The 44,172-nt window shown below is 61.1% G+C and carries 40 protein-coding genes (1 of these 40 cut by a window edge); 11 read left to right on the top strand and 29 right to left on the bottom strand.

From position 1 onward, the window contains the following. Positions 1-426 precede the first annotated feature (426 nt). The 4 genes from pflB to G5182_RS10225 form a co-directional block, all read right to left on the bottom strand. On the bottom strand, positions 427-2,709 hold the full coding sequence (gene pflB / locus G5182_RS10240) for a formate C-acetyltransferase (protein ID WP_005352571.1): 2,283 nt from the start codon (positions 2,707-2,709) through the stop codon (positions 427-429). 46 nt (positions 2,710-2,755) lie between these two features. Further along, positions 2,756-3,604 (bottom strand): formate transporter FocA, encoded by an 849-nt coding sequence (gene focA, locus G5182_RS10235; protein WP_005333620.1) that lies wholly within the window; start codon positions 3,602-3,604, stop codon positions 2,756-2,758. A 381-nt stretch (positions 3,605-3,985) separates the two neighbouring features. Continuing rightward, positions 3,986-5,746: a 30S ribosomal protein S12 methylthiotransferase accessory factor YcaO gene (gene ycaO, locus G5182_RS10230; protein ID WP_227342686.1), complete on the bottom strand. Its 1,761-nt coding sequence runs from the start codon at positions 5,744-5,746 to the stop codon at positions 3,986-3,988. A gap of 193 nt (positions 5,747-5,939) precedes the next feature. Continuing rightward, entirely contained in the window at positions 5,940-7,373 is a 1,434-nt protein-coding gene (locus G5182_RS10225; protein WP_159158768.1) for a glycoside hydrolase family 1 protein, read from the bottom strand. 166 nt (positions 7,374-7,539) lie between these two features. Between G5182_RS10225 and G5182_RS10220 the strand changes: the two genes are divergently transcribed. Next, positions 7,540-8,403 carry a LysR family transcriptional regulator gene (locus tag G5182_RS10220; RefSeq protein WP_216978919.1) on the top strand — a complete coding sequence of 288 codons (864 nt, stop codon included), beginning with the start codon at positions 7,540-7,542 and terminating at the stop codon, positions 8,401-8,403. A 36-nt stretch (positions 8,404-8,439) separates the two neighbouring features. Here the strand turns inward: G5182_RS10220 and G5182_RS10215 are convergent, their stop codons facing one another. Beyond that, positions 8,440-9,189, bottom strand: coding sequence for a substrate-binding periplasmic protein (locus G5182_RS10215; protein WP_120414108.1), 750 nt, complete (start codon positions 9,187-9,189; stop codon positions 8,440-8,442). Between the two features lie 175 nt (positions 9,190-9,364). After that, positions 9,365-11,629 (bottom strand): 5-methyltetrahydropteroyltriglutamate--homocysteine S-methyltransferase, encoded by a 2,265-nt coding sequence (gene metE / locus G5182_RS10210; protein ID WP_421254351.1) that lies wholly within the window; start codon positions 11,627-11,629, stop codon positions 9,365-9,367. A 276-nt stretch (positions 11,630-11,905) separates the two neighbouring features. Here metE and G5182_RS10205 point away from each other — a divergent pair, with 276 nt between their 5' ends. Next, positions 11,906-12,814 carry a LysR substrate-binding domain-containing protein gene (locus tag G5182_RS10205; protein WP_227342682.1) on the top strand — a complete coding sequence of 303 codons (909 nt, stop codon included), beginning with the start codon at positions 11,906-11,908 and terminating at the stop codon, positions 12,812-12,814. Between the two features lie 6 nt (positions 12,815-12,820). On the opposite strand, the gene G5182_RS10200 is transcribed toward G5182_RS10205, so the two are convergent. Further along, the gene (locus tag G5182_RS10200) at positions 12,821-13,756 is read right to left on the bottom strand and encodes a LysR substrate-binding domain-containing protein (RefSeq protein ID WP_227342681.1); all 936 of its coding nucleotides are present in this window, start codon (positions 13,754-13,756) and stop codon (positions 12,821-12,823) included. A gap of 192 nt (positions 13,757-13,948) precedes the next feature. On the opposite strand from G5182_RS10200, the gene G5182_RS10195 reads away from it, so the two are divergent. The 3 genes from G5182_RS10195 to G5182_RS10185 are packed head-to-tail and all read left to right on the top strand — an operon-like array spanning position 13,949 to position 16,868. After that, positions 13,949-14,686, top strand: coding sequence for an isochorismatase family protein (locus G5182_RS10195; protein WP_227342679.1), 738 nt, complete (start codon positions 13,949-13,951; stop codon positions 14,684-14,686). A 59-nt stretch (positions 14,687-14,745) separates the two neighbouring features. After that, positions 14,746-15,645 (top strand): pirin family protein, encoded by a 900-nt coding sequence (locus G5182_RS10190; protein WP_227342677.1) that lies wholly within the window; start codon positions 14,746-14,748, stop codon positions 15,643-15,645. Then, positions 15,642-16,868, top strand: coding sequence for a CynX/NimT family MFS transporter (locus G5182_RS10185; protein ID WP_227342675.1), 1,227 nt, complete (start codon positions 15,642-15,644; stop codon positions 16,866-16,868). Before G5182_RS10190 ends, G5182_RS10185 begins: the two co-directional genes overlap by 4 nt. A 28-nt stretch (positions 16,869-16,896) precedes the next feature. Here the strand turns inward: G5182_RS10185 and G5182_RS10180 are convergent, their stop codons facing one another. Next, positions 16,897-17,781, bottom strand: a complete 885-nt coding sequence (locus G5182_RS10180) for a LysR family transcriptional regulator (protein ID WP_227342674.1) — start codon at positions 17,779-17,781, stop codon at positions 16,897-16,899. Positions 17,782-17,882: 101 nt separating this feature from the next. Between G5182_RS10180 and G5182_RS10175 the strand changes: the two genes are divergently transcribed. The 3 genes from G5182_RS10175 to G5182_RS10165 all read left to right on the top strand — a co-directional run bounded on the left by G5182_RS10175 (position 17,883) and on the right by G5182_RS10165 (position 21,270). Then, positions 17,883-18,521: an NAD(P)-dependent oxidoreductase gene (locus G5182_RS10175; RefSeq protein WP_227342672.1), complete on the top strand. Its 639-nt coding sequence runs from the start codon at positions 17,883-17,885 to the stop codon at positions 18,519-18,521. A gap of 408 nt (positions 18,522-18,929) precedes the next feature. Beyond that, positions 18,930-19,973 carry an isopenicillin N synthase family dioxygenase gene (locus G5182_RS10170; protein ID WP_227342671.1) on the top strand — a complete coding sequence of 348 codons (1,044 nt, stop codon included), beginning with the start codon at positions 18,930-18,932 and terminating at the stop codon, positions 19,971-19,973. 133 nt (positions 19,974-20,106) lie between these two features. Further along, on the top strand, positions 20,107-21,270 hold the full coding sequence (locus G5182_RS10165) for a trans-sulfuration enzyme family protein (protein WP_227273826.1): 1,164 nt from the start codon (positions 20,107-20,109) through the stop codon (positions 21,268-21,270). Between the two features lie 112 nt (positions 21,271-21,382). Here G5182_RS10165 and G5182_RS10160 read toward each other — a convergent pair whose 3' ends face one another. The 3 genes from G5182_RS10160 to G5182_RS10150 all read right to left on the bottom strand — a co-directional run bounded on the left by G5182_RS10160 (position 21,383) and on the right by G5182_RS10150 (position 24,639). Beyond that, positions 21,383-23,047, bottom strand: coding sequence for an AMP-binding protein (locus tag G5182_RS10160; protein ID WP_005333638.1), 1,665 nt, complete (start codon positions 23,045-23,047; stop codon positions 21,383-21,385). Between the two features lie 98 nt (positions 23,048-23,145). Beyond that, positions 23,146-23,424 (bottom strand): YfcL family protein, encoded by a 279-nt coding sequence (locus G5182_RS10155; RefSeq protein WP_005333639.1) that lies wholly within the window; start codon positions 23,422-23,424, stop codon positions 23,146-23,148. A gap of 99 nt (positions 23,425-23,523) precedes the next feature. After that, entirely contained in the window at positions 23,524-24,639 is a 1,116-nt protein-coding gene (locus G5182_RS10150; RefSeq protein WP_227342669.1) for an ATP-NAD kinase family protein, read from the bottom strand. Positions 24,640-24,759: 120 nt separating this feature from the next. Here G5182_RS10150 and G5182_RS10145 point away from each other — a divergent pair, with 120 nt between their 5' ends. After that, positions 24,760-25,488 (top strand): TerC family protein, encoded by a 729-nt coding sequence (locus G5182_RS10145; RefSeq protein ID WP_227342667.1) that lies wholly within the window; start codon positions 24,760-24,762, stop codon positions 25,486-25,488. A 72-nt stretch (positions 25,489-25,560) separates the two neighbouring features. Here the strand turns inward: G5182_RS10145 and G5182_RS10140 are convergent, their stop codons facing one another. The 18 genes from G5182_RS10140 to pspA all read right to left on the bottom strand — a co-directional run bounded on the left by G5182_RS10140 (position 25,561) and on the right by pspA (position 42,102). Next, positions 25,561-26,049 carry an OmpA family protein gene (locus G5182_RS10140; protein WP_227342665.1) on the bottom strand — a complete coding sequence of 163 codons (489 nt, stop codon included), beginning with the start codon at positions 26,047-26,049 and terminating at the stop codon, positions 25,561-25,563. A gap of 25 nt (positions 26,050-26,074) precedes the next feature. After that, complete coding sequence (locus tag G5182_RS10135; protein ID WP_227342664.1) at positions 26,075-27,316, bottom strand: diguanylate cyclase domain-containing protein; 1,242 nt, start codon at positions 27,314-27,316, stop codon at positions 26,075-26,077. Further along, positions 27,313-27,870 (bottom strand): YfiR family protein, encoded by a 558-nt coding sequence (locus G5182_RS10130; protein ID WP_227342662.1) that lies wholly within the window; start codon positions 27,868-27,870, stop codon positions 27,313-27,315. The genes G5182_RS10135 and G5182_RS10130 overlap by 4 nt, the downstream gene beginning before the upstream one ends. A gap of 188 nt (positions 27,871-28,058) precedes the next feature. After that, on the bottom strand, positions 28,059-29,606 hold the full coding sequence (gene tyrR / locus G5182_RS10125) for a transcriptional regulator TyrR (RefSeq protein ID WP_005333656.1): 1,548 nt from the start codon (positions 29,604-29,606) through the stop codon (positions 28,059-28,061). Positions 29,607-29,754: 148 nt separating this feature from the next. Continuing rightward, a complete protein-coding gene (locus tag G5182_RS10120) occupies positions 29,755-29,856 on the bottom strand; it encodes a 4a-hydroxytetrahydrobiopterin dehydratase (protein WP_421254352.1) in 102 nt (33 codons plus the stop codon). Positions 29,857-29,873: 17 nt separating this feature from the next. Further along, on the bottom strand, positions 29,874-30,212 hold the full coding sequence (locus G5182_RS10115; protein WP_019444917.1) for a 4a-hydroxytetrahydrobiopterin dehydratase: 339 nt from the start codon (positions 30,210-30,212) through the stop codon (positions 29,874-29,876). A 63-nt stretch (positions 30,213-30,275) separates the two neighbouring features. Continuing rightward, entirely contained in the window at positions 30,276-31,070 is a 795-nt protein-coding gene (gene phhA, locus G5182_RS10110; protein WP_227342660.1) for a phenylalanine 4-monooxygenase, read from the bottom strand. Between the two features lie 153 nt (positions 31,071-31,223). Then, a complete protein-coding gene (locus G5182_RS10105) occupies positions 31,224-32,654 on the bottom strand; it encodes a gamma-aminobutyraldehyde dehydrogenase (protein WP_040069353.1) in 1,431 nt (476 codons plus the stop codon). Positions 32,655-32,683: 29 nt separating this feature from the next. After that, complete coding sequence (locus tag G5182_RS10100) at positions 32,684-33,511, bottom strand: ABC transporter permease (protein ID WP_227342658.1); 828 nt, start codon at positions 33,509-33,511, stop codon at positions 32,684-32,686. Positions 33,512-33,546: 35 nt separating this feature from the next. Beyond that, on the bottom strand, positions 33,547-34,515 hold the full coding sequence (locus tag G5182_RS10095; RefSeq protein WP_005346227.1) for an ABC transporter permease: 969 nt from the start codon (positions 34,513-34,515) through the stop codon (positions 33,547-33,549). After that, entirely contained in the window at positions 34,512-35,525 is a 1,014-nt protein-coding gene (locus G5182_RS10090) for an ABC transporter ATP-binding protein (protein WP_139407866.1), read from the bottom strand. The genes G5182_RS10095 and G5182_RS10090 overlap by 4 nt, the downstream gene beginning before the upstream one ends. Positions 35,526-35,668: 143 nt before the next feature. Continuing rightward, positions 35,669-36,814 carry an ABC transporter substrate-binding protein gene (locus G5182_RS10085; protein WP_227342656.1) on the bottom strand — a complete coding sequence of 382 codons (1,146 nt, stop codon included), beginning with the start codon at positions 36,812-36,814 and terminating at the stop codon, positions 35,669-35,671. Between the two features lie 197 nt (positions 36,815-37,011). Next, positions 37,012-37,935 (bottom strand): LysR family transcriptional regulator, encoded by a 924-nt coding sequence (locus G5182_RS10080; RefSeq protein ID WP_005346246.1) that lies wholly within the window; start codon positions 37,933-37,935, stop codon positions 37,012-37,014. A 190-nt stretch (positions 37,936-38,125) separates the two neighbouring features. Next, positions 38,126-39,157, bottom strand: coding sequence for a YcjF family protein (locus G5182_RS10075; protein WP_421254350.1), 1,032 nt, complete (start codon positions 39,155-39,157; stop codon positions 38,126-38,128). Between the two features lie 65 nt (positions 39,158-39,222). Beyond that, positions 39,223-40,629 carry a YcjX family protein gene (locus G5182_RS10070; protein ID WP_421254349.1) on the bottom strand — a complete coding sequence of 469 codons (1,407 nt, stop codon included), beginning with the start codon at positions 40,627-40,629 and terminating at the stop codon, positions 39,223-39,225. 145 nt (positions 40,630-40,774) lie between these two features. Beyond that, complete coding sequence (gene pspC, locus G5182_RS10065; RefSeq protein ID WP_005333670.1) at positions 40,775-41,179, bottom strand: envelope stress response membrane protein PspC; 405 nt, start codon at positions 41,177-41,179, stop codon at positions 40,775-40,777. Next, positions 41,176-41,412, bottom strand: coding sequence for an envelope stress response membrane protein PspB (gene pspB, locus G5182_RS10060; protein ID WP_005333672.1), 237 nt, complete (start codon positions 41,410-41,412; stop codon positions 41,176-41,178). Before pspB ends, pspC begins: the two co-directional genes overlap by 4 nt. A gap of 3 nt (positions 41,413-41,415) precedes the next feature. After that, positions 41,416-42,102 (bottom strand): phage shock protein PspA, encoded by a 687-nt coding sequence (gene pspA / locus G5182_RS10055; RefSeq protein ID WP_005361184.1) that lies wholly within the window; start codon positions 42,100-42,102, stop codon positions 41,416-41,418. A gap of 196 nt (positions 42,103-42,298) precedes the next feature. Here pspA and pspF point away from each other — a divergent pair, with 196 nt between their 5' ends. Both pspF and sapA read left to right on the top strand, forming a co-directional pair. Next, the gene (pspF, locus tag G5182_RS10050; RefSeq protein ID WP_005333674.1) at positions 42,299-43,327 is read left to right on the top strand and encodes a phage shock protein operon transcriptional activator; all 1,029 of its coding nucleotides are present in this window, start codon (positions 42,299-42,301) and stop codon (positions 43,325-43,327) included. A 108-nt stretch (positions 43,328-43,435) separates the two neighbouring features. Then, a protein-coding gene (gene sapA, locus G5182_RS10045; protein ID WP_227343040.1) for an ABC transporter substrate-binding protein SapA crosses the window boundary here: on the top strand, positions 43,436-44,172 show its beginning. The gene runs 859 nt beyond the window's last position; only the first 737 of its 1,596 coding nucleotides appear in the window; it begins with the start codon at positions 43,436-43,438; the stop codon falls past the right edge of the window.

Below are 44,172 nucleotides of genomic sequence, written 5' to 3'. Positions count from 1 at the left end.
CAGAGGCAGAGGCAGAGGCAGAGGCAGAGGCAGAGGCAGAGGCAGAGGCAGAGGCAGAGGCAGAGGCAGAGGCAGAGAATGATTCCATAGTCACAGGCTTATGGGTATTGCTTGATACCCGCGATGGCGCCTCTGTTCACCCCTTAAACCTGATCAGCTGTTCCACGAGCCATAGCAACACTGATGCAATGGCAGGCAAAGCAACCGCCTATCCCCTTAGAGCGCGAATAAAGCATAATCGCATTACAGACGGGGCCTAGGTCAATCCTGGTGAGCCCCTCCCCTTAATCCTCTTCGAATACCCAGTAACAACTGTTGTGGTTGCGATGGAACTGGAGGCGATTCACTGGGGATGATTACTCCCCCTGAATCGCACGCATAAAAAAACCGGCGCCTTGGCGCCGGTTTTTGCTCACTACGTCTCGATTACAGAGAAGCGGTGAAGGTACGGGTGATGACGTCTTGCTGTTGCTCTTTGGTCAAAGAGTTGAAGCGAACGGCATAACCGGATACGCGGATGGTCAACTGCGGATATTTCTCCGGGTTTTCCATGGCGTCCAGCAGCATTTCACGGTTCATCACGTTAACGTTCAGGTGCTGACCACCCTCTACGTTGGATTCGTGGTGGAAGTAACCGTCCATCAGGCCAGCCAGGTTGGCTTTCTGGGCTTCCATATCTTTACCCAGTGCGTTCGGAACGATGGAGAAGGTATAGGAGATACCATCTTTAGCGTAAGCGAACGGCAGCTTGGCTACGGAAGTCAGGGAAGCAACAGCACCTTTCTGGTCACGACCGTGCATCGGGTTTGCACCCGGACCGAACGGAGCACCAGCACGACGGCCATCCGGGGTGTTACCGGTCTTCTTGCCATATACCACGTTGGAGGTGATGGTCAGAACAGACTGGGTAGCAACAGCACCACGGTAGGTGTTCAGCTTCTGAATCTTCTTCATGAAGCGCTCAACCAGGTCACAGGCGATATCATCGACGCGAGCGTCGTTGTTACCGAACTGCGGGTATTCGCCTTCGATTTCGAAGTCGATGGCAACGCCATCTTCGTCACGAATCGGCTTGACCTTGGCGTACTTGATGGCAGACAGGGAGTCAGCGGCTACGGACAGACCAGCGATACCACACGCCATGGTGCGATATACGTCACGGTCGTGCAGCGCCATCAGAGAGGCTTCGTAGCTGTACTTGTCGTGCATGTAGTGGATGATGTTCAGCGCAGCAACGTATTGCTTGGCCAGCCAATCCATGAAGTGGTCCAGACGATCCATTACGTCGTTGTAGTCGAGGTACTCGGACTTGACCATCTCGGTTTTCGGACCGACCTGGATCTTGAGCTTCTCGTCCATACCACCGTTGATTGCATACAGCATGGTCTTGGCCAGGTTGGCACGAGCACCGAAGAACTGCATCTGCTTACCAACGATCATCGGGGATACACAGCAAGCGATGGCGTAGTCATCGTTGTTGAAATCCGGACGCATCAGATCGTCGTTCTCGTACTGAACGGAAGAGGTCTCGATGGATACCTTGGCACAGTACTTCTTGAAACCGACCGGCAGCTTCTCGGACCACAGGATGGTCAGGTTCGGCTCAGGGGACGGGCCCATGGTGTACAGGGTGTTCAGCATACGGAAGCTGTTCTTGGTGACCAGAGTACGGCCATCAACGCCCATACCAGCCAGGGTCTCGGTCGCCCACATCGGGTCGCCGGAGAACAGTGAATCGTATTCCGGAGTACGCAGGAAGCGAACCATACGCAGCTTCATGACCATGTGGTCCATCAGCTCCTGGGCTTCTTGCTCGGTGATCAGGCCTTTCTGCAGGTCACGCTCGATGTAGATATCCAGGAAGCTGGAGGTACGACCGAAGGACATGGCTGCACCGTTCTGGGACTTGACTGCCGCCAGGTAGGCGAAGTAGGTCCACTGTACGGCTTCTTTAGCGTTCTTGGCCGGTACGGAGATATCGCAACCGTACTTGGCAGCCATCACCTTCATCTGTGCCAAGGCACGGTGCTGTTCGGAGATCTCTTCGCGCAGACGGATGGTGGCTTCCAGGTTGACGCCGTTTTCCAGGTCAGCTTGCAGGGACTTGAACTGGGCCAGTTTGTCGGCCATCAGGAAGTCAACACCGTACAGGGCAACACGACGGTAGTCACCGATGATACGGCCACGGCCGTAGGCATCCGGCAGACCGGTGATAACACCAGACTTACGGCAGTTCAGGATGTCTTTGGTGTAAACGTCAAACACGCCCTGGTTGTGAGTCTTGCGGTACTCGGTGAAGATCTTCTCGACCATCGGGTCCAGTTGACGACCGTACACTTCGCAAGAAGTTTTAACCATCTTGATACCGCCGTTGGCGATGATGGCGCGCTTCAGCGGCTTGTCAGTCTGCAGACCAACGATCTGCTCCAGGCTCTGATCGATATAACCGGCATCGTGTGCGGTAATGGTGGAGGGCAGGTCAGTATCAAAATCGACCGGCGCATGAGTGCGGTTTTCGATTTTGATCCCTTCCATGACCTTGTCCCACAGCTTGGTGGTCGCTTCGGTCGCGCCAGCCAGGAAGGACTCGTCACCTTCATACGGGGTGTAGTTCTTCTGGATGAAGTCACGGGTGTTGACAGAGGTCTGCCATTCACCGGCCGCGAAGCCTTCCCATGCTTTTTGGAACTGTTCGTTAAGTTCTGCCATTTTTCATTACCTCACACGGTATTGATGTAGTATCCCGCAATCATCCTTAATGATGACGACGGAAGATAAACCAGTAAGTCAGACCAACCATCACGCCACCACCGATGATATTGCCGATGGTCACGGGGATGAGGTTGTGTAGGACGAAGTTGGATACGGTCAGGTCAGCAAAGGTTGCCGGATCCTGGCCGATGGCCTGCCAAAATTCCGGACTAGCCACGCTGTGGATAGCGATACCAACCGGAATCATAAACATGTTTGCGATGCTGTGCTCGAAACCTGAGGCAACGAACATGGCAACCGGCAGCAGCATAACCACTACCTTGTCAGTCGCGCTGCGGGCACCAAAGGCCATCCAGGCAGCAAGACATACCATCAGGTTACAGAGGATACCGAGCGCCACCGCTTCGAAGAAGGTGTGGTGAATTTTGTGTTGGGCCACTTTGAGGGCGTTAAGGCCCCACTGACCGTCTGCTGCCGTGTACTCGGCAGAAACGATGATCAGCGCCACCATCAGCAGACCGCCAATCAGATTACCGAAGTAGACCAGACCCCAATTCTTGAGCAGCTGAGCCCAGCTGATGCGATTGGCAGCCTTGGCCACCAGCGTCAGGGTGGTGGAGGTGAACAGCTCGGCACCGAGCAGCACACAGAGAATAAGTCCGAGAGAGAAGCAGAGACCGCCCACCAACTTGGCCATACCCCAAGGCATGGAGCCGGTTCCGGTCGTCACTGTGATGTAGAAGATAAATGCGATGGCGATGAAAGCGCCTGCGGTAATGGCCAGTGGAATGACCTTGTATGCCGGCTTGGTAGCCTTGGCATAGGTGATGTCTTCAGCCAGTGCAGCGATGGCTTCGGGCTTGAGACAATCGAATGGAGATTCAGCTTTCAATTATTTTCTACCTGAATGTTTTGCCTGTTGAAATCATAACAAAGGGCCTAATAGCCAAAATTGACATTGATCAAGTTTATCAGAGTGCGAATGTAATTTTACTACAAATATTTTAGTGCGATGGCTACGCCACTTTACACCATGTATCAGCTGAAACAGAAATATCACATTTTTAATGCAATGATTTTAAAGAATTTATTTCCAATCATGGAAATGTGGCATTGGCAAGATATCTTTGCAGATCAACAGCACATCCCCTGCCCTGCAATCAATCCCCTTAGGGGTATTTTTTGTTTTTTATTTCATCTTTGAATAACAATCCCGTGCCTTGCCGCACGATAAACAGAAGGGGCCACTCGGCCCCTTCCTTTACAGCAACGATCACGCCCAGTGATGGGCTCGCTTGGCCTTTTGCAGCTTCTCGTAAGCCGCCAGCAGCTTCTGGTGCAGCGGGAACTGGGAGAGCGACAGGTCGGCCGCCTCCAGACCGTGGAAGCGTGCTTCGCCAGTGGCGTTGGCCCATGCCTGTGCCAGCGTCTCTTCGCCATACATGCGAGTGAAGACGGCGCGATACTGCTCCGGATCCCGCTCCTCGTCGAGGAACAACTCGACGCAGGCACGCAGGGCGCGGTAGTAGCTGGCACGCTCGGCAGTGAACACTGACTGGTTGAACTCCATGGTCCAGTCGATGAGATCCAGTGCGGTCTCCAGCTCACCGGCGGCCAGCGCCAGCATGGCTTTCAGCTCGCCAACGCGCAGGGTGTGCAGCGCGGTCCCCTTGGCAGCGGCGATGCCCAGCAGCTCGCGTACACGGGTGCGCTCGTCGTGCCCCTCTTCATCCAGTTGATCAAACAACGCCATGTACTGCTCGGCATCCCAATCCAGTGATGGCAGCGCCAGGATCACTTCGCGCAGGTTGGCGCCCATGTTGTTGTTGGCCAGCAGCAGATCTTCGGCCGGATAGATGTCGGACATGCCCGGCACCAGAATGCGGCAGGCGTAGACCCCCAGATGCTCGTAGTCGGCGATATAGACCGGCTGTTCCAGCTCATGGAAGATGCCGATCAGGTGATCAAACTCCTCCTGCGAGGTGCCACGAAAATCCCAGTCAGCAAACTCGAAGTCCGCATCCTGCTTGAACAGGTCCCAGCTGATAAGGCCCGAGGAGTCGATGAAGTGGGTCTCGAGGTTGTGGTGATCCGCTACCTGCTCGTTGTCGAATGACGGCGGCACGAACACGTCGAGATCCTTGAGACCGCGGCCCTGCAGCAGCTCGGTGACGGTCCGCTCGAAGGCCACTTCGAAGCGCGGGTGGGCGCCGAAGGAGGCAAAGCAGGTACCGTTGCTCGGGTTGAGCAGCACCACACAGATGACCGGATAGCGGCCACCGAGGGAAGCATCGAAGCTGTAAATGGGGAAGCCTTCCGCTTCGAGCGCCGCGATGGAGGCGGCAATCCCCGGATAACGGGCAATCACCTCGTCCGGGATCAGCGGCAAGCTGATGGCCTCGGCGATGATCTTGTTCTTCACGTGGCGCTCGAACACCTCGGAGAGCGCTTGAGTGCGCGCTTCGGTCTTGGTGTTGCCAGCGCTCATGCCGTTGGAGACATAGAGGTTGCCGATGATGTTCATCGGGATGTAGACGGTCTCGTGATCGGACTGACGCTCGAACGGCAGCGCGACGATACCGCGCTCTTCGTTGTTTGACTGCAGATCCACCAGCATGTCGGCGGTCACTTCACCGTCCGGGTTGTAGAACTTGCGGGTGAAGCTGTCGAGCAGACCGGCCGGGAACTGGTCACCCTCGATGGGGAACCACTTTTCGTTCGGGTAGTGAACGAAATCGCCGTTGGCGACCTGCTCGCCCAGATAGAAGTCGGCGAAGAAGTAGTTGGTGGAGAGACGCTCGAAATATTCGCCAAGGGCAGACGCGAGGGCCGCCTTCTTGCTGGCCCCCTTGCCGTTGGTAAAGCAGAGGGAGCACTCCTTGTCCCGGATGTGCACCGACCAGACGTTCGGCACGGGGTTGAGCCAGGAGGCCTCTTCAATATCAAAGCCCAGAGCTTGCAGCTTGGTCTGGAAGCGTTCGATGGAGTCTTCCAGCGCCGCGTCCTTGCCGGGAATAAAAGTGTGGTCAGTCATCACGATATCCTGATTTTTATTGGCTCATGTTCGGCCGCAGATAATAGCAGGGGTCGGCGGCTTTGGCAGGACAAAAATCAGTAAACAAGGATGAGTCGCACGGTGAGAAACCGGCTTGCCCCCTCTCCCCCGCCACAAACAGCGTGGGCCCGGGGATTGCCCGGGCCCCCTGGTTACGCGACGCGATAAACCGTCAGAGCTGCTTGCCCTGGCTCGCAATCAACTGGCTGTACCAGTGGAAGCTCGCCTTCTTGATCCGGCGAAGGGAGCCCCCCTGCTCGTCACGCTCCACATAGACGAAGCCGTAACGCTTCTGGTAGCCGTTGAGCCAGCTCAGGATGTCGGTGAACGACCAGGCGCAGTAGCCGAGCAATTCCACGCCATCCTGCATCGCCTCCTGGCACGCCTTGACGTGGCTGCGCAGGTAATCGATGCGGTACTCATCGTTCACCTTGTCGCCCGCCTCCAGCTTGTCGAACTCGCCAAGACCGTTCTCGGTGATCATCAGCGGCAGACCATAGCGGGAAGAGAGACGACGCAGGGCGATGCGCATCCCGGTCGGGTCGATGGCCCAATCCCAGTTGCTGGTCTCAAGGTGCGGATTGGGCGCCGTCTTGTAGAGGCCCGGGATGCCGCTGGACGGGGTAGTGCCCTTCTTGCCGGTGGTGTTGATCCGCTGCAGGGTCTGACCGCCCAAGGGGTTATCGGTGTAGGTCAGGGTGTAGTAGTAGTTGACGCCGATGTAGTCGGGCGTCCCCTCGCGCAGCAACTCCATATCGCCCGGCAGGATCTCGGGCGCCTCGCCGTTCTCTCGCAAGTAAGCGAGCGCCGCCTGCGGATAGCGGCCAAAGCAATAGGCATCCAGCCACCAGAGGTTGTTGAACTCCTCGGCGTTCTCGTAGGCCAGCATATCTTTCGGATCGCACGACGCCGGATAGGCTGGGGAGTAGGCAAAGCTCGGGCCAATCAAGCCATTCGGCACATGCTGGCGAAACGCCTTGATCACCCGGGCATTGGCCAGAAAGGCGATATGGTTGGCGGCAAAGAAGCGCTTGCGATCCTGCACTGCGGGCGGATGGGTGCCGAGCTGATAGGCATTGGTCAGGTTGTAGTTCTGCTCGTTGAGGGACACCCAATACTTCACCTTGCCGGCAAAGCGCTGATAGAGGGTCACGCAGTAGCGCTCGAAATCCTCGATAATGCGTCGGTCTTCCCAGCCGCCGTACTCATCCTGCAGCGCTTGCGGCAGATCCCAGTGGTAGAGGGTCAGCACCGGCTCGATCTGGTGGGCCAAGAGGGTATCGATCAGCTTCTCGTAGAAGGCCAGTCCCGCCTCGTTCACCTCCCCCCGACCGGTGGGGTAGATGCGCGGCCAGCTCACCGAGAAGCGGTAGGCCTTGAGCCCCATCTCGGCCATCAGCGCCACATCCTCTTCCATGCGGTGGTAGTGATCCACCGCCACATCGCCGTTGCTCCCCTCAAAGGTCTTGCCCGGCAGCTTGGTGAAAAGATCCCACACCGAGGGCCCCTTGCCATCGGCATTCCAGCCCCCCTCCACCTGATAGGCGGCGGAGGCGGCGCCCCACAGAAAATCGCTCGGGAAGTCGTTGAACTTGTGGTGATGCATCTGGTGTTGCTCCTGCTGCGCTGATGGTGTCAGCCATCTCTGATAACCCGGCGCCCCGTGCCGGGGTACCCGAAATGAATTGGCATAAGCATCCATCACTTCTAAAATTCCGTCCAATGACAAATATGACCACTCAACATTCCCAACAGGAATAAAAGGAGCCCTGATGGAGCTACGGGATCTGAAAGCCTTCGTCACTCTGGGGGAGGTGCTGCACTTCGGCCAGGCGGCGGTGCGCCAGCACGTTACCCAGTCGGCCCTGAGCAAACAGATAAGGCGGCTGGAGGAGGAGCTGGGCGGCGAGCTGTTTGAGCGCAACGCCAGTACCACTCGCCTCACCGGACTGGGCAGGGCACTGTATGAGGATGCCAGCGCTGTGGTCATCCAGAGCGAGCAGCTCTCGCGCACCGCCCGCGACGTGCTGGCGGGCAATGTCGGCACCCTGCGCATCGGCTTTGGCGTGGCCACCAAAATCCTGGTGCCCGCCGCCATTGCCCGTTTTCGCGCCGAGCGGCCGCAAGTGACTATCGAGCTCAACGATCTCTCCACCCACCACCAGCTGCTGGCGCTCAGTGAAGGCAAGCTGGATCTCGGTTTTTGCCGCCTGCCCGCCCCCAAGGGGTGGCACGCCCTGCCGGTGGTCGAAGCCCACTTTGTCGCCGTACTACCCGCCAGCTACCGCGATGTGAGGGAGTTGGCGGATCTGGTGGACAAGCCGCTGGCGATCCTCCGTCGGGACAAGGCCCCGTCGTTTTACGATCACCTGATGAACTATCTGGCCCAGAGCGGGCTGCGTTTTCGCGATATCCAGTACGTCAACGACTTTGCCGCTGGCGTCGCCACCGCGGCAGCCGAGATCGCCTGGACCCTGGTCCCCTCCTCCACCACCATAGAGCACCCGGATGTGCTCACCCTCCCCTTGAGAGACGGGGAAGCCTGTTGGACCATTGGCCTTATCCGTCCGCCCCACAGCAAGGGGCCCTTGATCGATGCCTTCTGGGCAACCATCGCCGATATGACGCCAAGATAGACACGCCCTTGGCAAACCGCAGATGGCGGCAACGCATCAACGATAGCGTTCGACGATACGCGCCAACTCGCCGCTTTGTCGCAGCTGTTGCAGGGCACGGTTGAACTCGGTTATCCGGGTATTGAAGCGGGAGTGCTTGCCGATGCAGAGATTGAACGGGGTAGAGGCAAGCTGCAGCGGCACCTCGACCACCTGCCCGGACAATCCCAGCTGGTTGAGTTTGAAACGTGCCACCAGTGGGTCGGTCACCATCAGGTCCCCCCGACCCGCCGCCAGCATTTTGAAAACATTATCGACATTGATGGTGTGATGAACGGTGAAGCCCGCCAGGTTCTCCTTGCCCCAGCCGTTACCGAAATAGTCGAGAAAGGTAAGTGATTTGAAGTCGCTCAAGCGGCTGGCACGCTGAAAATCGCTCATCCGGGGGTGGCCAAGCCGGGTAAATACCGTCAAAACCGTCGTGGTAACGGGCTCCTCCACCACCAATGTGTAAGAGCGGCGCTCCCGGGTGGCGATGGTGACAAAGCCATCGGCCTGCGCCATCCGCACCAGTTTTTGCGCCCGTTGCCACGGATAACCTTCATGGCGCACCCGCAGCCCCATCTGCGCTGCCACCCGATCCATCACGTCTATCATCAGCCCGCGCATCCTGCCCTGTTCGTCACGCCACGAATATGGGGCAAAGTCGTCAAAGTAGACCATCTTCAACTCGGCCGCTGGTGCCGCCCATGCACTCTGCCACATCAGCAATCCCCACAGGATTGCGCTCCCCAGACTGACTCTCATGGCCGCGACTCCATCCACTTCTGCCAACTCTGAGCCTAGTGCAAAGCGGGCTGCGGCAAGGTTCAGGATCCAGTGGAAAAGTGGCCAACGAAAAAAGAGAGAGGAAGCAATGGCTTCCCCTCTCTCGTTCGTTTGTCAGCACGCCACCTTACCGATGGCGGTCACGGCTAGCCGGTTACGCCAGCTCGGCCCGCAGCGCCCTGGTGGCATCGACCATCACCTTGAGGGCGGCCTCAGTCTCTTCCCAGCCCCGGGTCTTGAGGCCGCAATCCGGGTTGACCCAGAGCCGCTCGGCCGGGATCTGCTTGGCCGCCTTGCGCAGCAACCCCTCAATCCAGCTCTGGCTCGGCACGTTCGGCGAGTGGATGTCGTAGACGCCCGGGCCAATCTCGTTGGGGTAGTTGAAGCGTTCGAACGCTTCGAGCAGCTGCATCTGGCTGCGGCTGGTCTCGATGGTGATCACATCCGCATCCAGCGCCGCCACCGCCTCGATGATGAGGTTGAAGTCGCTGTAGCACATGTGGGTGTGGATCTGGGTGCGGTCCGCCACCGGGCTTGCGCTCAGACGGAAGGCGCGCACCGCCCAGTCGAGATAGGCCTGATGATCCTGCTTGCGCAGGGGCAAGCCTTCGCGGATCGCCGGTTCGTCGATCTGGATGATCTTGATGCCGACGGCTTCCAAGTCAGCCACCTCGTCGCGAATGGCCAGCCCGATTTGCAGGGCGGACTGCTCGCGGCTCACATCTTCCCGCGGGAAGGACCAGCAGAGGATGGTCACAGGGCCAGTCAGCATCCCCTTCACCGGCTTGTCGGTCAGGCTCTGGGCAAATCGGGTCCATTCGAGCGTCATGGGAGTCGGGCGGTCAATATCGCGGGTGATCACCGGCGGCTTGACGCAGCGGGAGCCATAGCTCTGTACCCAACCGAAGCGGGTGATGGCAAAGCCATCCAGCAGCTCACCGAAATACTCCACCATGTCGTTGCGCTCAGCCTCACCATGTACCAACACATCCAGCCCGATGGCCTCCTGACGCGCGATGGCATCGCGGATCTCGGCCTTAATGCCAGCCTCGTAGGCACTGTCATCGATGCGACCGGAGCGCCAATCCTGCCGCAACACCCGGATCTGGGAGGTCTGCGGGAAGGAGCCGATGGTGGTGGTGGGCAGCAGCGGCAGCTTGAGATCCGAGCGCTGCAGCTCGGCCCTGACCGGATAGGGGCTGTGGCGATCAAAATCGCTGTTGGTGAGGCTGGCGAGCCGTGACTGCACCGCTTTTTTGTGCACCCGGCTGTCGGACTCCCGATCCACGATGGGCTGGCTGTAGGCGGTGATTTTGTCGAGCTCGCCCCCATCCAGATACTCTCTGAGCAGTCCCAACTCGAAACATTTTTGCAAGGCGAAGGCGAACCAGCTGCGGGTCTGGGGATCCAGCTCCTGCTCCAGAGTCAAATCCACCGGGCTGTGCAGCAATGAGCAGGATGAGGCCACCCAGAGCCGCTCGCCGAGTTTGGCTTTCAGTGCCTTCAGAGTCGGCGCCAGCTTGGCCAGATTGGCACGCCAGACGTTGCGGCCGTTGATCACCCCGGCTGAGATGACCCACTGGGCGGGCAGATGCGGCAACAGGGTCTCCAGCTGCTCGGGGGCGGCCACCAGATCCAGATGCAGGCCATCTACCTTGAGGCTGGTGATGATGTCGCGCTGATGGGCCACCGAGCCGAAATAGGTGGTGAGCAACAGCTTGCAGGGGCCGCTCAAGCGCTCGTAGGCGTTGAGGTAGGCCAGCCGCCACTCGTCCGGCAAGTCCAGCGTCAGCGCAGGTTCATCGATCTGTATCCACTCCACTCCCTGGGCGGCCAACTTGGCCAGGATCTCCTGATAGACGATGAGCAGGCGATCGAGCAGTTCAAGGCGGGAGAAGCCGCTCTCTTTCTCCTTGCCGAGCCACAGATAAGAGACCGGCCCCAGCAGCACCGCCTTGACCGGCAGCCCCAGCGACTTGGCCTCTTCGACCTCGTCAAACAGCTGGCGCCAGCCCAGCTTGAAGCGCTGATCACGGCTGAATTCAGGCACCAGATAGTGATAGTTGGTGTTGAACCATTTGGTCATCTCGGCGGCAGCCGCCGCCGGGCCGGTCGGCGCACGACCGCGGGCCACCCGGAACAGGGTGTCGAGATCGGTCTCGCCATGACGGTGACGGGCAGGCACCGCATCCACCAGCAGGCTGGTGCCGAGCACCTGATCATACCAGGCAAAGTCGCCCACCGGCAGCAGATTGACCCCGGCGCCGTGCTGGGCCTGCCAGTGGCGTTCACGCAGCGTCTTGCCCACGGCAACGAGTTCGGCCTGAGTGGTCTCGCCACGCCAGTAGGATTCGAGGGCAAATTTCAGCTCGCGCTTGGCGCCGATACGGGGGAAGCCCAGGGTGTGTGCTCGTGTCATAGGTTCATTTCCTTATGCTCATTCATCTGATGGAAACTGGATGGTTTAGCCATCCAGATGTTTACACATCCAAAATGACAAGATAAGGTGACGCTGGCTATTGAATCCTCTTCAAGTGGCTCTCAAATAATCCTCAACTGACCGCCAATCAGGTTCACCGCGAGGATACAGAGGCCGATTTTTACAGGTGCAAAAGGTGGCGGAGTCAAGAAACGCAGCAGGGTAACCGCCGGCCGCAACCTCAGCGCCATACGCAATCTCACAAGGAGCCATCTTATGGCAGTGCCAAGCAATGCAGGGATAGAGATCAAACACTTGAAAACATTGACCGCGCTGGCCGAGCAGGGCTCGCTGGCCGGTGCGGCGCTGACCCTCAACCTCACCCAGTCCGCCCTCTCCCACCAGCTCAAAGAGCTGGAGACCCGCCTCAATCTGGAGCTTTACCTGCGCAAAAGCCGCCCGCTGGTGCTGACCGCGGCAGGCAGCCAGCTGCTCGCCCTCGCCCGTCAGGTACTGCCCGCCCTGGCCCAGACCGAGAAGCAGTTGCAGGCCTTGCAGAGCGGCGATGCGGGCAGGCTGCATCTGGCGCTCGATTGCCACAGCTGCATCCAGTGGCTACTGCCGCTATTGCCAGATTTTCGCCGCCAGTGGCCTGGGGTGGATCTGGAGGTGGAGTCGGTGCCGGGCTTTGATGCCATCAATGCCCTGCTCGGCGGCCAGCTCGACCTGCTGCTCACCTCCGATGTGCAGGCCCGCGGCGATCTCCACTTCGAGCCGCTGTTTGCCTTCGATCTGACTCTGGTGATGGCGCCGTATCACCCCCTCTGCCACCAGAGCCGCATCGAGCCGAGCGATCTGGGGCCGGAGGTGCTGCTGGTCTATCCGGTGGAGCGCAGCCGCATGGATATCTTCAGCCGCTTTTTGCAACCCGCCGGGGTGGAGCCCGCCCGCTGCAAGCCGGTGGACAACACCTCGGTGATGCTGCAGATGGCCGCCGCCGGCCTCGGCGTCGCCGCCTTGCCACGCTGGGCCAGCGACGAGTTTGTCAGACAGGGGATGCTCTGCGCCCGCCCCCTCGGCAGCGGTATCCGTCGCCATATGTACGGCGCGGTGCGGGCCGCCGATCGGGATCAAGCCTGCCTGCAGAGCCTGTTCGAGCGCATTCGCCGCAAGATGGAGGGATAGCTCTCCTCAGCGTGGCTGACCGACCTCTGCCAGCAGTGCAGGCAACTGCACCTTGATGAAGTCGATGAGGGCCCTGACCGCCGGTGACAGACCGCGCCGCGCGGGATAGAGCATCACCAGCTTGCCATCTTTGGGACGCCACTCGGGCAGCAGTTGTTGCAGCCGCCCATCCGCCAACTCACTCACGCAGGCGTAAAGTGGCAAGCCCACCATCCCGAGCCCCGCCAGCGCCGCCTGTTTGAGGGTTTGCACATTGTCGCTGCGCAGCAGCACATTGACCACCACCTCCTCACTCTCCCCACTGTCGTGCCGCAGCCGCAGCAGATCGGCCTGACGCTCCAGCGAGCTGAAAAGTAGGGCATCCTCTCCTTCCAGCTGCCGTGGATGCGCCAGCGCATTGTGGCGCGAGAGCCACGCCGGGGTCGCCAGCACGCCCCACTGCACCGTACAGAGCGGCACCTGCACCAAGCTGGAGGGGGGCTGCTCGAAGGCCACCCCGCGGATCACCACATCCAGCCCCTCCTCCAGCAGATCCACCTGCCGGTTGCTGGCTTGCACGGCGAGCCTCACCTTGGGGTATTGCGCCATAAAAGCGGGCAGCAAGCGGGCAAGCAGCGCATCGGCAATGGTAATGGGCACGCTGATCCGCACCAGACCGCTCGGCTCCTGCTGCCGTTGCCGCACAGCCGCCTCTCCGGCCTGCGCCTCGGCCAGCATCGCCTGACAGTGGCGATAGAGCACCTCACCGGCATCGGTCAGGCTGAGCTGGCGTGAGGTACGTTGCAGCAGACGGGTATCCAGCCGCTCCTCCAGCAGCCGGATCCGGCGCGAGATCCGCGACTTGGGCACGCCAAGCGCCCGCGCAGCGGCAGTGAATCCCTGTCGCTGTACCACATGGGTGAAGAGATAGAGATCATTCAAATCAAGTTCCAGTGGTGTCATCGGGCAGCCTTGGTCAGGGTGAGGTGCATTTACATCGTTCCATTCATGGAACGATAAGAACCTATTTCACCAGATTGTCGCCATTTTTGCAGCCATCATAATGGCCCTGTCCCCATCAGACGGTTGCTGCGCGGGCAATCCGCCGCACCAGCAAGGGCCGTTTGACTGTTCCGATATCACAAGGAGTTCACCATGAAACTGCGACAAATCTGCTCTGCCACCCTGCTCGGTCTGGCGACCCTGACTGCCACGCTGGCCACCACAGCGACACCGGCTATAGCTGCCGAGGCTGCCAGCCATCCGACTGTATCACCCAACCGCTATCTGGAGATGCTCTCCCGAGACAATGCGGTACTGCTGCTGGTCGACCATCAGGTCGGCTTGCTGAGCGGCGTGCGCGACACCACGGTGGGCGAGCTCAAGCACAACGTGGTGGCGCTGGCCAACGCCGCCCGCGCCCTCGGCGTGCCGGTGATCGTGACCGCGACCATGCCCGATGGCATGTGGGGCCCCACCATGCCCGAACTGACCAGTGCCCTGCCGGATGTGAAGGTGATCAACCGCACCGTCATCAACGCCTGGGACGATCCCGCCGTGCACGCCGCCATTGAGAAGACCGGCCGCAAACAGCTGATCATCGCCGGGGTATCCCTCGAGATCTGCGCCAGCTTCCCGGCCCTCTCTGCCAAGGCTGCCGGCTATGATGCCCGGGTGGTGCTCGATGCTTCCGGCACCTTCAACGAAGCCAAGCGCACCACTGGGCTGCAACGCTTGCTGGGGGCCGGTATCCCGGTCACCGACTACGCCTCTGCCGCGGTCGAGATGCTACGCAGCAACGTCGACCCCAAGGCGCACGATGTCTACAACGCCCTCGACATGCCTTTCGCCACCCTGGTGTGGCAGATGCAAGAGGGTGCCAAGAAGTCGTAACTCGCCCGCCTTCGGTCAGATGACCGAAGGCTTCTTTATGTCTTCAAGAGGTTATATCGATGACCAGACGCCTGACTCTCTCCGCCCCCGTCAAGGGCCAACCGCTGCGCATTGGCAGCGGCTTTGAAGCCAGCCATTTTGGCGAACACTTTTTCAACGGTCTGATAGACCCCGTGGTGATGGCGGATCACTTCCAGATGACCGCCCCCACCTTCGAGCCCCATCCCCACGCCGGGATCTCTGCCGTCACCTATCTGTTCGAGGATTCGACGAGCCCCCACGTCAACTACGACTCCCTCGGCAATCAGGGCCCCATCGAACCGGGGGCGCTCCACTGGCTGGCGGCCGGGCGCGGGGCCGTGCATACCGAGCAGCCGGAAGGGGCATCGCCCTATGTCCACGCCCTGCAAATCTTCGTCAACCTGCCTGCCCGTCAGAAGATGGCGTCGCCTTTTGCCATCCACGCAGCCGCTGCCACCATCCCCGAGTTTCATGACGAAGGGGTGCGAGTACGGCTGGTCGCAGGCCACAGCAACGGGATAACGGCACCACACTCGGTAGAACTGCCCCAACCCTTTACCCTGCTCGATGGCCATTGCGCGCCCGGCAACCGCTTCACCCATCTGCTGGCGGCAGGCTGGAATGCCATGATCTATCCCCTGACCGGATCGCTGACCCTGCAGGCGGAGGGAGAGCGGCACTTCATCCCGGCAGGTCACGGGATGGGTGTCAGCCTGCCTGCCGATGGCGGCGAGGCGGTGGCTCTGCAACTGGAGGCCACCGAGCGCTGCCACTTCGTGCTGCTCTCAGGCCAGGCGCTCAATGAACCCCTGGTCAAACATGGCCCCGTCGTCATGAACAGCCACGACGCCATTGCAGATCGGCTGCATGCCTATCAGCGCGGCGAATTTGGTCAGCTCAACGATGAGTGGCTGCGCAACGGCCAATATCGGCCATGAGCACGCTCGCTGGCCACCAGCCACAAAGCACGCGCTGGCCTCTGGTCTTCCTCGCCATTTTTGCCGGTGCCAGCGGCGCCCTCTGCCTTGGCAAAGTGCCCGCCGTACTCGGCATACTGCGCAACGAGCTGGGGCTGACACTGGTTGAAGCCAGCTATCTCGCCTCAGCTTTCAATACGCTGGCGATCCTCTGCAGTCTCTTTCTCGGCCTGTTGCTGACCCGCTGGAGTGGGCGGCAAACCGGGGTTGTCGGGCTTTTGGTTATCGTCACAGGCGGTGCGTTGGCGCTGCCCGCCACCGGGCTGGCCATGATGCTGCTGTCGCGCATTGTCGAGGGGATTGGCTTTTTGCTGGTCTCGGTGGCTATGCCCGCCTTTATCGTGGCGGTGACCCGGGAGGAGGATAAACGGCTGGCCTTGAGCCTGTGGGCGGTCAACCTGCCTCTCGGGGCGGCGGCGGGTATGCTGCTCACCCCCTGGCTCACGGCGCAAGGTGGCTGGCGGCTGGCCTGGCTGCTCCTGATGATCCCGCAACTCTCTGCCCTGCTGCTTCTGCTCGCCAGTCGCTCAGCAGATAAACTGCGGGTCTGGGCACCCCAAAACTCGATCAACTCGGGCCACCCGCTGCGCCAGCTCACGGTGCTCCGGCAGAAGGCACTCTGGCGCTGCGGGTTGGCGTTCACGCTCTACAGCCTGATGCTCTGGGCGCTCTTTGTCTGGCTGCCAACCATGTTGCAAGGCAGCCCCGGGATTGGCCAAAGCCAGATCGCCCTGCTTTCGGCGCTGGCGGTGGTCGCCAATATTCCCGGCAACCTGATGGGGGCATGGCTGCTGCGCCGGGGCGTAGCGCGAGACCGGCTCATCAGCTGGGCACTGGGTCTGATGGCGCTGTGCGGCATGCTCGCCTTCTGGCCCGGCCTGTCGCCGTGGTGGGCCTATGGATTGTGCCTCGTCCTCTCCCTTTCGGGTGGCATGGCGCCGCCAGCGATCCTCTCGTCTGCGCAGGGAGTGAGTCAGGGGCCGGTGCAACTGGCCATCGTGCAGGGCTTTTTTGTCCAGCTCGCCAACCTCGGTCAGCTGCTGGGGCCCTTGCTGCTGGCGGCCCTGATGACGGACAGCGGCCATTGGGGGAGCGCTCGCTGGCTCTTTCTGGGCGGCTTGCTGCTGGCAATCGGACTCTATCTGTGGCGCCGCCAGCCCATTGGCGGGCAAGAGCCCAACTGACAGCTAGGCCAAGCTGCATTGATATGTGTCAGGAAGTGCCTGCGAAGTAGCTGCGTAGCGCCTCCACCACCCGCCGAACCTTCTCCGGGATCTCCCGCTGCGGCGTGATGGCGTGGATCTCCATCGGCGCCACCCGAAAACCGGGCAACAGTTCGAGCAGACGCCCCTGCGCCAGATCCTCGCCAATCTCTCCCTCCGGCTGCAGCGAGATCCCCTGCCCCGCCAGCGCAAACTGGCGCAAGGGCAACACGTTATTGCAGAGCACCTTGGCCTTGAACCTCACCCTGTGTTCGCCCCCCTTTTCATCCTGCAGCAGCAAACCGTTGCCCAGCATGTCGCCGCAGAGCCAGTCGTGGGTGGCCAGATCGGCGGGCATGCGCGGCGTCCCCTTGCGCGCCAGATAGGCGGGAGCGGCGCAGAGCAGCATCCGGGTCTGCCCCAGTTTGCGGGCCACCAGGGTCGAGTCAGGCAAGGTGCCGACCCGCAGCGCCACATCGATCCGCTCGGCAATCAGATCCCGCTTCTCGTCGTCGGCGATGATCTGGATGGTGAGGCCGGGATGGGCCTGCAACAGCGGCGAGAGGGCCAGAGCCAGCGGCTGGCCCGCCATCCCCACCGGGGCGGTGATCCGCACTTCCCCGAGCAGGGCGTCGCGCACCTCCGAGAGGCGCAGCTCGGTCTCGCTCAGGGTCTGCTGCAACGCCCGGCACCCTTGCCACACCACCTCTCCCGCCTCGGTCAGACTGAGGCGACGGGTGGAGCGATGGAGCAGGGGCAGCCCGAGCAGGCTTTCGAGCTGGCTGATATGCTGACTGACGGCAGAGGGGGTCATGCCAAGGGATTTGGCCGCCCCTGTCATGCTGCCCGCATCCACCACGGCGGCGAAGATGGCGTAACGTCTGAGCTGTTCCATTATTAAATCCAGCTTATAAGTAAATGCATTTTTGAGGTGATTATTAAATCATAAATGGCAGCGTAGGATAGCCCCATTCCAACAGTGAAGGAGAGTTCCCCATGAAGATTGCCCTGATCGGTGCCAGCGGTTTTGTCGGTTCAGCCATCCTGAACGAGGCCATCAGCCGCGGCCATCACGTCACCGCCATAGTCCGCGATGTCAGCAAGGTGGCCGCCCATCCGCAGGTCACCGCCGTGGCGGTGGATGCCCAAAACCCGCAGGCATTGGCCGAGGTGCTCAAGGGGCACGATCGGGTGATCAGCGCCTACAACCCGGGCTGGACCACACCGGATATCTACGACCAGTACCTCAAGGGCGCCAACGCGATTGTCGCAGCAGCCAAAGCGGCCAACAGCTGGCTGCTGGTAGTAGGTGGCGCCGGCAGTCTGGAGGTCGCCCCCGGCGTGCAACTGGTGGATACCCCGGAGTTTCCGGCCGAGTGGAAACAGGGGGCACTGGCGGCCCGTGACGGTCTCACCGCCCTGCGCCGTGAAACCGCTCTCGACTGGCGCTTTGTCTCTCCCCCGGTGTTCCTCGAACCGGGCGAGAAGCGCGGCGGCTATCGGATTGGTGGCGATCAGGTGCTCTTTAGCGGCGAACAGCCTGCCGGGATCACCGCCGGTGATCTGGCCGACGGCGTGCTGAACGAGGTGGAAAAACCGACTCACCTGCGCCAGCGCTTTACCCTGGGTTACTGAGAGCCAGCAGGCGGTTAAGGCCAGAATGCGCGGTCACTCGCCTGTGCTTTCGGTCAGGTGAACACCCGCTCAACCAGAAGGGAGGCATCCGCCTCCCTTCTGTTTTGGTCATTTTTGCCACTGGTAGCTTGCCTCTGGTTATCACTCTCCCCCTCATCGTTGCCCCTTTACCCCGCAATGGCTGCGCAAAAACCTTCAGCCCATCAGGCACCGAATTCCATTTCGAATTTTGTATATAACTAAGAATAATTTGTTGTTTCCGTCTTATAACACCGAACAGTAGCATCCCCTTTATCCCAGATGGCGCCACACTGTCGCGCCATCCCGTTTGCCGCTTATCAGGTCTGCCAACAGCGGAGGCAGTGCAAGAGATGGCGCCAGAGATAACGAAAGAGTGAGGAGGTGCACATGGAACATTCACCACTGCCGATCATCGATCTGGCTGCCCTCAACGGGGCACCCGACCTGCGTCGCCCTATGTTGGCCAGGCTGGCCGCAGCCGCCCGCGACGTCGGCTTTTTCTATCTGACAGGGCATGGCCTGAGTGATGCCGAGCAGCGGGAAACCCTGGCGCTGGCAGAGCGCTTCTTTGCCCTGCCGGAGCAGGAGAAGCTGGCGGTGCAGATGGTCAACAGCCCCCACTTTCGCGGCTACAACCGGGTCGGTGCCGAGCTGACCCGCCAGCGGCCGGATCTGCGTGAGCAGTTCGATATCATGAACGAGGCGCAAGCCCTGCCTGCGGCCCTGATCCGTGAACCCTGGCAGCGGCTGGTCGGCCCCAACCAGTGGCCAACCGCCCTGCCAGAGATGAAAGCCCATCTGCTGGCGTGGCAAGATCGGCTGAGCGATATCACCCTCACCCTGCTGGCCGCTTTTGCCGAGGTGCTGGAGCAACCGGCCCAAGTGTTTGACGACAGTATTCGCGGCGCCCCCTACCACCACATGAAGCTGATTCACTACCCTGGGCAAGAGGCGGGCAGCAGCAGTCAGGGGGTCGGCGCCCACAAGGATCCCGGCTACCTGACGCTGGTGATGCAGGACAATCACTCGGGGCTTGAGGTCGAGACGGCCGACGGCTGGATCTCCGCGCCCCCCCTGCCGGGAGCGCTGGTGGTCAATATCGGCGAGCTGCTGGAGCTGGCCTCCAACGGCTATCTCAAGGCGACCCTGCATCGGGTGGTAAGCCCGCCGCCCGGCGTCTCGCGCCTCTCCTGCGCCTTCTTTATGGCGGCGCGGCTCGATGCCACCGTGCCCCTGCTCAGCCTCTCCCCAGAGCTGGCAGCGCAGGCGCAAGGGCCGGAGAGTGACCCGACCAACCCGCTCTTCTATCAGGTGGGGGAGAACGTGCTGAAAGGGCGGCTGCGCTCCCACCCGGATGTGGCGGCGCGGCACTATGGGCCGGTGGAACCCGCTCGCCTCCCGCGCACTGAAAGCGAAGCGATAACGGCCTAAGCAGCGTAAAGATCCGCAGGCGGGTATATGCATAAGCCACAAGCCGCATGCACATACCCGCGCTGACAAAAACAACAAGCAACGAACAACAAAACAAGTCATGGCCAGAGCCTGGCCATCACGGAGCAACACGATGAAATTCAAAACCATGAGCGTACACAGCGGCCAGCGGATCGACCCCCAGACCGGCGCCCTCACCACCCCGCTCTACCAGAGCAGCACCTTCAGCTACTTCAACGCTCAAGCGGGCAAGGATCGTTTCGCAGGTCAGGCCCCCGGCTTTATCTACAGCCGCTTTGGCAACCCCACCACCGCCGAGCTGGAGCAGAAGCTGGCGGCGCTTGAAGGTGCCGATGAAGCACTGGTGGTGGCGAGCGGCATGGCGGCGGTGAGCGCCATCATGTATGCCCTGGCCGACAGCGGCGATGAGGTGGCCTATATAGGCCCGCTCTACGGCGGCACCGATGCGTTCCTCAAGCAGACCTTCAGCCGCGCCGGCATCAAGGTCACCGCCTACGAGAGCGACCGGGATCTGCTGGCCAATATCCGCCCCGCCACCAAGGTGGTACTGTTCGAAACCCTGACCAACCCCACCCTCAAGGTGGTGGATCCGCGACTGGTGGTGGACGCGGCCCGCAAGGTGGGCGCTATCACAGTGTGTGACAACACCTTCCTTACCCCCTACCTGCTGCGCCCACTGGAGCTCGGGGTCGACGTGGTGATGCACAGCGGTACCAAATATCTGGGCGGCCACGGCGACATCATCGCCGGGGTGGTGGCGGGCTCCCACGCTCTGATGAAGTCGATCCGCACCGTGGCCCTCAAGCACATCGGCTCTCCCATCGGCCCGCAGGAGGCCTACCTGCTGCAGCGTGGGGTCAAGACCCTGCCGCTGCGGATGGATGCCCACCTGCACAATGCGCAGAAAGTGGCCGAGTTTCTGGCGGCCCATCCGGCGGTGAAGAAGGTGATCTACCCGGGGCTTGCCAACCATCCGGGCCACGATGCCCTCGGCGCCTTCGCCAGCGGCTTTGGCGGCATGGTGAGTATTGAACTTGAAGGCGGGTTTGAACGCTGCGCCACCCTGCTCGATAACCTGCAACTATTCGTGCAGGCGGTGAGTCTGGGGGATCTCGAGAGTCTCGCTTGCCATCCGGCCAGTACCACCCACGCAGCCATGGACGAGGCGAGCCGCCTCGCCGCCGGGGTCAATGACGACCTCATCCGCTTCAGCATCGGGGTGGAAGATGCCGATGATCTGATCGCCGATCTGGCCGCCGCGCTGGCACAGATCTAACCGGGAGCACGCATCTCACTTGCCCGCCAAATGGCGGCGAGTGAGATGCCCAACAAACAACAACGGCCCATCAAGGGCCGTTGTTGTTTGTTAGGCTATGGAAAGACGGGATTTACTCCTCCCACACCACCACTTGGGATGAGGGCCAGCGATCCCCGACCTGGGCGTACTTTTGCTCCAGCAGGTGACGCTTGATCTTCATGGTGGGGGTCAGCACGCCGTTCTCGATATTCCAGGGTGTCTTCACTACCAGAATGCCGCGAATTTTGGCATGAGATTCCAGCTGATCGTTGACCCGAACCCGCGCCGCTTCCAGTCTGGCGTTGACCTCCTCCCGATTGCCCTTCATGGCGCTCTCGGCCAGTTGCACCAGCGCAATGGGCTGGGGCATGCCGTACCCAATCACACAGAGCTGTTCGATGATGGGCTCCTGACCCAGCAGCCCCTCAATGGGCACCGGCGCCACATACTTGCCCTTGGCGGTCTTGAACACATCCTTCATCCGGCCGGTGATGGTGAGATAACCCTCCTTGTCCAGCTTGCCCATGTCACCGGTGTGGAGCCACCCCTCGGCATCGATGGCCTCGGCGCTGTGTTCGGGGTCCTTGTAGTAACCCAGCATCATCCCTTCGCAGCGGCAGAGGATCTCCCCTTCGTCAGAGATCTTGATGGTCACTCCGATCCCCGCCTTGCCGACGGTGCCGATCTTGTCGGCGCGGAATGGGTAGTTGATGGTGGAGTAGGCGTGGTTCTCGGTCATGCCCCAGGCTTCCGTCACCTTGAGGCCAATGCTCAGATACCACTCAAGCAGCGCAGGGGAGACAGGCGCGGAGCCGCAGCCGAGTACCCGGGCCTGATCCAGTCCCAACCCCTTTTGCAGCTTGCGTTTGATAAGGCCGGAGATAAGCGGGATCTTGAGCAGCAACGCCAGTTTGTTCTGGGGCAGCTTCTCGTGGATCTTGATGCGGAACATGGCCCACAGCCGCGGCACCGAGATAAAGACGGTGGGACGGCAGCGTTTGACATCTTCGATAAAGGTGTCGAGGGATTCGGGGAACGCGATGGTAGCGCCGCCATAGAGACTGCCGCCATAGATGTAGACCCGCTCGGTAATATGGGCCAGCGGCAGGTAGGAGAAGCCCCGATCGGCCTGGCTCAGGCTCACCGTCTCCACCAGCTTCTCGCACGACCAGGCGTAGCGCTCGACGCTCAGCATGGCCCCTTTCGGCTTGCCGGTACTGCCAGAGGTGTAGACCAGACTCAGCAGGGAGTCAGGGGCCTGCACCGGGCTGTCAGGGATCGGCTCGTGCGCCTCCAGCAGGTCATCCCACTGGTGGCTGGCTGGCATGGTGTCATAGGGGAAGGCGATGCGCAGCAGATCGGCGGGTACGCCAGCCTCCTGACTCTTCCAGTCATCCAGCTTGCCGACGAAGATCGCCTTGGCTTCGCTGTGGCGCAGCACATATTCGATGGTATCGACGTTGGCAGTCGGGTAGATGGGCACGCTCACATACTGCCCCATCTGCATCGCCAGATCGGCGATAAACCACTGGGCGCAGTTCTTGGAGAGCAGCGCCACCTTGTCACCGGCCACCAGACCGAGGTGACGCAAGGCCGTCACCATCCGCCGCGCTTCATCGGCCACTTCACCCCAGGTGAAATCGACATATTCGCGGTTGATGGTTTGACGCAGGTAGGTTCGATCAGGACACTGCCGCTCCCAGTGATAGAGCATCTCGAGCGGCAGTTTATTGGCAATGCGTGAGGAGGAGGCCATAGTTTAATCCCTGAAACAAAAGGCGAAACTTATTATTAACCTTTCACTAACTTCAGGGGAAGGATAAACTCAAACTTCAGTTTGAATTGTGTATCCGATCAAGCTTCTGCATCTTGTTGCAAACGACTCCACATCGCCTGCACCAGTTTTTCATCCTCTTCAGATAGCTCACCTTGCAAGATCGCCTCGTTGAGGCTGCGCAGCACATAGCTCTTGACGTCCCGCACCAGGGTCTTGCCTTCCAGCTCGGCCCGGGCAACGGCCAATGAGATATGACCTCGCAGGTAACCCCCCGCAAACAGCTCATCGTCGGTCGCGGTGGCAACCATGCTGTCGATCAGTCCCAACAACTTGTGCTCAAAATCGTGAATCGTCATGTAACGCAGCCTCATTTGCGGCAAAAAATTCGGGGGTATGGAACCGCAATCCGGTTGATTGCGGCTCTCTGGCGCCAGGCCAGCAGCGTCCTTGGCGTCCTATTCCGGGTTGGCCACCGGGTAGATGACCTGATCCTTGTATCCCGTGGTTATTCGCAGATAACCACGCAACGCCCGGTTTAATTGCGGATCATCGGTGTCCACCAGCAGCGGCCTGCCCGCAAGGGCGGCAAGCTTGGCTTTGGTTGCCAGCACCTGGATATTGTCCAGCCCGACACACCGAATCACCTCAGGACTCAATTGCTGATTTCCGCGCCCGAACAGATGTCCCTGTCCGCCTATCAGGGTAATGATCAGTCGGCAGCGACGGCCGCGGATCCGGGTCAGGATCTCGGCGGCGCTGAGATCCTGCCCGATAAGTCGGCTATTTTCCACCAGATCCACACCGAGCAAAGTATTTTCCAGACCGAGCTCAGCCATACAGGCTGCCACCGTGCTGCCGGAGCCCATCAGATAGAGGGTATCGGGCTCCATCTGCTCCACCACACCGGCTGCGAGATCCGCCAACACCAGCTCTTCGGACTCCTTGCCCCCCTGTTTTACCGCCTGTACGTAACGCAGATCGCCGGGCACCTTCAGCTGGCCGTAGTGGCGGGCCCGCACCTTGCCCACGCGAAACGCCTCCTCGTCGATGTCGCGCACCTCGGCATCGATCAGGCTGAGCAGTTCCCCTGCGATCATCCGCGCTACCACCCGCCCGCTGGCAGCGGGCGTCACCCCGTAGACGCCGGAGTGGATCTTGCACCCCGCCGGAATGCCGAGCACATGGCAAGACTCCCCCACCGCGGCGCAGATATCCCGCGCCGTGCCATCGCCACCGGCAAACAGCAGCAGATCGACCCCGGCTTCGCGCATCAACTCGGCGGCGTGGCGGGTATCATCGGCCGAGGTGCTCTCCCCGACCGGTTGATAGATGACCCGACAGGGCAACCCCAGCTCGCGGGCCACCGCCTCCCCCATCTCTCCCGCCACCGTCAGCAGTTCGAACGGGATGCTCAGCTCGCACAGTGGCAACAAGGCTTGCCGCGCTCGATCTTGTGCTCTGGGCACGGCACCACGAGCAAGCGCCTCATCCACCACGCCGTCACTCCCCTTGAGCCCCACTGCGCCGCCAATCCCGGCGACCGGATTAATCATGAACCCTAATCGAAACATGCCTGCCTCCCTTGCGATGGCCCCCATTTTTATCTTTTCGCCCCTCTGGGACAAGCAGTGGCACCCCTGCTAGAATTCGCATCTTCAATTTTCCAACCAATGTTCAATCAAGGTTCAATCATGCTGGAATGGGTTCTTGATCCCTCCGCCTGGGTCGCTCTCGCTACCCTTACCCTGCTCGAAATCGTGCTGGGCATCGACAACATCATCTTTATCTCCATCCTGGTAGGTCGCCTGCCGGAGGCTCAGCGCCAAAAAGCGCGCATTCTGGGTCTGGGGCTCGCCATGGGCACCCGGATCCTGTTGCTGCTCTCGCTCGCCTGGGTGATGCGTCTCACCGAACCGCTCTTCACCGTGCTGAACGAGGCTATCTCGGGCCGCGATCTCATCCTGCTGCTGGGTGGTCTGTTCCTTATCGGCAAGAGTACCCACGAGATCCACGCCACTCTGGAAGGCGCCGCCGAGCCGGAGAGCGTCAGCAAAGCGGCCTCGGGCTTTATCAGCACCCTGATCCAGATCGCCATTCTGGACATAGTGTTCAGCCTGGACTCGGTGATCACCGCGGTCGGCATGGCCGATCACGTGCCGGTGATGGTGCTGGCCATCATGATTGCCGTCTTCATCATGATGTTTGCCGCCAAGTCTATTGGCGATTTCGTCGATGACCACCCCACCATCAAGATGCTGGCCCTCTCCTTCCTCACCCTGGTGGGGTTTGCCCTGATGGCGGAGGGGATGGATCTGCACATACCGAAAGGCTACATCTACTTCGCCATGGCCTTCTCGCTGGTGGTGGAGATGATCAACATCCGCTTGCGCAAGCACAGCGAGGTCGACACAGGGAAGTAGTGTCGCCGGATCAAAAAGAGCGCCTCTCGGGGCGCTCTTTTGTTATGCACACGGCATGCTGCCGGATAGAGATCACTGGTTGGCAATCACAATGGCAACCCGGCGGTTTTCTGCTCGTCCGGCTGCGCTCTTGTTGTCCGCAACCGGGGCCGTCTCACCGCGGCCACGGATCTCAAGATTGGCGGGCATCATCCCCACCGAGATCAGCACATCTGCCACCGATTGGGCTCGTTTCAGAGAGAGCTGCTGGTTGTAGCTGCTCTCGCCCGTATTGTCGGTATGGCCATCCACCCTCGCCTTGTCGAGCCCGACCCCAAGCAGGGCCTTGCCCAGTTTTTCCACTATCAGCCGGGTCTGCGGATTGAGTTCACCCACATTGTTGGCAAACAGCACCCGGTTGGCCAGATCCAGTGTCCAGCCCTCATCGGTCAGATAGAAACCTTGCTCCTTCAATACTGCCAGCTGTTCCGGGGTCAACCCCCTGGGGGTGCTCTGACAACCCGCCAGCAGAGAGAACAACAGGCCCAGCACGACCGCCTTGATGGAGAGGGATAGTTTCATTGTTATGACTCCTTTACACCTTGACTCACGCCGATTTGGCGGCCTCAACCTCCTCACGGCGTGTACGTTTTGCCAAATACATGGCTTTGTCTGCCAGCTCGCACAGCTCGCTGGCGCGGGTCCCGGGTTGATGGATGGCAAAACCGATGCTGATCCCTGCCACCAGTTGCTGTCCATCCCGCAATACCACAGGATCACTCATCGCCTGCTGAATGCGGTCGATCACCTCTTCCACATCCTGCCCCAGATGCACAGGTGTCAGCAGTATGGCGAACTCATCCCCCCCCAGCCGGCAGACCAGATCTCCGGGGCGCAGCTGATGCTGTACCCGCCGGGAGAGGGTCACCAGCACATCGTCACCGGCGTTGTGCCCCAGGGTGTCGTTAATCTGTTTGAAACGATCGCAATCGAGATAAAGCAGGGCGAACGGGGCCCCCCCCTCGCTTACCTCGCCAATGGCATGCTCGAGGCGAGCTTCGAATAACGCCCGGTTGGGCAACCCGGTCAACGCATCATGGGTCGCCTGGTGGAGCAGACTGGCGTTCTCCCGCGCCTGATGAGCCTGCCAGGCTTGCAGCTCATCCAGCAGGGCGTTGAAATCCTCTCCCAGTTCATTGAGCTCGACGATATCGGCCGGTGGCGCCCGCATCCCCAGAGTGCGTTGTCGACGCACCGAGTGGGCGACCTGTGCCAGTTGTCGCAGTGGCGAGGTGATCGCGACCTGCATCCGCCCGGCGACATAGAAGGCGCCCATCACACTCAACACCAGGCAAATCACCATCACCAGCAGCACCGAGAGCAAGAACAGCAACAGATACTCGCCATGACCGCGCAGCTCTATGGTGGCAATCTGATCACCTCCCCGCAGCATGGGATAGGTGACCGGCCCCGGTAACAGCAGGCGGGCAAGATAATCTTCGACTGTGGCCAGCGGATTGCTGACGGGACGAACCCATTTAGCGAGCTGTTGACCATTGGCCAGCACGATACTGGCTTCGGCCACCTCCTCATGGGCGACAATACCGCCAAGCGCCTCGCTCGCTGCCTCTTCATCGTGGAACACCACCGCCGCCTCGGCGCTGTAGCTGATTGCGCGGGCCACCAGCTCCAGATTGTGATCGGCGTAGAAGCGTACTACCAGCAAGGCAATCAGAGTAAAAAAGAGTCCCGCCACGCTGACGGCCGTGATGGCGGCCACCAGATGGGTTCGCCCCAGGCTCTGACGCAGGGTCGGAAGACGGGGATCCGCGCTGACCTGTCGCCTCATGGGACCCCCTTGTCGGCACGGGCCAGCTTGAGCACAGCGGGATGTACTCGTACGCCGCTCAGGGCCAGGGCATCGAGGTTCACTTTAAACCGCACTCGCACACTCTGTGGCTCGGTCTGCAGACAGAACACCGAGCTGGTGGAACAGTCGTGGTTGTATTCGCTGATGCTGAGCACTGAATGACCCTGCAAGCGCGCAAACAACGCAATCCGGGTCGGCTCGTCGACGACGCCGAGATAGAGCACATCGCAATTATCACTGATGGCCGGATCACTCGCGTCGTAGCGATTGACCTGCACGGCACGGCCATTGGCCTGACGATCGATGGTAAAGAGGGCTCCGGCATACTCCGTCGGCGCCGCCACACACAGGCGCAGCACCGCAGGCTCGGTGGGCCAGCGAGTGTAACTCAGGATATCGAGCACCAGCTCTCTGACCGCCGTCGCCCGGCTCTCTGCGGCCGTTTCCGCCAGCGCGTGAGGCAACAGCAGACCAAACCCTAACAGCAAGGGCGCCAGGCGAGCGGCGAAACGGGGAGAAAAGAGTAACAGCATGATCGGGAAGTGGCCGCCTTGACAACACCGCTGCAGTGGCATAGCGGTTCGGGTACATGTATCCAGATAGTAAGTTGGTGGACACTGGCCTGACAAGTCTCCCGAAGCCCTCCCGCCCGGAAGCCGTGTAAAGAAAACAGAGAGCCCGTCTGGTGACGGGCTCTCTGTTGGCTGGCATCCGGAACAACTTACTTCTTGCTGATGCCATATTCCCGCAGCTTGTTGGCGATGGCGGTATGCGACACGCCCAGGCGTTTGGCCAGCTGGCGCGTCGACGGGAAGGCGGGATAGAGCCGGGCCAGCAGCTGGCTCTCGAAGCGCTTCACCGCATCGTCGAGATTCCCCTCAAACCACTCGTCGATCAGCGGCATGGTATCGGCCGCCACCGGCAGGTCGATCTGCTCAGGCCCCAGCTCATCCCCTTCCAGCAGGGTCATGGCGCGGTAGAGACAGTTGCGCAGCTGACGCACGTTGCCCGGCCAGCGGTAGGCGGTCAGGTAGTCGGCCATGTTGCGGGTAAAGCGCGGACGGGGTCGCTGCAACTCGCTGGCAAAGCGGGAGACAAACTGCTGGGCCAGCACCATGATGTCTGCCTTGCGCTCGCGCAGGGGGGGCAGCGCCAGACTGAGCACGTTGAGGCGATAGTAGAGATCCTCGCGGAAGGTTCCTTCGTGCACCAGATCCAGCAACTGCTTCTGGGTAGTGCAGATGAAACGCACGTTGACCTTCACCTCCTGCTCGTCACCGACCCGGCGGAACACCCCATCCTGCAGCACCCGTAAAAACTTGGTCTGCAGATGGGGAGACATGTCGCCGATCTCGTCCAGCATCAGGGTGCCGCCGCTCGCCAGCTCCAGCACGCCGCGCTTGCCCTCGGTGTTGTTGCCAAATGCGCCGGGGGCATAACCAAACAGCTCGCTCTCGGCCACGTTATCGGGCATGGCGGCGCAGTTGAGGGCCATAAAGGGGTGGCTGGAGCGCAGGCTGGCCCCGTGACAGGCACGGGCCAGCAGCTCCTTGCCGGTGCCGGTCTCGCCGACAATCAGCAGCGGCGCGTCCTGCATCGCCAGTTTACGCGCTTGCGACAGCACCTCTTTCATCTTGGGGCTCTCGGCCTGCAGATGCTCGAAGCCCCCCACTTCCACCGCATGAAGCGCGCTGAAGTGCAGGCCGACCCGACGGGCAGATTTAAGCACCACCACGGCACCGGCCAGCGCCTGCTTGCCGCGGGCTTCTGCCACGAACAGCGGCATCAGATCTGCCAGATACTCTTCGCCATTGAAACTGAGCTTGCAGGTCTGCGGCTTGATCTCGCTCGCCTCCAGCCAGCGGGTGAAGGAGAAACCCTTCACCAGCGAACCGAGCGCCACGCCGCGCACCTCCTCCACCGGCAAGCCGAGGGTGGTGAGGGCCGACTGGTTGGCCTGGGTCACCTTGCCCTTGCTGTCGAGGGAGAAGACCAGATCCGGCAGCGCCTTGAGCAGCGCCTCGATTTCGTGGTGCTCTCGCTCGGAAGGCATGTAAGGGATGGTCTTGACGTCGTAGACGCCGGGAATGCGGCGGATCTCCGGCATCAGGTGCTGAAAATCACTGAACTCCAGCTCGGGAAAGTTGAGATAGATGATGCCTGAGGTATCGATTTCGATGCCGCGCAGATCGATATTGTGCTCCACCAGGCGGTCGAGCAGTTCCCGGGTCAGGCCCAGGCGGTCTTCACAGCTGACTTCAAGACGCATTCGGGACACACTTCCTAGCTAACTCTATGAATGAGCGGATAATACAGTCTCGATCCCCCCAGTGCGAGCGCCAGCCCATAAAAATGCGGGCCCGCCCCGCTTTCGCAGGCAGGCCCGGGTCAACCGATGACGCTGGTGTGGGGGGCGATTACCGGAGTAACTGATCGGTACGCGCCGCCATGATGAAGTCGTTGCGATGCAAACCGCCGATCTTATGCATCCACCAGCTGACGATCACCGTATCGCTCACTCGATGAGTGGTGGCGTTCACTTCAGCAGCTCATCCGTGCGTGCAGCCATGATGAAGTCGTTGCGGTGTAATCCGCCGATCTTGTGGGTCCACCAGCTGACGGTCACCTTACCCCACTCGGTCAGAATGGCCGGATGGTGGAACTCCGCCTCCGCCAGCTCGCCCAGGCGGTTGGTAAACGCCAGCGCCTCCTTGAAGTTGCGAAACGTAAATTCCCGCCGCAGTTGCAGCGCCCCCTCCTCCACCAGCGGCTGCCAGTCGGGAATAAGCTGCATCAGCTCGCGCAGCTCCTCATCGCTCACCTTGGGGGCATCGGCGCGACACGCTTCACACTGTTGGCTGGCCAGTTCGGACATGGGTTACTCCTGCTTGAATTAATGAAAAATTAATGAAAATGAAATAGGGTTGTTTGCTTTTGGTCAGCTCGCCTGTTTGCCAGCGGCAACCTCAAAACGTGGCGGATAGAGGCCAAGCCGACTGGCCTCCGCCAGAGCAGCCATGATCTCCTCCCCGGCCAGCTGGTAGAGATGATCGAGACTCGGCAGCACAAAATAGGTGGGCTGCATGATGTCGATGCGATACGGGGTGCGCAGCATAGTCAGTAGATCGAAGGGTTGCAGCAGCGGCTTGCCGGAAAGGGCATAAGCTGTCTCGCCGATGGAGGATAGAATGCCACCGCCGTAGATACGCAGCCCGTCCGCCGTGGCCAGCAGGCCAAACTCCACGGTGAACCAGTAGAGACGGGCCAGAAAGACCCGCTCCTCCTTGCTCGCCTGCTGGCCAAGCTGGCCATAGAGGTGGGTAAAGTGAGCAAAAGCGGGATTGGTCAGCATGGCGCAGTGGCCGAAGATCTCGTGAAAGATATCGGGCTCCTGCAGGTAATCGAGCTCGTCGCGGCGCCGGATAAAGGTGGCGACCGGGAACTGGCGGTTGGCCAGCAGGGCAAAGAAGCGGTCAAACGAGATAAGCGCGGGCACTGCCGCCACCGACCAACCGGTGGTCGCCAGCAATACCTCGTTGAGCTCCGCCAGCTGGGGGATGCGATCTCGCGGCAATGTCAGTCTTTCAAGGCCCGCCAGATACTCGTCACACGCCTTGCCTTCAAGCGCCGCCAGCTGACGTTCGATCAGGATCTGCCAGGTGCCGTGCTCTTCGGCCGAGTAGTGGATCACCCCGTCAGCATCCGGCTGGTGGGCGGTGTAGAAGGTTGCCATAGCGGTTCCATCCTCTGGCGCCACATCAAGGCGCCTTGCCGTTTCATCACGGTTTCACTGTAACGAAATGGCAACAAAAAAAGCAGCCGACCCATGAGTCGGCTGCCTGAAACAGTTGTAAATAAATTGTGACAACCCGCTAACCAATCCCCACTACAGCTTGACCATGATATGGCGCGGCACCGTGTAATCCTCCAGCGCATAGAGGGAGAGATCCTTGCCGTAGCCCGACATCTTCATGCCGCCGTGGGGCATCTCGGAGGTGAGCATGAAGTGGGTGTTGATCCAGGTGCAACCATATTGCAGGTGGCTGGCCACCTTGCTGGCGAGGCTCAGATCCTTGGTCCAGACCGACGAGGCGAGGCCATAGTCCGAGTCGTTGGCCCACTGCACCACCTGCTCGGCATCGTTGAAACGGGTCACCGACACCACGGGGCCAAACACCTCGCGGCGCACGATCTCATCCTCCTGCCGGGCCCCGACAATCAGGGTCGGCTCGAAGAAGAAGCCGTTGCCTGGGCGGATCTTGCCCCCCGCCGTCACCTCCACATGACCGCTGCTCTGGGCCCGCTCGACAAAGCTGGCGACCCGGTTGCGCTGTCTGTCCGAGATAAGCGGCCCCATCTCCACCCCCTCCTCGTACTGGCTTCCCACCTTGATGGAGGCCACCGCATCGGTCATGGCGGCGACGAACTTGTCGTAGATCTTGCCCTGGGCATAGATACGGCAGGCGGCGGTGCAATCCTGGCCTGCGTTGTAGAAACCGAAGGTGCGAATGCCTGCCACCACCGCCTCCAGATCCGCATCGTCGAAGATGATCACCGGCGCCTTGCCCCCCAGTTCAAGGTGGGTGCGTTTCATGGTGCGGGCAGCGCTCTGCAGGATCTTCTGGCCGGTGGCGATATCGCCGGTGAGCGACACCATCCGCACCAGCGGGTGCTCCACCAGCGGCGCCCCTACACTCTCGCCCCGCCCGCAGATGACGTTGATAACGCCGCGGGGGAAGATCTCGCTGGCCAGCTCCGCCAAACGCAGCGCGGTGAGCGGGGTCTGTTCGGAGGGTTTGAGCACCACCGTATTGCCCGCCGCCAGCACCGGCGCCATCTTCCAGGCCGCCATCATCAGCGGGTAGTTCCAGGGGGCGATACTGCCCACAACACCTATGGGATCACGGCGGATCATGCTGGTGTGCCCCTCGAGATACTCCCCCGCCAGCGGCCCTTGCAGGCAGCGGGCCGCCCCGGCAAAGAAGCGGAAGCAGTCCACCACCGCGGGCAGCTCGTCGTTGAGCACAGCCAGATAGGGTTTGCCGCAGTTGAGGGATTCCAGCGCCGCAAACTCCTCGGCGTGGCGCTCGACGAGATCCGCCAGACGCAGCAGCAGGTTGCTGCGGCTTGCCGGGGTGGTGCGGCTCCACTGGGCGAAGGCGCGCTGGGCACCGTTCACCGCCCGGTTCACCTGTTCGAACGAGGCTTCGGGCACGGCGGCGATCTGTTCGCCGTTAGCCGGGTTGAGAATGGGTTCGGCCTGCCCCTCGCCGGTCACAAACTGGCCATCAATCAAGAGTTGGGTTGAGAGTTTCATGGTTGCATCCTTGCGCACGCGTTGAATCATCATTTGCCACTGCCAGCGACATCATGGGTGTCGCGAGTGAGGTAGTAGGCAAGCAAAATGGGGATAGTGGTGAAGGCCACTATGATGAGGGCCACCACGTTGGTGACCGGCCTGTCTCGGGGACGGATCAGCTCCTGATACATCCAGATGGGCAGCGTGGTCTGCTGGCCCGCCGTGAAGGTAGTAACGATCACTTCGTCAAAACTCAGGGCAAAGGCCAGCATGCCCCCCGCCAGCAGCGCCGTGGCCAGATTGGGCAGGATCACGTAGCGCAGGGTCTGGAAGCCGTCGGCCCCGAGATCCATCGACGCCTCGATGAGGCTCTGGTTGGTGCGGCGAAAACGGGCCAGCGCATTGTTGTAGACCACCACCACACAGAAGGTGGCGTGGCCGATCACGATGGTCCAGAAGCTGAACGGGATCTCCATCAGGCCGTAAGCCGAGCGTAGCGCGATACCGGTGACGATACCGGGCAGCGCGATGGGCAGCACCAGCAAGAGCGACACCACCTCCTGACCGAAGAAGCGGCTGCGGGCAATGGCCCCTGCCGCCAAGGTGCCGAGGATCATGGCCGCCAGCGTCGCCAGCCCCGCTACCTCCAGTGACAGCTGGATGGCACGCCACACATCGGGACGATTGAGGGTCACCTCGAACCACTTGAGGGTGAGCCCGGGGGGCGGAAACTGGTAACTCTTGCTCTCGCTGGTGAAGGCGTAGAGGAAGATAAACAGAATGGGAAAGTGCAGGAACAGAAGGCCACCGATGGCGGCGTACTTGAGCAGACCCGAAGGGCGCTCTCCCTGACTGCTCACTGAGCTAGCTGACATGACGGCCTCCTTGCTGCCGGTTCAGAGCGAGATGGTCAAAGCGCATCAAAAGCCCCCAGTCGTTTCGCAATCGCCAGATAGATGGCGATGATAAGGATCGGCACCAGCGAGAAGGCGGCGGCAAAGGGCAAGTTGCCCGCCGTCCCCTGCTGCATGTAGACCACCTGACCGATATACATGGTCGAGTTGCCGATGATGCCGGGGATGATGTAATCACCTAGGGTCAGCGAGAAGGTGAAAATGGAGCCCGCCACCACACCGGGCAACGCCAGCGGCAGGATCAGGTTGCGAAAGGTCTGGGCGGGTGTCGCCCCCAGATCGCTGCTCGCCTCCAAGAGGGATCGCGGAATACGCTCCACCGCCGCCTGAATGGGCAGGATCATGAAGGGCAGCCAGACATAGACGAACACGATAAAGGTGCCGAGCCGCGAGAAGGAGAGCGACGGGCCACCGATCACCGGCAGGGAGAGGATGGCATCGAGCAGCCACTCCAACCCCATGCTGTCGGCCAGCCAGCTCACTACCCCCTCCTTGGCCAAGATCAGCTTCCAGGCGTAGACCCGCACCAGATAGCTGGACCAGAGCGGCAGCATGATCCCCACATAGAACAGCGCCCGGGTCTTGCCACTGGTGTAGCGTGCCATGTAGTAGGCAACCGGAAAACCGAGCAGGGCGCAGGCCAGGGTCACCAGCAGCGACATGCCGACGGTGCGGCCGATCACATCCAGATTCTCCGGCCGTAGCAGGGCGACGAAGTTTTGCAGCCCCAGCTCGTGGCGCACCTGACCGCTGAACTCGTCCAGCCCGAACAAGGAGTTGGAGAGCAGCATCAGCAAGGAGCCGACATAGATGATGCCGAGCCACAGCAGCGGCGGCCCCAGCAGGATCGCCAGCAGCAGGCCGGGCCGACCATAGAGCAGGGTCGAGAGGCGCCGCAGCGGCCTGAAACGGGCAGGTTCGGGCTGATGGTTCATGGCAAGACTCGCACTGTGAGGGGCACTCATGGCTGCGCCCCCTGATGGGCGCCGCTCAGGCGATGGATGGCCTGCTCCGGCCAGCTGAGGCTGACCCTGCTGCCACGGGCCAGACGGGCCTGCCCCTCATTGGGGTGGTTGACGATGATCTCGAGCTGCTCCCCGAGATCAACCCGATAACGGACGAAGGGACCCAGATACTCCACCTCGCGGATCTCCCCCGACCAGCCCGGCGTGCCCGCCTCAGCGAGCCGGATCCGCTCCGGGCGCACCATCATCTGGCTGCCGTCACCGCACAGCCGTCTGGCCTGCTCCCCTTCGAACAGATTGACGGTGCCGACGAAGCGGGCCACAAACGGCGTCGCCGGAGCGTCGTAGATGGTATCGGGCGCAGCGATCTGCTCGATCTTGCCCTGACTGAAGATGCAGATCCGGTCGCTCATGGAGAGCGCCTCCTGCTGATCGTGGGTAACGAAGATAAAGGTGATGCCAAGCTGGCGTTGCAGCGCCTTGAGCTCAAGCTGCATCTGCTCGCGCAGCTTGAGATCGAGGGCCCCCAACGGCTCGTCCAGCAGCAGGATGCGTGGCTGGTTGATGAGGGCTCGGGCGATGGCGATGCGCTGGCGCTGGCCGCCGGAGAGCTGGCTTGGGCGGCGCTTGCCGACCCCGGGCAGTCGCACCAGCTCCAGCATCTCGTCCACCTTGCGGTAACGCTGTGCCTTGGCGACCCCCTTGAGCATCAGGCCATAGCCGATGTTGTCGCGCACATCCATGTTGGGAAACAGGGCATAGTCCTGAAACACGGTGTTGAGGTTGCGATCATAGGGGGGCACGGTGGAGCAGGGTTCGCCAAACAGGCGGATCTCCCCATCGCTCGGGTACTCGAAGCCCGCGATCATCCGCAGGCAAGTGGTCTTGCCGGAACCGCTCGGCCCCAGCAGGGTAAAGAATTCCCCGGAGGGGATCTGGAAAGAGATGTCATCGACCGCCTTCACCTCGCCATAATGGCGACTGACCCGGTCAAATTGTACGGCGTTCATGGGGCGTCCTTGTCTGTACTGGGATGGGCCGGACTCCTGTCCGGCCCGCTTGATTATCCGGTTTTGGCAGTCATGCAGAGGAGGCGCAGCTCCCCTGCCGTTGGCAAGGTGGCAGTGGTTCCGACCACCTTGCTCACGCCGCCTCAGCGACCGCCCAGAATGGCGATATAGTCGGAAACCCAGCGGTAATAGGGCACGCAAGTTCCCTGGCTCTTGCACTGGGAGACCGGAGTGCGCCAGAAGCGAACCCGATCGAAGTTGTCGATACCGTTGGTTTTGCACCCGGTCGGGCCCAGCAGGGCATTGCCCTCACAGGCGGCAGGCACCACAGGCACCGAGCCAAACCAGGCGGCGAGATCCCCCTGCAGCTTGTTGCTCAGGGAGTGTTCCAGCCACTTGTAAGCGCAGGTGAGGTTCCTGGCATCGCTGTGCACCATGCTGGTATCGGCCCAACCGGTGACGCCCTCCTTAGGCACAGTGGTGGCGATGGGTTGCTTGTCGGCAATCAGGGCATTGGCCTGGAACGGCCAGGAGCCTGACGCGACCACCCCTTCGTTCTTGAAGTCATCGATTTGAACGAAAGCATCATGCCAGTAGCGTCCCACCAGCTGGCGCTGCTTGCGCAGCAGATCGAGGGAGGCCTTGTACTGATCCTCGTTCAGCTCGTAAGGATCCTTGATGCCCAGGGCAGGCTGATGGGTCATTAGATAGAGGGCGGCATCGGCGATGTGGATCGGGCCGTCAAAGGCCTGCACTCGCCCCTTGTTGGACTTGCCATCCGCCAGGGTCTGTTCCTCGAATACCACGTTCCAGGAGTCCGGTGCCTTGGGGAACACCTTGGTGTTGTACATCAGGATATTGCCGCCCCACTGGTAGGGCACGCCGTAGTGCTTGCCATCCACAGTGTGCCAGGGGGCATTTTGCAGCCGGGGATCAATCTTGCTGTAGCTCGGGATGAGTGCCAGATTGAGCGCCTGCACCTTGCCACCGGCAATCAGACGCAGACTGGCATCGCCGGAGGCGGTCACCAGATCGAATCCCCCCTCGTTCATCAAGGCCACCATCTCGTCCGAGGTGGCCGCCGTCTTGACGCTCACCTTGCAGCCGGTCTCTTTCTCGAATCCGGTCACCCAGTCGTAGTTCTTGTCGGTCTCGCCACGTTCGACGTAGCCAGCCCAGGCCACGATATTGAGCTGGCCTTCACCCTTGCCGAGCTCGGTCGGGGCAGCCTGGGTCTGGCCTGCCAGCAGCGCCGGCACAAGAGCCAGCATCAGAGGGGTCAATTTCATCATGCACTCCTTGCATTGTGTTGACTTGCATCAGGTGAAGGAACGCCACCATCGGCGTTAACATCCTGTTAACCAGCAATGAGCTTAGGGGAGTGGCAATACGATGAATATTTCAATTTTTGGTGGCTCAGGTATCAGCTAAATCGATATCGAGTGCAGATGAATCTGATTTTTGGTGGCTCCCCCGCAAGAGATGGCTAGCGAGGGAGCGCCTGACGGGCACGCAACCGGCTCTGATCCCGCGCAATATCGATAAATTCCCGCGCCGTCCAATCCAGCCGAGAACCACGGCGCCACACTAGCCCGATATCGATGGCGGGAATGGGCTCCTTGATGGGGCGCGCCTCGACCCGCTCCTGCTCCAGCGACCAGGGGCGATAGGCAAAATCGGGCAACAGGGCGACCCCGAGCTGGCTCGCCACCAGACTGCGCACCGCCTCCACCGATGCGGTGCGCAGCACGATACGGGGGGAGATGCCGTAGCGACGCAGGCCGCCACCGATGATCTGATCGAGCTGATCGGCGGTCAGCGAGATCATCGGCTCCTCCCCTAGCGCGGTGAGCGAGAGGGTCGACTCGGCGCAGAGCGGGTGGTTGGCGGCCAGCCAGAGCCGCAGCGGCGAACGGGTCAGCAATTCGGTATCAAACGCCTCTTGCCGGATGGTGCGGTTGGTCATCAGGATCCCCACATCCACCTCGCCGTTGACGATCTGGTGCTCAAGGAAGGGCTGTTCATCCTCCTTCACCTCGATCTGTACCGCCGGAAAGGCGCGGCGAAAGCGGCCAAGCGCCTCTGAGAGGTAGTAACCCGCCACCAAGGTGGTCACACCGATAGTGAGCCGTCCCTGATCCTGCTGGGCTACTGCTTTGAGGGAGTGGCTCGCCTCGGTCATGGCGCCGAGAATGCGGCGGGCGTGGAGCAAAAACTGGTGCCCCTGAGTGGTGAGGGTGACGCCGCGCGGATTGCGCTCGAATAGCGGGGCGCCGAGCTCGGTCTCCAGCTCGCGAATGGCGCTGGTGACCGCCGACTGGGAGATATGAAGCTCGGCTGCGGCACGGCTCACTGAAAAGCTGTCGGCCACGGCCACAAAATAACGGATCTGGCGAAAGGTAAAGTTCATCGGGCATCCTTGCCGATTGGTACGATGAGTGTGATTGGTAAGATTGACTGCCAGCTTAACCGTAAACGGGCGCCTCGCCAAAACCAGGCACTGCTGCCAACTCAATGATCTGCCGATTAAAACCATGCCCCTGTGGCTTGGCGAGCACAACAGGGGCATGGGTCATCGCAGCAAGGTGCAGACAGGGCTATCAGGATTTGTTGAGATACCCCGCCAGCTGGCCGATCAGCCGCTTGCGCAGCTCGCCCAGTTTCGGCTTCTCGTCCGCACACCAGGGCAGCGGGCGGCACGCCTCTATGGTGCGCAGGCCAAGGCGAGCGGTGAGCAGGCCCGCCCCCACCCCTTGCGCCGCGCGGGCAGAGAGCTTGGCGGTAAGCTCGGCCCCCAGCAAGTCCATCCCCACCTCGGTCACCAGCTCGGTGGCGCCGGCGTAGAGCATGTTGCGAAACACCTGACGGATGAGGCGTATACGGCTCCAGTAGCCAAGCTCGATGGCGTAGACATCGGCGATATCCTCGATCATCCGCAGGTTGCGCCACAGCATCAGCATCATGTCGACGGTGGCGAGCGGGCTTAGCGCCACCAGCACGGCAGCCTCCCCCGACCATTTGGCCACCCGCGCCTGCGCCAGCTTGTCGCGCTCGCTCAATACCAGCTGGCTGTAGAGGGTCAGCACCTCCCGATCGCTGTGGCTCTCGTCGAGCTGGGCCAGCCAGGTCTGATACCCCTCGCGCCCCTTGTCGCCACTTTTGACCGCCAACCCTTCGCAAAAGGCCTGCCCCTGCCCGACCCCCTGATGGGCCAGCAGATCTTCTGCCCGTGAGCGCACATCCTGACGCCGTTTGAGAGTGCGCAGCCGCAGCCACTCGCGCCCCACCACGCTGGCGGTTCCCGCCGCCACCAGCGCCGAGGCCGCCAGCCAGGCGCTGCCCCAGAGCGGGGTGGTGAGGAATTGATCGTAAAGAAAGGCGCCATACTGGCCCAACGAGAGCAGACCGACCGCCCCCAGCCCCCACGCCAGCAGCCGATGGCGGCGGCGCGGTTTGCTGACGAGGGTGCTCTCCACCTCGGTGAACTCGTCCAGCTCGTCGAGGCGCTCGAAACTCGCCTCCTCCAGCCGCTGGGCCGGTGCGGGCGGGCGCTCGTCACTGGCCACCGTCAAGGCAGGCTCAAGGATCACCTTGCCCTGCAGCGGTGGCCGCTCTTTTATCTGATCGTTCATCGCCTTATTCTCCTGAAAACAGTCTCCTGCGGGCGGCGCAGGAAACAAACCCGAGCCGCACACCGTTATTCGAGGTGATCCCCGAGCAGAAACTCCAGCGCTGCATCGAGCCGGATATGGGGCAGCGCCTGATGGGCGCTCATGGGCATGGGACGAAACGCCTGAAAATCAAAACCCTGACTGTTCCACCACTGTGCGGGGGGAATATGAGGCGGCACTTCACCCGGGAACAGCAGCAGCGGCTCACCGCTCAGGCTGGTGCCACGGATGGCGGGAAACTCGCGGCCATTGGCCACCCCCTTGCCCACCTCGGTCGCCTTGATGGCGGCGAGCGCCAGACACTCAGTGGTGATCCCCTCAAAACGGGCCTGACCGCGGCCGCTGCGCACCAGATGCTGCAGCAGGGAGACCATGGGCGCATGCTGTTCGGGGGTGACGTGATCGGCTTTGCTCGCCACAAACAGCAGCTTGTCGATACGGGGCGAAAAGAGTCGCCGCCACCAGTTGCTCTTGCCGTAGGCAAAGCTCTCCATGATGCGGGCGATGGCCTGCTGCATGTCGCCAAAGCTGGCCGCCCCGGCGTTGAGAGGCTGTAGGCAATCCACCAGCACGATCTGGCGATCAAAGCCGGCAAAGTGCTGCTCATAAAAACCCTGCACCAGATGCTGTTTGTACTGCTCGAAGCGCTGCTTGAGAGTGGCGTAAAGAGTGCCATCGGCGGGCTCGCTGGCAGGCATATCCCACACCCAGGGGACAAACTGCAGCATGGGGGCACCGGCATACTCGCCCGGCAAGACGAAGCGGCCGGGCTGGATCAGGTGCAGCCCCAGCTCCTGTTTGCAAGCATGCAGATAGGTGGTGTAGCGCTCGGCCAGCTCAGCCACCGGCCGCTCTTCGAAGCGCTGATCGACCTGCCACCCGGGTGTCAGCCAGCTGGCGGCAAGTGCCTGCAGCTCTGGGCGACGAAGCTGCTCGCGCACCTGTTCGCTCCACTGCTCGTAGCTCATCTCAAGGAGCGGCAAGTCGAGCAGCCACTCCCCGGGGTAGTCCACCAGATCCACGTAGAGGGTGGAGATCTCCCCCAGATGCTTGCGCAGAGGATGACGGGTGCGATAGCGAATTTCGAGACGCACTTCGGCCACGCCGCGGGTGGGCTCGGGCCAGGCTGGTGGAACGCCAAACAGGGAGTCGAGGCCACGTTCGTAGGCAAAGGTGGGAATGTGGGCATTGAGCTGCGGCACCCGGCGGGCGCCGAGGATACGCCCCTGACGCAGGGCATCCCACAACGGCAAACGGCCGTCGATGGCCGCGTGTTCCAGCTGGTTGACCAGTGCCGTGATAAAGGCGGTCTTGCCGCTGCGAGAGAGGCCGGTCACCGCCAGCCGGATATGGCGATCCCGCACCCGGTTCACCACGTCGTTCGCCTTGTGTTGCAGGCGAGTCAACTTCTGTTCCAGTTTATTGAGTATCAAGGCTTGATCCGTTCTCCCTTGGTGGTTGCATCCGGCGTGATTGGCCGTGCGAGAGGTCTACCGCTTATCCACGTCTGGATAGTTGTCGTCGATGGTGGATCATCACAGAAGATTCCACCATCGACATTGAGTGTTTTGGCAAGCACTACAGCTTGCGAAACTCCCGCTGCAGGGTGAACTCCCTGGAGGTCACCAGCTTCTCGATCCGCTGAACTCTGGGCTCCAGCGCGTCAAGTTCCTGCGCGATGCGGCCCAGCGCCTGATGAGGGGTGATCCCCGCCTGCCAGCTGCGCGCTTTCATCCGCACCTCGGCAAAGTCGGCATCCTCTTGCGAGTAGAGGGTGACCGGCTTTTTATCGAGCAGGAACCAGGCAGCGATATAGGCGGTGAAGGTGATGAAACCGGCGAAGATAAGGCCACTGATGGCGAGCAGCCGCACGATCCAGGTCTCCACCCCGAAATACTCTGCCAAACCGGCACAGATCCCGGCTATCTTGCCGCGCTGGGGATCGCGATAGAGGTTACGCCCTTCACGACTGACACTGCTCATACCTTGTTCCTCCAACCGGGTACTTCCGCGTCCAGAATCGACTCCAGCGCGCCCACTCGCTCCTGCATCTTCTCGGTGCGAGCCAGCAGCCCTTGCAGCTGTTCCCGCTCGCTATCGGCAAGACCGGCGCCAATCCGCCCCTTGGCACGATAGTGCAGCACCAGCCAGATGGGGGCCACCACCACCATGAAGACCACCATGGGAACCATCAATACGCCCAGCAGATCTTCCATCTGTTACTCCCCCTGTTTGCCTTCGCTTTTGCTGTCGCCCTGACCCAGCTTCTGGCGCATCGCTTCCAGCTCGCGGCTTATCTGATCGTCCACTTCCAGCTCGGCAAACTGCTGCGCCAGCGCCTTGTCGGACTGTCCCAAATCGGCGCGCGCTTCCATTTCGTCGATGCGACGCTCCATCCGCTCGAACTTGCTCACCACCGCCTGGCTCTCGCCACGGGCTACCTGGCTCTGCACATTGAGACGGCTGCTGGCCGCTTCGGTGCGAATGGCCATCGCCTTTTGACGGGCGCGGGCATCTTCCAGCTTGGCTTCGAGCTGACGGATCTCCTCACCCAGCTTCTCGATACCGCTGTCGACCGCCTGCTGCTCGCGGTAGAGGGTCTCTGACAACTCGGTCTGTTTCTTCTTCTCGATAAGGGCGGCGCGGGCCAGATCTTCACGCCCTTTGGTCAGGGCCAGCTCAGCCTTGGCTTGCCACTCGTCGACCCGCTCCTGATGACGGGCGACCTGACGGCCAATCTCTTTCTGGCTGGCGAGGAAGCGGGCCAGATTGGAACGCTCCTTGACCAGCTCGTCCTCCATCTCCTGGATGATCAGGCGCACCATCTTCTGGGGATCTTCTGCCTTGTCGAGCAGGGCCGTCAGGTTGGAATTGATGATGTCGGCCAGACGGGAAAAAATACTCATGATTGCACTCCTGTTATTGGCATGGCGTTGTTTCTCCATTGACAATGGCAACTTGTGTGCCAATCTGGAACAAAATTTAACTTGTTGATTTATATGGGGCAGAATAGCCGGATTGCAAGATGCCTCGCGCAAGTGATGATTAAAATCACCAACTTTTGGTAAGATTGACCAGCTTTTACAACTGACAGGGATCACTATGACCACGGCCACGGAAAGCCTGCTGGGGGAATCCAACGCATTTCTCGAGATCATTGAGCAGGCCTCACGGCTCGCCCCGCTGCGCAAACCCGTGCTGATCATCGGTGAGCGGGGGACGGGCAAGGAGCTGATCGCCCACCGCCTACATTATCTCTCGGCGCGCTGGGATCAAAGCTTTGTCACCATCAACTGCGCCACCCTGAGTGAGAGCCTGCTGGAGACCGAGCTGTTCGGTCACGAAGCGGGGTCGTTTACCGGTGCGGCCAAGCGCCATCAGGGCCGCTTCGAGCGGGCCGATGGCGGCACCCTCTTCCTCGACGAGCTGGCCACCACCAGCGCCCGGGTGCAGGAGAAGTTGCTGCGGGTCATCGAGTATGGCGAGTTCGAGCGGGTGGGTGGGGCCAAGCCCCTCAAGGTGGATGTGCGGCTGGTCTGCGCCACCAACGAGGATCTCCCCGCGCTGGCCGACAAGGGGCAGTTTCGCCACGATCTGCTCGACCGGCTCGCGTTTGATGTGATCACCCTCCCCCCCTTGCGGGAGCGGCGGGAAGATATCCTGATGCTGGCGGAGCACTTCGCCCACAGCATGACCCGGGAGCTTGGGTATCCGCTCTTTGCCGGTTTCTCTCGCAAGGCAACCCAGCTGCTGCTGGATTACCACTGGCCGGGCAACGTACGGGAGCTGAAGAACGTGGTGGAGCGCAGTATCTATCGTCAGGGCAATCCCCAGTTGCCGCTCTCGACCCTGGTGCTCAACCCGTTTGATTCCCCCTGGCGACCACAGGTCACACAACCTGCGCAAGAGGCCCGAAGCGAGGTACAATCTGCATCCCCCCTCGCCTTGCCGCTCGATCTCAAGCAGGCGGTGGCGGAGTACGAGATTAATTTACTCAAGCAAGCGATGCAGCAATCCCAGTATAATCAGCGCAAAGCCGCTCAACTGCTGGCCTTAAGCTATCACCAGTTCCGTGGCATGCTACGCAAATATCAGCTGCTGGATGGCGATAACGATGCAGAACAAGAGTGAAGGAGTGCGGTTGATGCCGACTCCAGCAACACGCCAGCCTTCGCGCTGGCACATTTGTATCAAAACGTGCGTACAAAACCCCTATAAGAACATGGTTCAACAATGAGAATGCTCACACCCTTGCTGCTGAGTCTGCTGGTGCTGGTCACCGGCTGCCAGAAGCAACCCGAGGCCTCCAAAACCGGACTCATCTATTGTGCTGAGGGATCCCCCCTCTCCTTCAATCCCCATGTTTCCAACTCCGGGGTGACACTGGATGCCAGTGCCCGTCCGCTCTACGACCGCCTGCTGGAGGTGAACCCCAACACCCTGGCGTTGGAGCCGGCGCTCGCCACCAACTGGCATGTCAGCGAGGATGGCCTCACCTATACCCTGACCCTGCGCAAGGGGGTGACGTTTCACCATACTCCCTGGTTCAAGCCCACCCGCACCTTCAATGCCGATGACGTGGTCTTCACCTATGCCCGCCAGCTTGACGAGCAGCACCCCTATCACAATGTGTCCGGCGGCGATTACCCCTACTTCTACAGCCTAGGGCAAGATCTGCTGATCAAACGGGTGAGCAAGAAGGGGCCGCAGACGGTGGTATTCGAGCTGAACCAGCCGAACGCCTCCTTCCTCGCCACCCTGGCCAGCGACTATGCGGTGATCCTCTCCGCCGAATACGCCGAGCAGATGTTGCAGGCGGGCACGCCAGCCCTGCTGGATAGCCGCCCCATCGGCACCGGGCCGTTCAGCTTCAAGGAGTATCGCCACAACGAGTTCATCCGCTATCTGCGCCACCCCGGCTACTGGGGCGGCGATGCCAAGATTGAACAGCTGGTCTACGACATCACCCCCAAATC

It is taken from the genome of Aeromonas sp. 600948 (assembly GCF_049174875.1).
In the GTDB taxonomy this organism is placed as follows: domain Bacteria; phylum Pseudomonadota; class Gammaproteobacteria; order Enterobacterales; family Aeromonadaceae; genus Aeromonas; species Aeromonas veronii_A.
Note: the sequence above shows the minus strand (reverse complement) of the source record. Positions and strands in the feature narration are given on the sequence as shown.

Bases quoted from the DNA above. Each gene is read 5' to 3' on its own strand.
- G5182_RS10225 (WP_159158768.1), bottom strand. From the start codon at position 7,373: ATGCATCACCACAAGTTCAACGACTTCCCGAGCGATTTTCTGTGGGGC.
- G5182_RS10145 (WP_227342667.1), top strand. From the start codon at position 24,760: ATGCTGGAATGGGTTCTTGATCCCTCCGCCTGGGTCGCTCTCGCTACC.
- G5182_RS10175 (WP_227342672.1), top strand. From the start codon at position 17,883: ATGAAGATTGCCCTGATCGGTGCCAGCGGTTTTGTCGGTTCAGCCATC.
- G5182_RS10105 (WP_040069353.1), bottom strand. From the start codon at position 32,654: ATGAAACTCTCAACCCAACTCTTGATTGATGGCCAGTTTGTGACCGGC.
- G5182_RS10170 (WP_227342671.1), top strand. From the start codon at position 18,930: ATGGAACATTCACCACTGCCGATCATCGATCTGGCTGCCCTCAACGGG.
- metE (WP_421254351.1), bottom strand. From the start codon at position 11,629: ATGACACGAGCACACACCCTGGGCTTCCCCCGTATCGGCGCCAAGCGC.
- pspA (WP_005361184.1), bottom strand. From the start codon at position 42,102: ATGAGTATTTTTTCCCGTCTGGCCGACATCATCAATTCCAACCTGACG.
- G5182_RS10090 (WP_139407866.1), bottom strand. From the start codon at position 35,525: ATGAACGCCGTACAATTTGACCGGGTCAGTCGCCATTATGGCGAGGTG.
- G5182_RS10150 (WP_227342669.1), bottom strand. From the start codon at position 24,639: ATGTTTCGATTAGGGTTCATGATTAATCCGGTCGCCGGGATTGGCGGC.
- ycaO (WP_227342686.1), bottom strand. From the start codon at position 5,746: ATGACTGACCACACTTTTATTCCCGGCAAGGACGCGGCGCTGGAAGAC.
- G5182_RS10160 (WP_005333638.1), bottom strand. From the start codon at position 23,047: ATGGCCTCCTCCTCACGCATTGCCAATAAACTGCCGCTCGAGATGCTC.
- G5182_RS10140 (WP_227342665.1), bottom strand. From the start codon at position 26,049: ATGAAACTATCCCTCTCCATCAAGGCGGTCGTGCTGGGCCTGTTGTTC.
- G5182_RS10130 (WP_227342662.1), bottom strand. From the start codon at position 27,870: ATGCTGTTACTCTTTTCTCCCCGTTTCGCCGCTCGCCTGGCGCCCTTG.
- G5182_RS10205 (WP_227342682.1), top strand. From the start codon at position 11,906: ATGGCAGTGCCAAGCAATGCAGGGATAGAGATCAAACACTTGAAAACA.
- G5182_RS10135 (WP_227342664.1), bottom strand. From the start codon at position 27,316: ATGAGGCGACAGGTCAGCGCGGATCCCCGTCTTCCGACCCTGCGTCAG.
- pflB (WP_005352571.1), bottom strand. From the start codon at position 2,709: ATGGCAGAACTTAACGAACAGTTCCAAAAAGCATGGGAAGGCTTCGCG.
- G5182_RS10165 (WP_227273826.1), top strand. From the start codon at position 20,107: ATGAAATTCAAAACCATGAGCGTACACAGCGGCCAGCGGATCGACCCC.
- G5182_RS10180 (WP_227342674.1), bottom strand. From the start codon at position 17,781: ATGGAACAGCTCAGACGTTACGCCATCTTCGCCGCCGTGGTGGATGCG.
- G5182_RS10155 (WP_005333639.1), bottom strand. From the start codon at position 23,424: ATGACGATTCACGATTTTGAGCACAAGTTGTTGGGACTGATCGACAGC.
- pspF (WP_005333674.1), top strand. From the start codon at position 42,299: ATGACCACGGCCACGGAAAGCCTGCTGGGGGAATCCAACGCATTTCTC.
- pspB (WP_005333672.1), bottom strand. From the start codon at position 41,412: ATGGAAGATCTGCTGGGCGTATTGATGGTTCCCATGGTGGTCTTCATG.
- pspC (WP_005333670.1), bottom strand. From the start codon at position 41,179: ATGAGCAGTGTCAGTCGTGAAGGGCGTAACCTCTATCGCGATCCCCAG.
- phhA (WP_227342660.1), bottom strand. From the start codon at position 31,070: ATGGCAACCTTCTACACCGCCCACCAGCCGGATGCTGACGGGGTGATC.
- G5182_RS10080 (WP_005346246.1), bottom strand. From the start codon at position 37,935: ATGAACTTTACCTTTCGCCAGATCCGTTATTTTGTGGCCGTGGCCGAC.
- G5182_RS10075 (WP_421254350.1), bottom strand. From the start codon at position 39,157: ATGAACGATCAGATAAAAGAGCGGCCACCGCTGCAGGGCAAGGTGATC.
- G5182_RS10085 (WP_227342656.1), bottom strand. From the start codon at position 36,814: ATGAAATTGACCCCTCTGATGCTGGCTCTTGTGCCGGCGCTGCTGGCA.
- G5182_RS10115 (WP_019444917.1), bottom strand. From the start codon at position 30,212: ATGTCCGAACTGGCCAGCCAACAGTGTGAAGCGTGTCGCGCCGATGCC.
- G5182_RS10095 (WP_005346227.1), bottom strand. From the start codon at position 34,515: ATGAGTGCCCCTCACAGTGCGAGTCTTGCCATGAACCATCAGCCCGAA.
- G5182_RS10215 (WP_120414108.1), bottom strand. From the start codon at position 9,189: ATGAGAGTCAGTCTGGGGAGCGCAATCCTGTGGGGATTGCTGATGTGG.
- G5182_RS10100 (WP_227342658.1), bottom strand. From the start codon at position 33,511: ATGTCAGCTAGCTCAGTGAGCAGTCAGGGAGAGCGCCCTTCGGGTCTG.
- G5182_RS10195 (WP_227342679.1), top strand. From the start codon at position 13,949: ATGAAACTGCGACAAATCTGCTCTGCCACCCTGCTCGGTCTGGCGACC.
- G5182_RS10190 (WP_227342677.1), top strand. From the start codon at position 14,746: ATGACCAGACGCCTGACTCTCTCCGCCCCCGTCAAGGGCCAACCGCTG.
- G5182_RS10220 (WP_216978919.1), top strand. From the start codon at position 7,540: ATGGAGCTACGGGATCTGAAAGCCTTCGTCACTCTGGGGGAGGTGCTG.
- tyrR (WP_005333656.1), bottom strand. From the start codon at position 29,606: ATGCGTCTTGAAGTCAGCTGTGAAGACCGCCTGGGCCTGACCCGGGAA.
- G5182_RS10185 (WP_227342675.1), top strand. From the start codon at position 15,642: ATGAGCACGCTCGCTGGCCACCAGCCACAAAGCACGCGCTGGCCTCTG.
- G5182_RS10200 (WP_227342681.1), bottom strand. From the start codon at position 13,756: ATGACACCACTGGAACTTGATTTGAATGATCTCTATCTCTTCACCCAT.